Consider the following 57,671-nt stretch of genomic DNA (forward strand, 5'->3'; position numbering starts at 1 on the left):
TATCGATAGACTGGGAAGCTGAGCGACCACGAGTGATTTGGGATGAAGGAGTAAATATTAATGATTCTTCATGCGTGAGCTGTGGTCAATGTGTAACGATTTGCCCTTGTAACGCTTTAATGGAAAAAACGATGCTCGGTGAAGCTGGATTTATGACGGGATTAAAACCAGATATTCTTGAACCAATGGTAGATTTAATTAAAGAAGTTGAGCCTGGATATAGCGGTATTTTTGCGGTATCAGAAGTGGAAGCGGCCATGCGTGATACTCGCACGAAGAAAACGAAAACAGTATGTACATTTTGTGGTGTAGGGTGTTCATTTGAAGTGTGGACGAAAGGACGTAAAATTCTTAAAGTACAACCTTCTTCTGATGCGCCAGTTAACGCAATTTCTACTTGTGTAAAAGGAAAATTCGGTTGGGACTTCGTAAATTCTAAAGAACGAATTACGAAACCTTTAATTCGTAAAAATGGAACGTTTGTTGAATCTACATGGGAAGAAGCATTGAATGTAGTTGCAAGTAAATTAGGAGCGATTAAAGAAGAGTACGGAAAAGATGCTATCGGTTTTATTTCTTCATCTAAAATTACGAATGAAGACAATTATGTGATTCAAAAATTAGCTCGACAAGTATTTGAAACGAATAATATTGATAACTGCTCACGTTATTGTCAATCACCAGCGACAGACGGATTATTCCGGACAATTGGTATGGGCGGAGATGCTGGAACGATTAAAGATATTGCACAATCTGGTCTTGTTATTATTGTAGGTTGTAATCCGACAGAAGGTCATCCTGTTTTAGCTACACGTATTAAACGTGCACATAAATTACACGGACAAAAATTAATTGTGGCTGATCTTCGTAAAACAGAAATGGCAGAGCGTTCAGATGTCTTTATTAGTCCAAAACAAGGAACAGATCAAGTATGGTTAATGGCTGTTACGAAATATATGATTGATCAAGGCTGGCACGATCAACGATTTATTGATGAGAATGTAAATTTCTTTGAAGATTTCAAAGAGAGCCTTACAGCATATACACTTGAATATGCAGAAGAAATGACTGGTATTTCAAAAGAAACACTGATTCAAATGGCTGAAATGATTCGTGATGCAGATGGTACATGTATCCTTTGGGGAATGGGGGTAACGCAAAATACAGGTGGATCTGATACTTCCGCTGCGATTTCAAACTTACTACTTGCAACAGGTAATTATCGTCGTCCAGGCGCTGGTGCATATCCGCTTCGAGGTCATAATAACGTACAAGGTGCTTGTGATATGGGTACTTTACCAGGATGGCTTCCTGGATATCAGCACGTTACGAACGATATGGAACGTGCGAAATTTGAAATTGCTTACGGAGTGAAAATTAATAGTGAACCAGGTCTGAATAATATTGAAATGCTTCACGCGATCGACGAAGGGAAAATGAAAGCTATGTATCTTGTTGGAGAAGACATGGCTCTTGTAGACTCTAATGCAAATCATGTACATGAAGTATTATCAAGCCTTGATTTCTTCGTTGTGCAAGATGTTTTCTTATCTAAAACGGCTCAATATGCAGATGTTGTATTACCAGCAGCGCCATCTCTTGAAAAAGAAGGTACTTTCACAAATACAGAGCGTCGTGTTCAAAGACTATATCAAGTTCTTCCTACGCTTGGAGATGCGAAGCCAGACTGGTGGATCGTGCAGGAAGTTGCGAATAAATTAGGTGCAAACTGGAATTATAGCCATCCAAGTGAAATCTTTGCTGAAATGGCAAGTTTATCACCACTATTCTCACAAGCAAACTATGAAGTACTGGAAGGATGGAATAGTTTCCATTGGGGAAGTTTTGACGGCACGAATACACCATTACTTTTCCAAGATGGATTTAACTTCCCAGATAAAAAAGCTCGTTTTGCGATTGCTGACTGGGTGCGCCCAGCTGAATTCCCAGCTGAGTTCGACCTTCATATTAACAATGGTCGCATGCTTGAGCACTTCCATGAAGGGAATATGACAAATAAATCAACAGGTATTCAAACGAAAGTGCCTGGCGTTTTCGTCGAAGTTTCTCCAGCACTTGCAAAAGAACGTGGAGTAAAAACTGGTTCATTAGTCCGTCTTGTCTCTCCGTTTGGAGCGTTAAAATTACGTGCACTTGTAACAGATCGTGTAAAAGCGAATGAGTTATATTTACCGATGAACTCTACAGATAATGAAACAGCAATTAATTTCTTAACAGGTCCTGCCGTTGATACGCGTACGAACACACCTGCTTATAAACAGACGAAAGTGCGTATGGAAGTGCTGGAAGTTGAGGGTGAAAATCCGATGCCAAAAGCGAATCCGCGTAATAAAAAACGTCACCCTCAAGCTGGCATTGAGGTACATCGTAAGTGGGCACGTCCAGGGTATGTGCATTTAACGGATAAGTAGGAGGAGAAAAATATGGCTGCACCTATAAAAATGATTCAAAAACAAGAATTAACTGAGGAAGAAATAAAACAGAAAAAATTAGATGATTTAAAAGAGCTTCTAGTTAATAATGAAGACGCTCTAAATCAAATGTTTAACATTGTAGGGGAATTGAATGATATTGGCATGCTAGAAGCTGCAAATTCTATGCTAAAGGCGAAAGAACCAATCGCAAAGATTGTTCTTGGCCAAGTGACTCGTGAGCCGGTTACAAATTTAATTAATAATATGATGGGGGCTGCGGGTGCTTTAACAGAACTTGACCCGGAACTTACGAAAAAGCTTATAGGTAGCTTATTAGTAGGGCTAGAAGAAGGTAATGAGCATCTAGAGAGTAATAAAAAAGTAGGAGTATTCGATCTTATGAAAGTATTGAAAGATCCGGACATTAACCGTGCTATCGGATTTGGGCTTCATTTCTTAAAAGGTATGGGTAAAGGGTTAAAAGACGAGTAACCTTCACGAAGTGAATCCTTTCGCCCAAATGTTTGTACGAAATAGTTTGGGCGGAAGGCTCATTTTGGTAAAATATATAATAAAGTAAAATGAGGTTTTTTGGGAGGTATAATTGTATGTCAAAAAAAGTACATGAATTTAATGATATGATTCGAAAACTTCGAAAGGAACTTTTCGGAAAAGGGCCAGAACGAATTCATACTGTTTTTGCTGAAAATATGGCGATTGCAACTCTTTACGGAAATTTAACACCTACTGAGAAATTCATTTCAAGTACGATGGACGGTGCGGAAATGGTTCATATGGCTAGAACGAAAATGATTCAAGAAGTGTATGCTGCGAATTCCCGTGAACATTTGGAGGAACTTGTTGGAGCGAAATTAGTGAATTTGTTTTCAGATATGAAAGTAGAAGAAGATATTGCAGTTTCGGTATTTGTTTTTGATAAAAATATAACGTGAGAGAAGGATACTGATCGTGAAACCGATACAGGTAGAAAGAGAAATCTTTCGTTATGAACAAGGGGCGTTTAAGCATATAGAGGACAGCATTGTAACAGAGTTTCCAGTCACGATTAAAATGAACGGACAGGAGTTTGTTACAATGGTTAGTACTCCAGAATATATAGAAGATATGGTAATAGGCTTCCTAGCATCTGAAGGAATTATTCGGAAGTATGAAGATATTGATGACATATGGGTACAAGAGAAAGAAGGATTTGTACATGTCACGACGACAAAAGTAAATCCGTATTACGAACAAATGCAAAATAAACGCTATATTACTTCATGCTGTGGCATGAGTAGACAAGGGTTTGTTTTTGCAAATGATGCATTAAGCGCAAAGAAAATGAATGGCGTTCATGTACAGGTTGCTGCAGAAGACTGTTTTCGATTAATGAAAGAAATGCAGCAATCTGCAGAGACATTTCATCATACAGGCGGCGTTCATAATGCATCTTTGTGCAATGTGAATGGTATTATTTTAAGCCGAATGGATATCGGTAGACATAATGCGTTAGATAAAATTTACGGTTATTGCTTAAAAAATAATATTTCTATAAGAGATAAAATCATTGTTTTTAGTGGTCGTATTTCTTCGGAAATACTATTGAAGGTTGCAAAAATTGGTTGTGAAATTATACTGTCAAAATCAGCTCCAACTGAGTTGGCTTTACAGCTAGCTGAAGAATTAGGTATTACTACGATAGGGTTTATTCGGAATGAATCCTTAAATGTATATACGCATCCGGAGCGTGTTTTAAATATAAAATAAGTAAAAGCGAGGCAATAAATATGAAATCTGTCACATTAGACAAACTACAACGTCCGTTAAAGGATTTACGTATTTCAGTTACTGATCGCTGTAATTTTCGCTGTCGATATTGTATGCCAGAAGAAATATTTGGTCCGGATTACTCGTTTTTGTCTAATGATAAAATTTTATCTTTTGATGAAATTGAAAGGATAACGCGTATTTTCGTTTCTTTAGGTGTTAGAAAATTACGGATTACAGGCGGAGAACCGTTACTTCGAAGAGGTCTTCCGCAGCTTATCGAGCGCCTGAATAAAATAAATGGTGTGGAGGATATCGGTTTAACAACTAATGGATCGTTACTTAAAAAGTTTGCTCCTGATTTATATAAGGCGGGTTTATCACGTGTGACAGTTAGTTTAGATTCCTTAGAAGAAGAGCGGTTTTTCTATTTGAATGGTAATAGAAGCAAAGTACAAAGGGTTCTGGAAGGAATACAAGCTGCAGCTGAAGTCGGTATGAAAATTAAAATAAACATGGTCGTTCAAAAGGGGAAAAACGAACAGGATATCTTGCAGATGGCGCAATACTTTAAGGAAAATAAACATATTCTTCGTTTTATTGAGTATATGGACGTTGGAAATTATAACGGTTGGGATTTAAAAGAGGTTGTCTCTAAACAAGAAATAGTAGATACGATTCATCAAGTTATGCCATTAGAACGAATAGAAGCGAATTATGCAGGAGAGGTTGCGACTCGCTATCGTTATATTGGAAGTGATGAAGAAATAGGTATTATTTCATCAGTAACAGACTCCTTCTGCTCCTCATGTACGAGAGCTCGTATTTCTGCAGAAGGAAAATTATATACTTGTTTGTTCGCTTCTATAGGAAATGATTTGAGAGAACTGCTTCGATCAGAATACACTGACGAGGAAATAACAGATGTCGTACGCGATATATGGAACAAACGAGAAGATCGTTATTCAGATGAACGCTTAAGTCATACAAGTAAAAAAAGAGCACCTAAAATTGAAATGTCACATATTGGTGGTTGATATATATAAGTGACAATATGATGAAGTATATACAAAATGGAAGATGTGCAACGGTTGTAGATTTTCTATTTTATAGTAAAAGTGATGGTTGATCTCTCTGTAAAAGATGTGCAGAGAAATTAAGCAGCATTCAAAAACCTTTATGTTGAGGAGGTTTTTTGAAGCTGCTTTTTTATTTGGAGAAAATGGAGGAATTAGTAATGGCATTTCATAAACCGGAACAAATTGCTGAGCTTGTCATTGAGGCCGGTGTTCAAAAAGTAAGTCAGACCTTGCCAGCAATGCTTATTCTCGGTTTTTTAGGAGGAGCGTTTATTTCGCTAGGTTTTTTACTTAACATTCGCGTTTTAGGTAATTTGCCTGAGCGCTGGGGGAGTTTAGTAAATATTTTAGGAGGAGCGGTTTTTCCTGTTGGACTCATGCTCGTTGTATTAGCGGGAGGAGAATTAATTACCGGAAATATGATGTCACTATCTATGGCGCTATATGCAAAGAAAATTACATTGGTTAGTGTGCTAAATAACTGGATTTGGATTACTTTCATGAATTTTGTAGGAGCTATTTTCGTAGCGTATTGTTTCGGTCATCTTGGCGGATTAACAGAGGGAGATTATTTAAATAAAACGGTAGCCATAGCAGAAGGAAAGTTACATGAATCATTTGGGAGAACTTTAATTTTAGCAATTGGGTGTAATTGGCTCGTTTGTTTGGCGCTTTGGCTCGCTTATGGGACGAGTGATTTTGTCGGAAAAATAATCGGAATTTGGATTCCAATTATGGCATTTGTAGTGATTGGATTTCAGCAAGTGGTAGCAAATATGTTTGTCATCTCAGCAGTTATTTTTGCAGGTCATCTGACATGGATGGATCTTGCTAAAAATTTTGTTCCTGTCTTTATCGGAAATGTAATTGGCGGAGCTGGTTTTGTTGGATTTGCGTACTTTGCTTGTTATCAAAAACAACATTCTAATATGAAATAGAGTTCGTGAGAGGAAGGGTATGTAATGGCTGAGCGGTATTCACGACAACATTTGTTTAAACCAATTGGGAGTAGAGGGCAAGAAAAAATTCGAAATAAACATGTGTTAATTGTAGGAGTAGGCGCATTAGGAAGTGCAAGTGCCGAAAGTTTCGTACGTGCAGGTATTGGCAAGTTGACGATTATAGATCGTGATTACGTTGAATGGAGTAATTTACAAAGGCAACAATTGTACTCTGAACAAGACGTAAGAGAGAAATTGCCAAAAGTAATCGCTGCTAAAAATCGGCTAGAAAAACTTAATTCGGAAGTACAAATACATGCTTTCGTAATGGATGCGTGTGTAGAAAACTTGGAAGGGCTATTAGAAAATGTCGATGTAATCATTGATGCAACAGATAATTTCGATATCCGATTTATAATAAATGACTTATCACAAAAACATAATATCCCGTGGGTATATGGTTCTTGCGTTGGCTCGTACGGTATGAGTTGTACAATTATTCCCCAAGAGACACCGTGTTTACATTGTGTGCTGAAGAACGTTCCAGTTACAGGTGTGACGTGTGATACAGCTGGAATTATTAGCCCGACTGTACAAATCGTCGCAGCATATCAAGTGACGGAAGCACTCAAAATTTTAGTAGAAGATTTTTCAGCTATTAGAAAAACATTTTTCATGTTTGATATATGGAGTAATCAAAACCATTTTATAAAACTAGGGAAAATAAAAACAGACGCTTGTCTTTCATGTGGTTTGAATCGAACTTATCCTTATTTATCATACGAAAACCAAACGAAGGTAGCTGTTTTGTGCGGAAGAAATACAGTTCAAATTAGACCGGTAGAAAATAGACAGTACAATTTTGATGATATAGAAAAAGTATTAAATAAACTGGGGAAAGTAGATCGGAATCCGTATTTACTATCTTGCCAACTAGATGAGTACCGCGTCGTTATTTTTCGAGATGGTCGTGTTTTCATTCATGGTACAAATGATATTTTAAAAGCAAAACAGTTATATTATCGCGTATTCGGTTAATAGAAAGGGTTGTCAACAATGGAAAGAAGAGTACCAATCACAGTTGAAGAGGCTGTTCGTAAAGTGATGGGATTTGCTCATAACGGCTTAAAGGAGCTACTACCTATTGAATTAGCTTACGGACGTATATTAGCAGAGGATTTAGTAGCTGACCATGATGTGCCGTCATTTAATCGTTCACCGTATGATGGGTTTGCTATTAGAGCAGAAGATACGAATTTAGCAAGTTATGAAACGCCAATTGTATTTGAAGTAGTGGGTGAAATCGGTGCAGGATCGCTATTCGATGAGAAAGTAGGTCCGTTTCAAGCAGTTTGAATTATGACGGGAGCACAGATTCCGAGTGGATGTGATGCAGTTGTTATGCTAGAGCTGACTCGTCAATATGAGGAGGCTGGCAGTAAGTATATGGAATTGAAACGGTCATTCAAAACGGGCGATAATATTTCTTTTCAAGGTGAAGATGCTCGTAAAGGAACGGTTCTTGCAAAGAAAGGAACATACATTAATCCAGGTATTTCAGCTCTTCTTGCTACGTTCGGGTATAGCGAGGTGCCAGTTGCGAGAAAGCCTGTAGTTGGACTATTAGCGACTGGCAGTGAATTACTGGATGTAAACGATTCATTACAGCCAGGGAAAATCCGAAATAGTAATACGTATATGATATTGTCTCAAATCCGAAGAGCAGGCGGAAGAGTAAAATATTTTGGGAAGTTTAGCGATGATTTTTATACGTGTTTTACGGCTGTAAAAGAAGCATTAAGCCAAGTAGATATGCTCATTACAACAGGTGGTGTATCAGTAGGGGATTACGATTATTTGCCAGCTATATATGAAAAATTAGGTGCATCAGTTCTTTTTAATAAAGTTGCAATGAGGCCAGGAAGTGTTACGACTGTAGCGCAATTAAATGGCAAGTTATTATTTGGATTATCAGGAAATCCATCTGCTTGTTACGTAGGGTTTGAATTATTTGTAAGACCTTGTATTCGGACGTATATGTTTAGTGAAAAAGCACATGTAAAAAGAGAAAAAGCGTTATTAGGAGAAGACTTTCTAAAGCCAAATCCATTTACAAGATTTGTACGAGGAAAACTAACATATAACGAAGGGCAGTTAATCGCTTATCCGTCAGGGTTTGATAAATCTAGCTCAGTTTCTTCTCTAGCAGAGACAAATATATTTATTGTACTTCCAGGTGGTACGAGAGGGTATAAAAAAGATATGTTCGTAGATGTTCTCTTGTTGGAAGATAACGAAGGTAGTGAATGGCCTTGGACATTTTATAAAGTGAGAGGTGATTCTAATGGGACAAGTGCTATTTGAAATTGTAGATATACCGATTGTAGTTGAAGAAGTAACAAATAAGGTTGCAAGAAGAGACGCAGGTGCGATTACAACTTTTATTGGTACAGTGAGAGAATTAACAAAAGGAAAACGAACGCTACATTTAGAGTATGAAGCATATAAACCAATGGCAGTAAAGAAACTTATGAGAATTGGTGAAGAAATTAGTGAAAGATGGCCGGATGCAAAAGTAGCAATTACTCACCGAGTAGGCCGGCTAGAAATAATGGATATTGCGGTAGTCATTGCAGTTTCATCACCGCATCGTAAAGTAGCTTATGAAGCGAATGAATACGCAATTGAACGTATAAAGCGAATCGTCCCAATATGGAAAAAAGAATTTTGGGAAGATGGGACGATGTGGATTGGCGATCAACTTGAAAATACACCATATCCAGCAGGAAAACCGAAGAAGGAAGAATGAGAAAATGATTACAATTTTACTGTTTGCAAATTTGCGTGAGGAAGTCGGATTAGATCGATTCGTAATTTCAGAAAAAGAAGAAATGACAGTGCAGCAATTAAAAGAATGGCTCAAAGCAAACTATAGTTTACAATCGCTTGATAGAGTGATGGTGGCTGTTAATGAAGAGTTTGTAACGAATGAAGAGATGATACGAGCTGGAGATATTGTCGCATTCATCCCGCCTGTTAGTGGTGGATAATAAGCGTTTCTTGAAACGATAAGAAGATGCTATATATAAATTCGAATACGAGAAGGGATGAGTTCTATGCTTACTCAAGAACAAATAATGAATGCGTTAAAACATGTAGAGGATCCAGAATTACACAAAAGTATTGTAGAGTTAAACATGGTTAGAAATATACAAATGAATGGAACAGAGGTTAAACTTGAAGTAGTGCTAACGATTCAAGGTTGTCCGTTAAAAGCAAAAATTCAACAAGATGTAGAAGAGTCTCTGCAGGCAATTGGTGCATCTAAAGTAGATTTGACGTTTGGTTCTATGACACAAGAAGAACGAGCTACGCTAACAGAAAAGTTAAAGAAAAATAGTAGAACAGAAACTGGTATGCCGAGCATGCTTCGTCCTGATTCAGGAGTACGATTTATTACTGTAACGAGCGGAAAAGGTGGAGTCGGAAAATCAACTGTAACAATTAATCTTGCAACGGCTTTAGCTCGTATGGGCAAAAAAGTGGGGATATTAGATGCAGATATATATGGTTTTAGCATTCCAGCTATGATGGAAACGAATCAAAAACCAACGATGATTGATCAAACAGCAATTCCAGTTATTAGTCACGGTGTTAAAATCATGTCGATGGGATTTTTTACAGAAGGAAATAATCCGGTTATGTGGCGCGGACCGATGTTAAATAAATGGATTCAAAATTTCCTTGCGAATACGCACTGGGGAGAATTAGATTATTTACTGCTTGATTTACCACCTGGTACAGGAGATGTTGCCATTGATGTTGCAGCAATGATTCCGCAGGCGAAAGAAATTATTGTTACAACACCACATAATGTAGCTTCATTCGTAGCATCTAGAGTAGGCGTAATGGCAAAACATACGAAACACGAGATTTTAGGTATTGTGGAAAACATGGCTTATTATGAAGAACAAGATGGATCGAAAAATTATCTGTTCGGAAAAGGCGGCGGGGAAATGTTAGCAGAACAATTGCAAACAGAAGTAATCGCACAAGTACCTTTTGCAAAACGTGAAGAAAACAGCGGTTCATCTGTATATGATGAAGATTCCCTTGTTGGAGAAGTGTTTACATCGTTAGCAGAAGATATTATTTATAAAGGATAGAGGAGGAATTTTTTATGGCGTGTAATATCGATCATTCTATTGAAGATGTAAGGAATAAACTTGAAAGTCAAAAGAGTTTTTTATCTGAAGAGATTTTTAAAGGGTTAAAAAATTTTTTACAAGGTAATCACTCACAAGAAATGTTAAATGATGTCTTTCATCTTCTAAAAAAGTATGACTTAGTTAGTGAAGAAGAAAGAGAGACGAGAAATACTCAATTATTGCTGATTATAAAATAAATACGCTTTGGCTTTTGTTTTGTAACAGGAGGGGTAAATGTAATGAATATGAAGAAGATGATTGAAACGATAGAAGCAACAAAAATGGCTGATGAAGAATTATCGATTACTCATTTACATCAAAAGCTCGTGAAGTTATATAGTCAAAAAAATGTTGCTCATTATACGGAGTTATTAAAATATATTTTATCCTTATCCGTGCAGCTTGATTTACATTTCGTATTGAAATATTTTGGTGTGCGACCGGTTGTTGCTATAGACGAGCGTATGCAATTTCAAGAGATATTTAAATGTTTAGCTAATAAGGATGATAATGGGGAATGGTTTTTAAATTTCGTTTCTTTATATGTGGGGCTAATCGTAGTTCTTCATTTTGATGAAAAAGAGATTGAGAGAAGTTTTTTCGATGCTATGGTAGTGGGGGAAGGGAATGAAATATAAGATCTTGCCCATAACATCTTTCTGTTTAATTGGCTATGTAAATATGAAGGTAACTAATCGATAAAAAGCGTTCTTCAGTTGTTTCCATCGTTTTTTCATGTTACCATTAAGCGAATTTTTCATAGGGAGAGAAAGCGATGAAATGGATTTATTTTCTTATTATTAACGTTATAGCTTTTAGCCTTATGGGGCTTGATAAACGAAAAGCGAAGAAGAAACAGTGGAGAACGCCAGAAAGTACGTTGTTTTTATCAGCAGCAGCTGGGGGAGCAGTTGGAGCTTGGATTGGTATGTATATGTTTCATCATAAAACTCATAAAAAGAAATTTGTTTTCGGCATACCGTTACTTGTTGTAATAACGGTATGTTTATTATTCGTTGTATGAGAAATGTCGAAAGAAATGCAGATTGATTATTGGTAAAGTGGGCACGTGGGAACGTATAATGGAGAAAAAATGAGAAGAGGAGAAAAAGGAAGATGGGGAGTCAAACAGCAGAGCAAAAAAAAGGGATTATATATGCGGCTGGTGCGTATACGATGTGGGGAATACTACCAATCTATTGGAAATGGGTTGAGGAAGTTCCAGCAGATGAAATATTAGCACACCGCATCGTTTGGGCGTTCGTGTTTATGTTAATCGTATTAGGTGTTACGAAGAGATTTCGTCAGTTTATTGGGGAGTTCGTGAATCTTTTTAAACGACCTAAATTATTAATGTCATTAACAATAGCTTCTGTCTTGATTAGCGGAAACTGGTTTGTTTACATATGGGCCGTTAATCATAATCATGTTATTGAAGCAAGTCTTGGCTATTATATTAATCCGCTTATTAGTATTTTACTTGGTACAGTCGTTTTAAAGGAAAAGTTAAACTTTTGGCAATACGTTGCAGTTGGTTTGGCTGGGGTAGGGGTTATCATTTTAACAGTACGTTTCGGGGCTATCCCGTGGGTTTCTTTATCACTTGCCCTTTCATTTGGATTATATGGATTAACGAAAAAATTGTTAAACTATGATGCGACAATTGGACTTACGATGGAAACGATGTTAGTGACGCCGTTTGCGATTATTTATCTAGTAATGACAGGAGTACATCGTTTCGGCTCATTTGGCTCGATTTCAATGTTATCGACATTACTATTAATAGGGGCGGGCATTGTTACAGCATTGCCACTTTTTTATTTTGCAAAAGGAGCCCAACTTATTCCGCTTTATATGGTAGGGTTTTTACAATATATTGCACCAACAATTAGTTTGATTTTAGGTGTATTCATATTTGGTGAACATTTCACATCTACTCATATGATTGCATTTTTCTGTATATGGGTTGCATTAGTTGTATTCTCGGTAGCGAAAACAAAGTTCTTGGTGCAGAAACAACCGAAATTTATAAAAAATAAATCAGCAAAAGTATCATAATGCGTAGTATTTTCTACGCATTTTTCTTTATACTGTTACTATAAAGGATTTCCATTATAGCTAGTAGGGAGCTGAGAACGTGGAAACAATTTTACATAATGATCCGCTTATGGCCGCTGTAATTTCATGGTTTTTAGCACAATTAACGAAAGTAGTCTTTAAATTAGTCAAAACGGGTGAATTTGATTTTGCAAAGTTTTTCGCTTCAGGTGGGATGCCAAGTTCTCATGCTTCAACTGTTACAGCACTGGCGACAGGTGTTGGCGTTGTAGAAGGTGTGGAAAGTACTTTATTTGCAATTGCTGCTATTTTTGCCATTATAGTTATGTATGATGCTTCAGGAGTAAGGCTTGCGGTAAGTAAACAAGCGAAAATATTGAATGAGTTTTTTCACGGTAGACAAACAGAATATAAGAAGTTAAATGAACTTGTCGGGCATACACCGTATGAAGTAGTAGTTGGTGCTTTATTAGGGATTATTGTCGGAGTAGGATATTGTTTATGAGCAGAACATTTTATATGTTCTGCTTTTCTTTGTATTCATACATATTCAGCTACTTTCTTGAATATCGTTATACGGATTTCAAAAGGGTGGGTGAGTAACTTGTTATTATATGAAAAAGCGCATGAAGAAATAGCGAGAAGAGCAACTGCACTTCAATCGATGCAATGGCAAGATGGTACGTGGCGATTTTGTTTTGAAGGAGCTCCGTTAACAGATTGCCATATGATTTTTTTGTTAAAATTATTAGGTAGAGATAAAGAGATAGAACCGTTTGTAAAAAGATTAGCATCACTTCAAACAAATGAAGGAACATGGAAATTGTATGAAGATGAAGTAGGTGGTAATTTATCTGCTACAATTCAATCTTATGCTGCCTTACTGGCTTCAAAAAAATATACAAAAGAAGATGCGAATATGAAGCGAGCTGAAATGTTTATTAAGGAACGTGGCGGGGTAGCGCGTGCTCATTTTATGACGAAGTTTTTATTAGCGGTTCATGGAGAATATGAATATCCTTCACTCTTTCATTTGCCAACACCAATCATGTTTCTACAGAATGATTCTCCCCTCAGTATATTTGAATTGAGTAGCTCAGCACGTATCCATTTAATTCCGATGATGCTCTGTTTAAATAAAAGGTTTCGAGTAGGGAAAAAGTTATTGCCAAATTTAAATCACATTGCAGGCGGGGGCGGAGAATGGTTTCGGGAGGAGCGGTCTCCGTTGTTTCAAACGTTAGTAAGTGATGTAAAACAAATTATCTCGTATCCACTCTCGTTACATCATAAAGGGTATGAGGAAGTCGAACGATTTATGAAAGAGCGTATTGATGAAAATGGAACGTTATATAGTTACGCAACTGCCTCGTTTTATATGATTTATGCTTTACTTGCGTTAGGGCATTCTCTTCAATCATCAATAATTCAAAATGCTATAACCGGGATAACATCTTATATATGGAAGATGGAAAGCGGTAATCATTTGCAAAACTCTCCTTCAACTGTATGGGATACAGCTTTACTCAGCTATGCGTTACAAGAGGCCCACGTTCCGAAAGATAATAAAATGCTTCAAAATGCAACAGCATATTTATTAAAAAAACAGCATACAAAAAAAGCTGATTGGAGCGTACATGCACCGGCGCTTGCTCCAGGCGGTTGGGGTTTTTCGGATGTGAATACGACAATCCCTGATGTTGATGATACAACAGCTGTGCTAAGAGCATTGGCAAAAAATAGAGGGAATGAAAATATAGATTATGCCTGGAAGAAAGGAGTCACTTGGGTTAAAGGATTACAAAATAATGATGGTGGCTGGGGAGCATTTGAACAAGGTGTGACGAGCAATTTATTAGCAAATTTACCAATCGAAAATGCAAGCGACATGATTACGGATCCTTCTACACCAGATATTACAGGAAGAGTGTTAGAGCTTTTCGGAACATATGCACAAAATGAATTGCCAGAGAAACAAAAACAAAGAGCGATAAATTGGTTAATGAATGTACAAGAGAAAAATGGATCATGGTATGGGAAATGGGGGATTTGTTATATATATGGTACGTGGGCGGTGATGACAGGTTTACGGTCACTCGGAATTCCATCTAGCAATCCATCATTAAAACGTGCAGCTTTATGGCTTGAACATATACAGCATAAAGACGGTGGATGGGGAGAATCATGCCACAGTAGTGTGGAGAAAAGGTTCGTTACTTTACCATTTAGTACACCATCCCAAACGGCATGGGCGCTAGATGCTCTCATTTCTTACTATGATACAGAAACGCCAATTATTCGAAAAGGTATTTCATATTTGCTTGCGAATCCTTATGTGAATGAAAAATATCCTACTGGAACAGGTTTACCAGGTGGGTTTTATATTCGTTACCATAGCTATGCCCATATATATCCACTACTTACTTTGGCACATTATATAAAAAAATATAGAAAATAAACCGAGAGATACCTCTCGGTTTATTTTGTTGGGTAGTAGGTCCCTGTTGAAAAGAATAAGGTTGTGTTTTCCTTATTTTTCAGTTGACTGGCGTTTTTGACGTGCACCAGCGGCATTTGCACGTGCATTTGCTTCTAAGTCATTGTGGTCAGCAAGTTCACGAGAGAACTCTACATCAATGCCATCAGTAGCTTTGTTTTGTTTGAAATTTTTTTTGTTCATTCGACACAATCTCCTTGCACTCTATGCGACGTTGCAAAGTTAGTTTGACACAAATAGACTTTTTTATACAAAGAGGAATTGGAAAGTAAAAAGCCGAAATATACAGTATAAGTAATAGAAATGGGGGATAGGAATGGAGTTTTTAAATGGGAAAACAGCTGTTGTAACAGGAGCTGCACAGGGAATTGGAAGAGAGATTGCAAGGGTGTATGCAAAACTAGGGGCGAAAGTATTAATTAGCGATGTAAATGAAGAGAAGCTACAAAAAACGACACGTGAGTTATCGGACGAAGGATATGAAGTGTGCTCATATCGATGTGATGTGAGTAATCAAAATGAAGCGAAGTCGTTAATTGAATATGCGGTTCAAAAATTCGGTACATTACATATTTTGGTGAATAACGCTGGGATTACAAGAGATGCAATGTTACATAAAATGGAGAAGTCTGCTTGGGAACAAGTGTTACAAGTGAACTTAACCGGTGTTTTTTATTGTATGCAACCAGCGCTTCTTTACATGAGACAACAAGGGTATGGACGCATTATTAATATATCTTCAATTAGTAGGGAAGGAAACATAGGTCAAGCAAATTATGCGGCTACGAAGGCAGGCGTTGTAGGTTTAACGAAAACGGCAGCGAAAGAAGTTGGAAGTTTCGGTATTACGTGTAATGCGATTTGTCCAGGGTTTATGGATACAGATATGACAAAAACGATACCAGATAAAGTGAAAGAAAAGATGGTTGGTGCGATTCCAGTTGGTAGAATTGGAACACCAGAAGATATTGCGAACGCAGCAGCCTTTTTAGCATCAGAATACGCATCCTATATTACAGGAGAAGTATTAAATGTGAGCGGAGGATTGCAAGTTTAAAGGAATACATAATGAAAAGAACCTGACCGGATAGGTCAGGTTCTTTCTCCTTAATTTAAGTTAAGCCAAACGCTCTTCACTTCTGTATAGTTATTTAATGCATAAGATCCCATTTCACGACCAAGACCAGATTGTTTAAATCCTCCAAATGGAGATGCTGCATCAAAGACGTTATAACAGTTTACCCATACTGTACCAGCACGTACTTTACTTGCAACGTAGTGTGCTGTTTTAACATTTTCTGTCCACACACCAGCTGCTAAGCCGAATTGTGATTTATTTGCACGTTCAATTACTTCATCAATATCGTTAAATGGTATTGCAGAAATAACTGGACCGAAAATTTCTTCTTTTGCAATCGTCATCTCATCATTAACGTCAGCGAATACAGTAGGGGAAACGAAGTATCCTTGATCGAATGGATTACTTCCTCCGCATAGTACTTCAGCACCTTCTTCAATTCCTTTTTCAATGTAGCCCATTACACGTTTTTGTTGTTCTTCAGAAACGAGAGGACCGATTGTAGTTTCTGGACTTAAGCCAGCACCTTGATTTAATTTTTTAGAGTAAAGAACAAGGTCAGCCATGACATTATCATACATTTTCTTCGGAACAAATAAACGTGATCCAGCAGAGCATACTTGTCCTTGGTTAAACATAACACCAGAAAGTGCACCAGGAATCGCGCGAGATAAATCAGCATCTGGCAGGATGATATTTGGTGATTTACCGCCTAACTCAAGTGTAACGCGCTTTAATGTTTCATATACCCCCAATAGTGGTCATAATACTGAAATTATATAAAAAAGGATATTGTAAGTATTGATATAAAAGGAATAAAAGGGTGTTTTATATTTTGTCCACTTTTATCAAAAAGTGGACAAAATAGGAGGAATAAAATAATATAGATTTAGGTACTATTTCAGAGAAAAGAAAGTAGTAAAAGTAATCATATTAAACAAAAATAAAAGAGAGTACATAGAGAGAAATTCTTTTATGAATGAGGGGAAGTGAATGAAGTAATGGATTATAAATTTGTAAGTAAAGAAACTACTGTAAATGAAATGATTAGAGGAAAAATGAGAAATATAAAAGTGATTACGATAGGTGTGTTGGAGGAAAGTACAGGAATTGTATATCCACACCCTATATCAGAATTCATAAAAAGACAGTATGAGTTTTATGGGAAGTCGTTAAATAGTGCTGATGCACCTGCAAGGGTAGTGTGTCGTTTCTTGAATTTTTGTTTACAAAAGATTGAAGAAGGACATGAAGAGTTTGTGGGTATGAAAGACAAGGGGATCAATGGATTAGAACGCAAACATGGTAGTCAATATATAACACATTGCTCATTAGAGGGATTGCAAAAAGCAACAGTAGAACAGTATGAAAAATACCTTTCGGCATTTTATGTGTTTTTGAAAAAAATGAATTGGATAGACGAAGATTTTCCTTTAGAGGAGAAAAAGAATTTTAATGGTGATACTGTTCATGGTTCAGTATTTAGAGAACCAAGTTTAGGAACAAGATTCCCTTCGAGAAATACTAGTAAAAGAAAAGTATCAAAGTTGAAAGATTTTGGAGAAGACCGAAATCAATTAACAGCACACTTTATTCGAATAGCTATGGATATTGCAGAGGAAATCGCTCTAGGGCTATGTTTTCAATTCTATGGAGGATTGAGAAGAGGGGAAGTTGTTAATGTTTCGAGGGGGAATTTGATTGTAAATGAAGGCGAATCAATGGAAGTCCAAATCAAAGATAATCGTAACAAATTCTTTTCTCGTCTAAAGGATACGAAATCAGAGAATCCAAAGAGGCTCAACTACTTACAAACAGATATGGTTCGACAAACGATTTTAGATAATGACCTCGTTTGGGAAGTATATAGAAAACATCATAAAAGACTAGATTACATGATTAAGAGTGGAAAGTGCAAGAATCATAGTGCTTTATTCCTAAATGGTGACGGAGAACCAATGTCAGGGAAAGTGTACGATCGACGTTTTCAGAAAGTGAAAAAGGCATTCCTTGATTCGTTAATGGGACATAAGGATTATGAACTTTTGTCAGGAACATTTTGGTCAACACATGTCGGTCGAGGAGTCTTTACGAACATGTTAATCGATATGGGGTTCACTCCAACGCAGTTAGCAATCGCTCGTGGAGATAGAAGCTTAACTTCGGCTATGGAATACATTGACCAAACACTGACAACAGAACAAATACAACAGGCTGTAAACGAATTTAAAGATTACCCCACAGAAAAATTAGGAGTTATCGATTATGACCATGTGAAGAAATGGAAGAAAAAATTATAAAGGTGTAAGGCGGGGGAATTGGTGAAACAAGAGTGGATTACGAAATCAGAAGTCATTAAATGCGGAAAATATGGGAAAATTTCAAAGCATATGGGCGGTTTTAAACATTGGCTTAAAGAAGGACACCTTAGTACAAAAGAAGGGCGAGGAAGTAATGGGAAACCGTCAACATTTTTTAACGTAAATGAATTAGATAATTTGATGACAAAAATAGAAGAAATGGAAGAGAAATATCTAACTGAAAAAGAAGCTGTATATAGTTTTGGTATCAAAGAAACGGTTACAGGAAATAGTGTTGCGGGTCGAAAGAGAATAGGTGAAATTATTGCTCTTTGTGATGTTGAAAAAATTGATTATAGATATTACGAAAATGGCTTCAATAAAGCTTTTTTATATGTGGATAAGGAGCAACTACTTCACTTTTTTGATACTCATATAAAAAACGATGAATTGGCGGAAAAATATAACATAAGTCATTTGCAATTTGACATTGTAGATAGACAGAACGACCTCAAAAGAATACGTTTTACTAAGATGATGTGGTTTTATCGTATAGAGGACGTTAAATATTTTGAGATGTTTAATACGAATCTAGATGACTATTATACATTAGAGGAAATATACAATATTCTTGGGATAAAAAAACATACACTTCTATCAATTGCTAAAGAAGAGGGTATAAAACCAGTTAAATTGAGTTCTAAGAAGGTGTATTACTCAAAGAAAGCTATTAAAGGCATTACTGAAAATGTGAAGGAAAGTAAGGAAAAGTATTGTCTTGCAAGTGAAATCAATAATATTTGCGGTGTAGATATTCGACAACCTACGGCTGTTTTTACACCAATAAAAACAAATGCTATTATACGATATGCTTTTGGGACATCAGCAGAATTTGTATTTCGCTTGGAAGAAGTACAAGAATACAAAGATAAAATTGATATGCAAGACAAAATAAAAAGAATACTTTCGGAAAAAACACCAGTAGAAGCATTTGAAGAATGGCTGATTTTAAAAGAAATTTCTTTTTCAAAAAATAGTCGATATACAGAGCAAGAATGGTATTCATACTGCAAAGAGAAGTTCGTGTTGTCTGAAAGAAATGAGAGAGGTATAAGGAATTTATTGAGAGATTACGTTGATTGTACGGAATATTTATCAAACTTGACAATAGAAAAAGAATTGTATTCGTTGACTTCAAATGAAATCAATCTCAAATTGTTCAATCCTTCAATAGGCGTGAAAAAGCAAGGTTTTTTATACGCTTTTTTAAGAGAATTTCATTCGAGAGTGACTATATATTTAAATAAAAAAGAAGCACGAAAAAAAACATTTGATATAAACAGAATTACTAATCCTTATCAGTATGAGGTAGAAGAAAAACCAAAAGAAGTATATGAGTATGAAGAGTACATAAAAGTATATGATTATGTCCAAAAAGAGGAACATAAACATAAAGCTATTTTAGATGCGGAGAAGATAATCGCAGATAAGGATAAAAAAGAAATATTCTATTACGGTTCTGCTTGGCTCTATGTGTTGATTCACTTAGGTAATGCCTGGAGACACGGAGATGTAATGGATATTGCGATGGTTGATTTCGAATCGATTGGAATTAATTCTCTAGAAATATTAAAATCAAGAGATTTAACAAAGGAAGAAGCGAATGCAGTTATCAATCAAATTAAACGAAAAGATTTGACAGTAAACAAAACTGGAGCAACTAATCGTTTCAATTGTCCAGATGATTTAGCTGTTTCACTTGCGACTGCAATTATTATTTGTTCAATCATTGCTAAAAAGCGGACAAGCCTTGTAATTAGCTCAAATTCTAATGAAACGAGAATCATAGATTTTGGCACACAAGATGATAGTAGTTTTGGTAAAAAAGCTCATAATGCTTTCTTCGAAAATTTTGAAATAGACGGATTTCAATTTCAAAGCCGACAAATGAATCGTACAGTATTAGTGTTGATATATATGGTTCTAGTGAAGAAAGGGAAAGGTAGTGCAGCTTTAGAAATGGCTCAACGACTACGAGCACATGAAAATTTCGAAACTACCAACATTTATCTTGTAATTCCACAAGATGAATTGGATGAATTAAGTGAGGGTTTGTTTAATAGAAAAAACTTTGGTTATATCCCTGATTTGATGGCTGAAATTCTGATTGGAGATACAGAAGATAGAAATCAAAGAACCCAAGAAATATTAGCTTTAAGTGCAACATTTGGTGGGATTCATAAACTCGAAGCAACATCTGGATTTATTAATAAAACGTTAGCGGAGAGACAAAAAGTGGCTGATCAAATTTTCAATATGGGATTGGATGAAGTTACAGATTTAATGTTTGATTTGCAAGTTAATTCTCTACCGAGCAATGAAGAGAATTTCCAATGCCTTGTTTCTCCAAATTGTCAAAAGCCACATTTAGATTCTTGTAAAGACTGTCCATTCGCTATTCCAAACTTTTATGCAGTTTCTTCTCTCGTAGAAGGTTTTAAAACGTCCATTTTTGAGTTTGTTAAAGATTTTGACCCAAATACCTTTGACGGTGAAAAAACTCGTCTTATGAACGTGTTATATAAAGATTTAGACCATGTAGAACGTGCGATGCAAAAGTTTGGGGAAGAGGAAGTATTTCATTTCTTCGAAAGAGGAAAAGAAGAATATAACGAATTAGTAGATTTGATTGGGGAAGTACAAACAAAAACGGGTGAAGATTTTGAAGCGTACCTAACATACAATCCAATTTATTTATCGTAGTTTAGGGGGAACTAGTATGTCCGTAACGGATACAGTAAAAGAAATAGAACTTGATATAGATGTTTTCTCTGATGAAGGATTCGATATAAAACAGAGTGTTATTGAAGCTAAGGGGATTGTACAAAAACTTGTAGAAGAAAATCGTTGGCTTCGGGGTGAATTTGAAGAGGATTACTGGGAAGTTAATAAAGTTTTATATGTTGAAAATTATAACGGTTATGACTTCAGTAAGTTTGATTACTCGCATTTTAATCGTAAATTGCCAAAAGAGTTTAAAGAAATCGTTAAATGTTGGATTGTCAATCTTATTGATCAATACAAAGAAATAGCGGTTCATTGTCTAATTCATTTAAATAAGGGATTCGAAGTGACTAAAGGCTTCAAAAAAACCGAAATAAAAGCTTTAGTTGATTATATTGAATATGGGGAACTAAGTCATAATTATAAACGAGAAATGATTAATTCATTGTGTAATTTCTTTGATTATGCTGATCTAGAGATTGGCGATGATTATCTTCCTGTTCTTGTAGAACTAAAAAATAAAATACCCCAACATCAAAGTAATATAAGAGAATTGCCACCTTCACAGTATGTACTATCGTTTTCTTATTATCTAGAAAAGCATTTTGAAACATTGTTGGAAAGCTTTGTGGATAAGGAAAACTTCGATAAAGAATTACTCATGGTGTATCCACTTGCAATATGGTGGAGATTAACAACAATTATTCCAATGCGTGCTTCGGAGTTTTGTTTGATAGAACGAGATTGCTTAAGTGTAGATAAAGATAAATATTATTTACACTTGCCGAGAACTAAGCAGAATTCAAAGAGAGTACAAATTATGGATAAAGTAGCAATAGACGAAGAAATGTATAAAATGATTGGTCATTATATTGATTTAACGAATCAGTATGGTAAAACAGATACTTTAATCTCATATCTTTCGATTATGAGTGTGAAAGACAGTGTTCGTGGGTACATTCAAAAGAATACAAAACAATTTAACAGAAGAAATTTGGAAACATTAATTCCTAGATTTTATAGAACGATAGAACAAGTATATGATTTTAAAGTAGAACAAGAATATCACCTTCGACCGAATGATACTAGGCACATCGCATTCATGTCTTTGATGATGCAAGGATATAGTCCTGTTGAGGTTGCACGATTAGGAGGACATAAAACAATTCAAACGCAATTACATTACAGTAATCATAAAGAGTACTGGGTAGATTGCGAAGTATTTAAGCTAATGAAAAAAGTGAAAAATACTAGTCTCTCAACTAAATCAGTGGGAATTACCCCCGATGAAGTAAAAATGAAAGTGTATGAAAGCGAAGGAACGTATAAACAAAAAATGAAAATAGGATTTTGCAAGGATCAAGAACAAAAATGTGAATCGAAACGTTGTTATTTCTGTTCGTACTGGGGAATTTCACCCGAAGAGTATTTGGAAAAGAAAGAAACAATTCAAAAAGAAATACTTGAAATGAGAAATAACGTAAGTGAAATGACAACAGCCTTACAAAACCTAAATAAACAATTTCTACAAGACGAATTATCAAGAAGAAATCCAGAGTTGTTAACGAAGATAAAAACAAAAGCAAACGCTATACAGGGCGATATATACAAAATGGCATTACTAGGTTCTAAGTTAGAAGATATGGATGGAGGGAGAATGTTACATGACTAAAACAGTGGGGCGTAAACCAAAGTTTTCTGTTGAAGAAGTGAGAAAAGTAATCTTGATGTTTAGAGAGAATGTACAGCCTATGGGGAGAATTGGTTATACAGATATTTACCGCTATGCGAATGAATTGTTCGAGAAAGGAATCATATTAAACTCAACCTCTATTGCCTTTTGGAGAAAAGAAAATCGAATGGGTCGAATTGAAGTAGACAAAGCAAATGAAGTATTCAGTGAAGCTGTAACTGTTTCCAAGGGAAAAGAAGTAAAAGTACCCAATGTAGTTGATTTGGTCGATAAAAGATATAAAGACAAAGACGACCTATTAAAGCATTTACTTTTCATGGAAAAACAGTTTCGTGAGTCACTAGATAGAGAAAAAGAATTACAGAAAGACTTATCCAACCTGCAAGAAAGCCACGATAAGGTGAAAGATGATCTAAAAAAGGCAAATATAAGCATAGAAAAACTACAAGGTGTGGTATATAGGCTGTATAGAACGTTAATGGGGCATTCTAACGAAGAAGTGGATAAAAATGTGGACTATGCCATGAAAACGGCGTTTAAGGAGCCTATGGCTTTCCTAGAGGGTTTTAAAGAGAAGGAAGAGGTACAAGAAGGGCCGAAGGTTCTTCCGATTGATAAGAAGCCAGTAAAGTCTTCCTTTGCAAGTAAGTTTCGAAAATAGTTTTTAAGTTAATTAACGAACGTGTATTCTTGTAATTTTCTGTATATTTGTTATTATTAATCTATAAGAACAAAGGGGGGTAATTTTGTGAATGAGGTCGAATTAATTCTTTTGAATTTAGAAGAAACGAGACGTAGAAGTATTAAAGTATGGAAAGCTATTCCTGAACACATGTTAAACTGGAAGCCAGATGATGAAGCCTTTACATGTGCAGAAATGATTAGACATGTTTTGGAATCAGAGTATTATTATTATCAAATCATCCAAAATCATGGAAATTCACAAAATCTTGATGAATCATATTCTTTAAGAGAGTTTACAAATCTTGAAGCGGAAATCGAATTTTCGTTATCTTATCGAGAAACATTCTTAAACTTTATCCAATCTCTAACGAAGGATGATTTAGTAAACATTCTAATAGATCGATCCGATTTAAGTGGTAAAGGGGTTACAGGTTATATTCGACCGCTAGGAGATTTTTTAATGCGAATAGCTTATCATGAGGCGGTACATACTGGACAACTATTAGATTATATGCGAAATATGGGGATAGAACGTCCTAATATATGGGATTGATGTGTAATAACATAAAAAAGAATCAAAGCGCCTTCGAAGAGTTTCATTCGGAGGTTTTTTGATTTCGATCTTTGTAGCCTAATTCTCGTTTGAGTCTATCTGTTTTTTCTTGGAGGACTTTTAGTTTTGCTTCGAACTCTGCTTGTTCTTGTTTTCGTTGTTCACGTCTCATTTTTACATAGTCTGCAATAGGAATTGTTTTAAGTTCTTCTATCTCGTCTTGTTCTTCATTTTCTTTTTCTTCAAACATAAAAGTCCCTCCTAGTAAAAAATGTCTCAGTGTTAATGCAGGACTCCACCCAGTAACAGTATATGCGTTACCAGTAAAGAGTTTCCTAACAAAATGCAGGATGCACCCATAATAGTATATGCGGAGCATCTCAACGAAATACAGGATGCCCAGTCCAATAATAGTATATGTGTATTTGTACTTAAAAGTGAGTTAAAAATAGGGGTTTTAGAAGGAGTTAATAAATCATTTTGACCAGTAGGTGGTGGTCAAAATACGAATAACCTATGGGGCACAAGGAGTTTATAATAATGACCACATAAAAACGTACCTATAAATTTTCAGATGCTTGGCGCATAATTTGCTTACCGACTGGAGTAGAACCAGTAAATGCAATTTTATCAACGAGTGGATGATTAACAAGAGCTTGTCCAGCTGATTCACCGAATCCAGGAACGATATTAATAACACCTTTCGGGAATCCAGCTTCTTCAATTAATTCAGCTAAGTATAAGGCAGATAGTGGAGTTTGTTCTGCAGGTTTTAAAACGATTGTACATCCTGTAGCAAGCGCTGCTCCCATTTTCCACATTGCCATAAGAAGCGGGAAGTTCCAAGGGATAATTTGACCAACGACACCAACAGCTTCATGGCGTGTATAGTTAAAGTAATCACCGGAAACAGGGATTGTTTGACCAACGATTTTCGTCGCCCAGCCAGCATAATAGCGCATATGCTCAATTGCAAGTGGTATGTCTGCTGCCATTGTTTCACGGATTGGCTTTCCGTTATCTAGCGTTTCAAGCTGTGCAAGCTCTTCTTTATGTTCTTCCATTAAATCAGCTAACTTGTACATAAGCCGGCTTCGCTCAGCAGGGCTCATGCGAGACCAAGGACCTTCGTCAAAAGCCATGCGAGCTGCAACGACAGCTTTATGAATATCTTCGCGACCAGCTTCAGAAACGACGGCAAGTGTTTCGCCAGTTGCTGGGTTAGGTGTGTTAAATGTTTTACCGGAAGCGCTTTCAATAAAGGGTCCATTCACATATAACTTTTTTGTACCTTGAAGAAACTTTTCTACCTTTTCATGAAGATTTACAGCTAGTTGACTCATTGTATAACCCCCTTGAAAATATAATGTAAACGCAGTACGAGACGGCGTTTATTCCGAAATCAAGGATGTGGAAACTAGATGGAAAGCCTCTAATTAAAATCATAATTAACAAATACTGAAAATTCAAATTTCATTTGTGTTACAATTGTAAAAAATATGTAATGTAAGAAAGTCTTCTATATGATTATAAAAAATCCTGCTTGTTTTTGCTTTCTAGTAGGAAAAACTAGAAGAACAATGGTACAATAATACATCGTGAGAGGAGGGAGAAAAATGAAGAATTATCATGATGATCCACGCTTTCGAATCGCCCATAGAGAAGCGTTAATTGGTCTTGGACTTGCTATTATCAATTTTATAATATGGTACGGAGTTGCTTATGGGCTTGGTAGTAAAAATCCAAGTGAATATACATATGTATTTGGTTTTCCAGCATGGTTTTTTTATAGCTGTATCGTTGGTTTTATCGTTATGGTTATTTTACTTAGTTTAGTTGTTCGTTTTGTATTTCAAGATATTTCACTCGATGAGGAAGAAAAAAGTGAGGAATAATAGATGAATTGGTATGTAATCATTCCAATGATAATTTCGTTTATCGTTGTATTTTTAATTGGTGTATATGCTTCAAGACGTGTACAAGCGACTGCCCATAATAAGTTTTTGCAAGAATATTTTTTAGGTGGGCGTGAGCTCGGTGGTTTATTATTAGCAATGACAATGATTGCTACGTACGGTAGTGCTAGTAGCTTTATTGGTGGCCCTGGTATAGCATACAATATGGGGCTTGGATGGGTATTGTTATCTGCGATTCAAGTTGTAACAGGGTATATCGTTTTAACAGTTATCGGTAAAAAGTTTGCCATTATTGCTAGGAAGATGGAAGCTATTACTCTTATCGATTATTTAAAGGGAAGATATAATAATAAAGCAGTTGTCATACTTTCTGCGTTATGTATTATTATCTTTTTATTTTCAGCAACAGTAGCTCAGTGGGTCGGCGGTGGCCGATTAATTGAGTCGCTAACGGGTCTTTCTTATACAACAGCACTATTTTTATTTACTTTTTCTGTACTTGTGTACGTATTAATTGGTGGATTTCGTGCAGTTGCTTTATCAGATACGTTATTAGGTATCATTATGTTAGTTGGGACGACAATCATTTTAATCGCTACTGTCGTTGCCGGTGGTGGAATTGAAAAGATTATGCAGGAACTTGTTCAAATCAATCCGAATTTAATTACACCATTCGGAGCGGATGGAAGCTTAACGAAATCATATGTGACATCATTTTGGATTTTAATTGGAATTGGCGTTGTTGGTTTACCGCAAATTAGTGTGCGTGCCATGTCTTATAAAAATTCAAAAGCGATGCATCAAGCGTTAATAATTGGGACGATTGTTGTGGGTACCATTATGATTGGTATGCATTTAACGGGTGTGTTCGCACGAGTCGTACTTCCAGGTATAACAGTACCAGATAAAGTAATGCCGCTACTCGCGATGGAAGTGTTGCCACCGTGGCTAGCTGGGGTTTTCTTAGCTGCACCAATGGCAGCCATTATGTCTACAGTAAACTCGTTATTGCTACTTGTAAGTTCATCAATCATTAAAGATATATACGTGAATTACATAAATAAAGATGCAGCAGATAGTACGATTAGAAAAGGAAGTTTATGGATTACTGCTATCGTAGGGCTGCTCGTTTATGCAGCAGCAATTAAACCACCAGATTTTTTAATATGGTTAAATTTATTTTCTTTCGGTGGATTAGAAGCAGCATTCATTTGGCCGATCGTATTAGGGTTATATTGGAGAAAAGGGAATGCAACAGGAGCGCTTGCGTCTATTGTAGTTGGAGTAGGGTCATATATGTGTATCCATCTTTTCTACCCAAATCCGTTCGGTATACATACGGTTGTCTTCCCGATTTGCTTAGCGTTTATCGCTTACATCATTGGAAGTATGAGTGCTGTGAAAAAAACAGCATAGGTTATATGAAAAACGTAGTCCTTATAGGACTGCGTTTTTTCGTATGAATTTGTTCTTTTTTATTCTGTATATCAATGACTATTCATAAATTAATAACAATTGAGGGGATGGAGTTGAGGTCGATGAAAAAAGTGTTATTTTTGGGAGACCCGGGAATTGATGACTCTTTAGCCATCATGTATGGAATTATGCATCCTGATATTGATATTGTTGGTGTTGTAACGGGATATGGAAATGTAACGCAGGAAAAGGCAACGAGTAATGCAGCATATTTATTGCAAATGGCAGGGCGAGAGGATATACCTGTTATTAATGGTGCAAAAATCCCTTTATCCGGAGATGTTACAACGTATTATCCAGAAATTCATGGGGCAGACGGTTTAGGACCAATTAAACCTCCAAAAACTTTTTCACCAAATATAAAACCTTTTTGTTCTTTTTTTGATATTCTTGAAAAGTATAAAGGAGAATTAATTATAGTTGATGCAGGTAGGTCAACGACACTAGCGACAGCGTTTATTTTAGAAAAGCCGATGATGAAGTTTGTGAAAGAATATTATATAATGGGTGGTGCTTTTTTAATGCCTGGAAATGTGACACCAGTCGCAGAGGCGAATTTTCATGGTGATCCCATTGCGTCACAATTAGTTATGCAAAATGCTAAGAATGTGACATTAGTGCCACTTAACGTTACATCTGAAGCTATTATTACGCCGGAAATGGTAAAATATATTACAAAACACTCTAAAACGAGTTTCAATAAGTTGATCGAGCCGATATTTACGTATTATTATAAAACATATAAAAAGTTAAACCCGAAAATAACAGGTAGTCCAGTACATGATGTCGTTACAATGATGGTAGCGGCAAATCCGTCCCTTTTGGATTATGTATATCGCCGAGTCGATGTAGATACAGTTGGAATTGCAAAAGGAGAGAGTATTGCTGATTTCCGGCCTCAACCTGACTCAAAAGCATTAAAGAATTGGGTGCGAATTGGTTGGTCGTTACATTATAAAAAATTCCTCGAAGATTTCGTTAAAATTATGACGTAGACATAATGGGAGAATACAAGTTAAAATAATGGAGATGATTACTAAAATAATCATCTCCATTATTTTGTTTGTAAGAGATAGATAGAGAAGAGTTACACAATAGGAGAGGAATTTTATTTGAAAAAAACTATAGTATGCGCAGTGATTGTGGGTATTTTCGTTTTGCTAATATCGGGTAACTTTTTAGTGAAAAAAGTGTGGAGTTCAAATAATGATGATGCACAGTATATTGCATCCTTTATTGAAGAACATAAAGATGAAAAAAATAGTGCGCTTCTAGTAAAGAGAAATGATAAAGTTGTTTATTCTGTCAATCCTAACGTTGTATTGCCAGTTGCTAGTACAATGAAATTAATTGTGGCGCTTGAATATACGAAACAAGTTACGGAAGGGAAAATTGATTCGTCTAGTTTTGTTTCCATTAATGACGTGAATCGGTATTATGTACCGAATACAGATGGTGGTGCACAAGATAGATGGCAAAGATATTTGGAGAAGACAGGCAAGATAACTGAAGGAGCGGTTTCTTTAGAAGAAGTGGCAAAAGGAATGGTTAAGTTTAGTTCGAATGCGAATGCTGAATATTTAATGGAAGTGTTAGGATTAGATAATATTAATTGGAATTTACAAAGTTTATCGCTTCCAGCACATCAGCCGCTATTTCCAATCGTTTCATCTTTATACATTCCAGGATATTTGCATAAAGAATTACATGTTCCGAAATATAAAATAGAGAAGAAGTTAAAAGAAATGTCTCAAGAGCAATATCGTGAATATGCAATGATTATTCATGAACGCTTAAAAAAGAAGGGGCCATTATTACAGAAGGAAATTCCTCTTTATTTAGAGGAACGTTACGATAAAATTTGGTCAGATCGATTGCCAGCTGCTTCTGCAAACGATTATATGGTACTGCTTCAAAAGGCAAATCATAAAGGTGGCCTAACAGAAGCTGAAGAAAAAGTATGGGCGAATATCGTTGAAACAGATATGAGCGCTAAGAAATATCGTAAAACATTTAGACATGCAGGCCAAAAAAATGGTTATACACCATGGACAGTTACAAAGGCAGTTTATGCAATGGATAAACGCGGGAACTGTACAGAAATAGTGTTCTTAGCAAATAATTTAAATGAGGACGACAGTGCAGAAATACGGAAACATTTAGCAAACTTACATTTCCAAGTGTTGCAAAGTGATAAGTATGATGCGACTTTTATTAAGTAAACTCGGTGCAGAGGCGCCGAGTTTATTTTTATATACAAGCACTTTTTTGCTATATCTGGGTATGATGGGTAGTAATACTTAGGTGAAAGGGGAAAAGGTGATGAAACAAAATAAAGAAGAGTTTATAAAGAGTGAAGGCGCTGATTTCCCTGGGAAAACATATGTGAATTGTGTATTACAACATGTATTTAATTTTCAACGAAATTACTTATTGAAAGATATGTTTCAAGTGCATAAAGCGCATATTACAATGCTGATGGAAGAAAATTTAATGAAAAAGGAAGAAGGTAAAGTTATATTACACGCATTAAAAAAGGTCGAGGGAATGCCAGAAGAGCAATTGCTCTATACAGAGCAGCATGAAGATCTCTTTTTTTTAGTGGAACATTTAATTTCTCAAGAAGCAAAAAGCGATTTTGTAAGTAATATGCATATTGGTAGAAGTAGAAATGATATGGGTGTAACGATGTATCGCATGAGTTTAAGACGGTATGTATTACGATTAATGGAACATCATTTGTTATTGCAGGAAAGTATGCTGCAACTTGCTTCTGATCATAAGGAAACGATTATGCCAGCTTATACACATACACAACCAGCACAGCCAACGACATTTGGTCATTATACGTTAGCGATTTATGATACGATGCAGAGAGATTTAGAACGCATGAAAAAAACGTACAAACTTTTAAATCAGTCGCCAATGGGAGCCGCTGCGCTTTCTACAACAAGTTTCCAAATTAAACGAGAGCGAGTTGCCGATTTACTTGGGTTTACAAATGTAATTGAGAACTCATATGATGCTGTTGCTGGAGCGGATTATTTATTAGAAGTTAGCTCTTTACTTATGGTAATGATGACGAATACGAGCAGATGGATCCATGACTTCTTACTATTAGCGACGAAAGAATATGATGGTATTACTGTGGCGAAGCCATATGTGCAAATTAGTAGTATTATGCCGCAAAAGCGAAATCCAGTTTCTATTGAACACGCCCGTGCAATTACGAGTAGTGCTTTAGGAGAAGCATTTACAGTATTTCAAATGATTCATAATACACCATTTGGTGATATTGTGGATACAGAGGATGACTTGCAGCCGTATTTATATAAAGGGATTGGAAAGACTATTCGTGTTTTTTCTATTATGAATGCAGTTATTCGAACGATGAAAGTAGAGGAAGAAACGTTGAAAAATCGTTCCTATAAACATGCAATTACGATAACTGATTTCGCAGATGCTTTAACAAAAAACTATGACATTCCATTTCGGCATGCGCATCATGCAGCGAGTGCTATTGCAAATATGTTATTGGAGCAGAAAAAGGAGCTTCATGAATTACATTTGAAAGATGTGAATATGTACTTACAAGAAAAATTTAATATAACTTTATTAGAAAAAGAGTGGAAAGAAATTATATCGCCAGAAGCTTTTATACAAAAAAGAAATGTATACGGTGGGCCAAGTAAAAAAGAAATGGAGCGCATGATTAACAATCGAAAAGAGTCATTTCGACAAGAAGAAGAGGTATTTGAAAAGGAAAAACAGAGAATTTTACAAGCTGAAAATAATTTGAATACGTTAGCTTCGAATATTATTGAATCGTAAAAGAGGAATTTAGTGAATTAATCGCCAATACCTTAATAAAACTATAAATAGAGAGAAGAGATTGTCGATGATTCAATTGCATGTATATGAAGAGATTGTTAATTTTAAAGAAGAGGTTACACCATTTCTAGAAAAGAATGAGCAGGAAAATAATCTCATATTAGGCGTATTACAAATGGTCCACCAACCGATATTTATGGGGATAGCGAAACAAGGAGAAGAAATTGCAGTTGTATTTCTTCAAACAGAAGAGAAGAAACAAATCATTGTTGCAACTTCTGAAATTTCGGGAGTAGCTATCAAGGAGCTTGCAAAAGAGTTAACGAAAATATATCCGGATATTCCTGGATTAATTGGTGATAAGAAAGTTGTACAGCACTTAGCAGAAGAGATTGCGGTGTTAGAAAATAAGAAAACGAATGTTGTAATGGAGCAAGGGGTATATGAGTTGAAAGAAGTGAAGAAGAAACCGAGCGAGGATGGTTTTTTTCGAGAAGTAAGTAGTGATGAACTAACATTAATAGAAGAGTGGATATATCAATTTTGTGAAGATGTGAATCTTCCTACTACGAAAGAAGAAGCAAAACAAACGGCACATACATTAATTACTAATCATCGTTTATTTGGTCTAGAAGTAGACGGAAAACTTGTTTCTGTAGCAGCAAAAACACGTCCAACTAAAAATAATATAACAGTTAATTTCGTATATACACCTAAAGAATCAAGGAAAAAGGGATACGCATCTAATTGTGTAGCGGCACTTAGTCAACGTATGTTAGATGAAGGGTACAAGACGACTACGTTATATACTGATCTAGCGAATCCGACATCGAATAAAATTTATCAAGAAATCGGTTATGAGCAAATTGCGGAGTCTGTACTCATATTTTTAGAGAAGTAGAACAAAAAGGCGTGCTAAAATAGCACGCCTTTTTGTTATTCGTCAATTCTAATAACCTCGCCTTGAGGGAAGTCTTCGGTTTCTAATAAATTCCGAATAGCTTTCGCAACATATTCGGGTGATAATAGCTTTCCTTCTTCTTTTAATGTAATGAAGCGGTCTAAGTTTGTGAAGTCTTCTTTATTTGTTTCCCGAATTTGTGCTTGCATATTTGTATCAACAACACCAGGTGCAAAAGCCACGATTTTTACTGGATATTCTTTTTCTGCTTCTTCGGTTGCTACGCACTGTGTAAACATATTTACGCCAGCTTTCGTTGTACAATAAGCGCCCCATCCGAAGTAAGGATTTTTTCCTGCACCAGATGAAATGTTTATCACACGTTTATCTACTTTCCATTCTTTCGTATGTTTCATGAAAGTGGAGGTGAGGATCATTGGCGCAAGTAAATTAATGTGAACGTTCGTAATGAGCAGTTCACTTTCAGCTTTTTCTATTGGTTTCATTGGTGCGACTGTACCAGCGTTATTAATTAAATGAATAGAAGATACACTGTCTTCTTGAATAGATGAAATGATTTTGTTAAAGTTCGTTTCTAAATTATGTACATCTTGAAGATCTAAGGAGTGGAAAACACAATTGCTATTATATTGTTCTGCGAGTTTCGTAAGCTCTTTATTTTCTCTTCTAGAAATAGAGATGACAGTTGTATTTTTTTCTAACAATTGTGTGGCAATAGCCTCACCTAAACCTTGTGAAGTTCCTGTTATGATAACGTAGCGCATAGTTTTATAAACTCCTCTCATATGTGCGGAATTTTGTTGGACAACGTACATTGTATAGTTTGTCTACATTTTATAGTATAGAGCACTTTTTACTATAATTGAAATGAGATGATTGTGTGCCTTTTATAAATCGTTTTACGACAACAGTACCTGGTGCCGTCACGTTTACTGGGAATACGCTGGGACTTAGCCCTACATCACCTGCACCAGGTAATATTTTTGGTACACTTGCTGTGTTTACGACAGTAAATACAGCGCTGCAAGTACCAGGATTCCCAGCAGGGACAACAGATGAGTGGCAATTGAATTCTTCAAGTGCAATTTTAAATCTTCCAGCGGGAAGCAGTGTGTTATATGCAGAATTAGTTTGGGCTGGTACTTTCCGGACTGATACGGAAGATGTTTTACCATTTTTAAATGATAACATTACATTTACAACGCCAGCAGGGACGTTTTCTGTTACGCCAGATCCTGCTACCGCGCAGCAAGGTTCAGTAGGAAACCAGTTTTATTATGCTCGCTCTGCCAATGTAACGAATCTTGTTAGTGCAGGTGGGGCAGGCACATATACAACGGGTGCTGTGCCAGCTGCAAGAACTTCAGCCGATCCAACAATTAGTCGTTCAGCTGGATGGACGCTTGAGGTTGTGTATCAAAATGCAAGTTTACCACTTCGAAATTTGTCAGTATATGCAGGTCAAGAAATTATTGATGCTACTATTTCAGGATTTGCTACGCCAGCTACAGGAGCTGTAACAGGAAGGGTACTTGTAACTGCTCAAGAGGGAGATTCCAACATTTCTGGAGATCAACTTCGCTTTGGACCGAATGCAAATGCTACAGTTGCATTATTCGGGCCGAGAAACCCTGCAAATAATTTCTTCCAGTCTCAAATTTGTAATGATATTGGAGAGTTAGATACAACTGGGACATTTGGAGATTTGAATCAGCCGTTAGGGATAGCTTTAGCTGTCCGAAGACAAGGGTGGGATATTACGAATGTAAATGCCTCTACGTCTTTAGTAAACAATCAAACGTCAGCAACTGTTCGCTTCGTTACAAATGGAGATGGATACGCTGCAGCTGGTTTTGGTGTTCAAATTGATGCAACAGGTCCAATTATTAATCCTGTTAAATCGGTTAATAGAACAGTCGCAGGGGTAGGGGATACTCTCACTTATACGATTACGGTCCCAAATACAGGGACAGGAAGTGCAGAAAATGTTGTATTACGTGATAGTATTCCGAACGGAACGACGTTTGTTGCAGGTAGTGTAACGGTAGGAGGAGTAACACAGCCGAATGCAAACCCTGCTAGTGGAATTAATGTAGGAACAATCCCAAATAACATGCAAAGAGTTGTTACATTTCAAGTACGAATAACATCATTCCCGAATCCCAATCCTATTTTAAATCGTGCAATGGTGTCATATCAATTCCGTCCTTTTGTCGGTAGTTCTCCTATTACAAGTACATCTTCTTCAAATACAGTACAAACGACAGTGAACCAAGCAACTATAAGTATGCAAAAATCTGTAGATCTACAGACTGCGACACTTAATGATGTATTAACGTACACAGTTAATGTCACAAATAATGGGAATGTTGCTGCAAACAATGTGATTTTTGTTGATAGCATCCCGGCTGGAACAACATTTGTTCCAAATAGTGTTACGGTGAATGGAGTAGCGCGTCCAGGAGCGAATCCAGCAAGTAGTATTAATCTTGGAAGTATTAATGCTTCGCAAACGACTGTAGTGCGCTTTCAAGTTCGAGTAACATCTAATCCTCTTGTCAATCCAATTCCGAATCGTGCGAGTGCAACATTTACCTTTACTCCAGTACCTGGTCAACAACCAGTTTCAGGGCAAGCGACAAGTAATACTGTAGTTACTACTATTAATATAGCTGATATAAGAACGAGAAAAACAGTGGATAAAGCTTTTGCGACAGTGAATGACGTTCTTATGTACACTATTACAATTGAGAATATCGGAAATGTACTTGCGACAAATGTTATTTTTCAAGATCCGATTCCAGTTGGGACGACTTTTATCGCAAATAGTGTGACGGTGGACGGGGTTTCACAACCTGGGGCAAATCCAGCGACTGGGTTTACAGTAGCTAATATATCTCCTGGCGGAAGTAGGACTGTTACATTTCAAGTACGAGTAATATCTACACCATCGGGAGGTACGATTGCGAATCGCGGAAATGTATCTGCTAATTTTGTTGTTAATCCGAATCAGCCACCGATAACAATTAATAGACAAACGAATACAGTTGTGACACAAGTTAATACAGGCGGTTTAAATGTAATAAAAGAAGTGAATACAACACAAGCGGCGGTAGGGGATACTTTAACATACACAATTGCCGTCCAAAATACAGGAAACGTTCTGTTAACAAATGTATTTTTCCAAGACCCTATTTCTTCTGCTGTTTCATTTGTTGCAAATTCTGTAACAATTAATGGAGTACCACAAAGTGGATTGAATCCGAATACAGGATTTTCTCTTCCTAATATTCCTGCGGCTCAAACAGTCGTAGTTACATTTGATGTATTAATTGTACAGGATCCAGAAAATGAAGATATTTTAAATCAGGCGAATGTAACAGCAAGTTTTCAAGTGAATCCGAGTGAACCACCCGTAACAATCAATGTTCCAAGTAACATTGTGAATACAACAGTACAATCAGGGAACTTTGAAGTTGTGAAATCAGTGAATACTGCTGTTGCAACCGTAGGGGACGTTTTAGTATATACAATTGAAATCATAAATGCAGGTAGTGTACCAGCTACAAATGTGTTTTTCCAAGATTCAATTCCACAAGGAACATTATTTATTGAAAACAGTGTATTGGTTAATGGTATTTTACAAGAAGGTGCAGATCCAGAACTTGGATTCCCGTTAAATGATTTGCCTACTGGGGCGAATGTAATTGTTACGTTTGAAGTATTAATTGATGAAATTCCCCAAGGAAATAATGTTGTAAATAATGCGAATGTCACTGGAGATTTCCTTCTGAATCCAACAGAGCCACCAATTACTGTAACAGTACCAAGTAATACTGTTATGACGGTCGTGAATTCTTCAGGATTAAATGTAATGAAAAGTGTAAGTGCTACTGAAGCCGGTGTAGGAGATACGTTAACGTATACAGTTCGTATACAAAATAGTGGAACAGTAGCAGCGACAAATGTATCATTCCTTGATCCGATTCCTTCTGGAACAACGTTTGTAGCAAACAGTGTAACAATAAATGGAACACCTCAACCAGGTTTAAACCCGACAACTGGATTTCCACTTGCTAATATTCCGGTAGGAGGGATGGTAACAGTTACTTTCCAAGTGACAATCACAAGTGTACCATCAAATAGAGTTCTTCCGAATAATGCGAATGTAACTGCTGATTTCCAAGTAAGTCCTCTCCAGCCACCAATTACAATTGTAACGATTAGTAATATTGTTGTGACGCGAGTGAATGTAGGATCACTTAATATAATGAAGAGTGTAAATACACCACAAGCAGGAGTAGGGGATACGTTAACGTATACGATTCTTATTCAAAATACAGGAACTGTTCCTGCGACGAATATTATTTTTCAAGATCAAATTCCCTCCGGTACTGCGTTTGTAGTAAATAGTGTAACAATCAACGGAGTCGTTCAGCAAGGCGCGGATCCTATGGCAGGATTCTCAGTACCAAATATTCCGGTCGGACAAACGGCCACGATTACGTTTCAAGTTACAGTGAAGAGTATTCCGAGCGGTGGAAATGTTCGAAACCAATCGAACGTTACTGCAAGTTTTCTTATAAATCCAGCAAACCCTCCAATAACGACTATTACAAATAGTAATTTTGTAGTGACGCAAGTAAACACAGCACAATTAAATATACAAAAATCTGCATCTGTACAACAAGCAGCACTTGGAGAAACTTACACATATTCTGTTGTCATTCGAAATAACGGTACAGTAACAGCAACAAATGTTTCTTTCATTGATCCAATTGCTCCAGAAACGACATTTGTAGCAAATAGTGTAACGATAAATGGAACGCCTCAACCTGGATTCGATCCGAATATAGGTTTCACGCTTCCTAATATTGTGGCTGGAACATCGTTGACAGTAACGTTCCAAGCTACGGTAATTGCACCGTCTACACGCGGAGCAGTATTAAATACAGCATCTGCTACAGCCACTTTCTTATTAAATCCTTTACAACCACCTGTAACAACAACGAATTCAAGTAATACAACGGTAGTTACAATACCATTACCTCCTCCTGGCGAAGTGACAGCAACAAAAACAGTAAATGTTGCCGCCGGAGCTGTTGGAGATGTATTAACGTATACAGTGTTAATAACGAATGTAGGAATTATCCCTGTTACAGACGTACTCTTCCAGGATGTCATTCCAGAAGGGACGACGTTTGTTGAGAACAGTGTAACGATAGGTGGAATACAGCAACCTGGATTAAATCCAGAAGTAGGCTTTACAGTTACTCCGTTATTAAATGCAGGTGCAAATATTACTGTGACGTTCCAAGTGACGATTACGGAAATTCCAGATAATGAAGTCATATTAAATGATGCAGATGTTACATTTACTTCACAACCAAATCCGCAAGAACCACCGATTACGGAAACGATATTAACGAATTTAGTCGTTACGACAATTAATATAGCGTTTATCTTTCCATTGAAACTAGTAGATAAAGAAGTAGCAACTGTAGGAGAAATATTAACTTATAATGTATTTATCTTTAATTTTGGAACAGTGGCAGCGACGAATGTTCAATTTATCGATACTACTTCCGCGGGTGTAGAATTTGTACCAGGAAGTGTGAGCATAAATGGGGTACCGGCACCAGGATTAGATCCTTTTAGTGGTTTTACAGTTCCAAATATACCTGTAGGTGATTTTGTACGTGTCACATATCAAGAGAAGGTAAAAATCATACCAGAAGGTGGGACAGTTGTTAACTTTGTAGACGTTACAGCTACATTTGCAGTAAGTGAAACAGAGCCGCCTATTACGGAAACAACGACGAGTAATACGACATTAACAGAAATCAATGAGCCTGGTTTAAATGTATTAAAATCAGTAAGTCAGCCGGTTGTTGCGGTAGGCGATACAATCACATATACAACAGTAGTTCAAAATACGGGAACCGTGATAGCAACGAATGTTCAATATAGTGATGTATTACCTTCCTCTATAACATTCATACCGAACAGTGTAACGATAAACGGTGTGTTACAACCTGGGTTCAATCCGAATAATGGGTTCACGCTTCCAGATATAAATCCAGGTGAAAGTGTAGAAGTCACATTCCAAGTAACAGTTGTTAGCGTTCCGTCAAACGGAACAATTGCCAATACGGCAAATGTTACTGGAAGCTTTATATTAGTACCAGGAGAACCACCAGTTATAGTAAATCAGCCAAGTAATACAACACTCACAACTGTAAATAGAGGACGCTTTAATGCTATTAAACAAGTAAATAGAGTCGCTACTCTAGTGGGAGATATATTGACGTATACAGTACAAATAACGAATACAGGAACAGTAACAGCTAACAATGTTCAGTTTATTGATACCATTTCAACAGGTGCGTCATTTGTAGCAAATAGTGTAACGATAAATGGAGCCCCGCAACCAAACTTAAATCCGATTACTGGATTTGGAGTTGGAGATATACCAGTTGGTGAAACGGTTATCGTGACGTTTCAAGCGACAGTTACAAACATCCCGTCATCAGGAACAATTACGAACGTTGCAAATATAACAGGAAGCTTTACTTTAGTGCCAGGAGAGCCACCAGTTATAGTAAATCAGCCAAGTAATACGACAATAACGAGGGTGAATAGAGGGCGCTTCAATGTAATAAAAACAGTAAATAAACAAGCAACGCGAGTAGGAGATACGTTAACGTATAGTGTGCAAGTTACAAATACGGGAACGGTAACAGCGACGAATGTTCAGTTTGTTGACGTCCCATCACCTAGTTTAGAATTCGTTCCTGGAAGTGTACAAATAAATGGAATTCCGCAAGTAGGCTTAGATCCATTTGTAGGCTTTTCATTACCGAATCTTGCAGTAGGAGATAGTGTATTAATTACATTTGAAGTAAATGTAATCGCGGTTCCACCTTCTAGTAGCATTATGAATACAGCGAGAGTAACGGGTGATTTCGAATTGATTCCAGGAGAACCTCCGTTTACAATTACGAATTCAAGTAATACGACGGTTACGCCAGTAAATAGAGGCAGCTTAGATATGCTAAAAGAAGTAGATCATTCAGTTGTTGGAGTAGGAGAAACGGTAACGTATACGGTTCGTATATTAAATACTGGTACTGCTGATGCAATGAATGTTCAATTTATAGATGTGCTATCTCCAGAAGCCGATTTCGTCGCAAATAGTGTAACGATAAATGGAGTTTCACAACCGGGGTTAAATCCGCAGCTCGGATTTACGATACAAGATATTCCAGTTGGTGAGACCGCACTTGTAACATATAAAGCTACGATTACAAGTTTTTCAGATGGTGGTACAGTAGTGAACGTTGCAGGGGCGTTGGCAGAATATATTTTAGTACCAGGAGAGCCGCCAGTTACAGTGATGGATACGAGCAATACAGTTATAGTAACGGTAAATACTGCAATCTTATTTGTTGCAAAAGGAGCAAACTTTGAAGTAGCGATGGTAGGAGATGTTATCACTTATGGAATCGCCGTTATAAATGACAGTACAGTTCCTGTGACGAATATTATTTTAACAGATATCATTGATCCGAATACGTTATTTATAAATGGCACGGTAACGGTAAATGATGTACCTCTCCCATTTGCCAATCCGAATACTGGTATCCCGTTAGGTGATTTTCAGCCAAATGATGCGGCAATTATTAATTTCCAAGTTGTAATAACAGGAGGACAAATAAATAATTTAGTTACAAATACTGCTATAGCAAATGGGCTTGCAATTGTAAACCCGAATGAGCCGCCAGTAGTAGTTGAAGGTGATAGCAATACAGTTGTTATCCCGTTTATTTCTCAAAATGTCTCAACGACAGTCGTAAAAACAGCAGATTTACAGGCAGCAACGATTGGAGATGTTATTACGTTTACGACAGTTATTACAAATACGGGGGATACAGCAATACAAAATATTCGTTTTCAAGATATGTTAGATAGTAGTGTTCAATTTGTCCTTGGAACTGTAGCGGTTGATAATACGTCAGTGCCAAATGTAAACCCAGTATCAGGATTTCTTATAGGAAGTTTAAATCCTGGTCAAGCGCGAACCGTTTCGTTCCAAGTAGTAGTGCAGAGCGCACCAAGTGGTTCAGGAAATTATATTAATCAAGCGAGTATTCGTTTCGAACATCAAGTAGGTACAGTATTGCCACCTGTTACACAAATAGTAGAAAGTAATATAGTCGTCATTCCGTTCGTTCCAACGATAGAACAAATTTGTGAAACGAATCTTAATTGTTTAGGGAAAATTCCTTTTCAATGTTCTCCGTGTGATCACTTGCAAATAAAGAAAAAATAAATGCAGAAAGAGCATCCTGTAAGAGAAGGATGCTCTTTCTGCATGAATCATGTAGATTCTTTTTCGGGCGAGGTGAAAAATTCATCGGTTTTGTCGGAGAGTAGTAATGGAATCGCTCTTTTTATAACAGAAATGTCCCAATCCCACCATGCAAGATTCTCTAGTTTGTCAATTGTTTCTTGCGGGAAACGATATCGAATAAATTTTGCTGGATTACCAGCCACAATTGCATATGGAGGGACGTCTTTTGTAACAACACTTTTGGCACCAATAATGGCACCGTTACCAATTGTAACACCAGATAAAATGCAGGATTGATAACCAATCCATACATCATTGCCGATTACGATATCACCTTTTGAAGAGGGGTGACCAGTAATATGGGCTCCTTCGCTGAAAAGAGCGTTAAATGGATAAGTCGTTATCCAGTCCGCGCGATGTTCTCCGCCAAGTATGAAAACAACGTCTTCTCCTAATGAACAAAACTTACCTATTTTTAATTTCGTTTCATCATTCCAAGAAAAAATAGTTGGACCTACTTTACTATAAGTATAATCACCGATATCATACTTACTATATTCAGGTTTTTGATTTAAATATAACATGATTCTTCAACCTTCTTTCTCAATCAAGAAATAAGCGTGGAATATTATATGCAAGGTGTAGTAAGGTGACCAGTGTTAATAAGTAAAATGAATAAATGGGAGTGGAATGTATGAGGTATGAGATGGGATTATATAATAAACCTTTTCAGTCAATTCAATCAGGGAAAAAAGTGTATGAAGTGCGCTTATACGATAAAAAACGTCAACTCATAAAACAAGGCGATCATATTATATTTACGAACCTTACGACAGCAGCAACGATGGCTGTAAAAGTAACGGAGATAAAACGATACGAAAACTTTCAAGCAATGTACGAACAAATTGATAAAAAATTATTGGATTGTGAAAATGATAGTTTAGAGGAAATGTTAGAAAGTACATACAAAATATATACGAAAGAACAAGAACAAAAGTGGGGAACAGTTGCGATTGGTATTGAGGTAATAAAATGATAAGAAATCGCGGCGCGGCTATCATTGTGCAGAAAGGAAAAATAGCTCTTATAAAACGTATTCGAGAAGATGAAACGTACTATGTTTTTCCAGGCGGAGGAATCGAAGAAGGAGAAACACCTGAAGAAGCAACAAGGCGAGAAATTTTTGAAGAATTAGGGGTACATATAAAAGTGGAGCATTTAATTGCAAAGGTGGAGTATAAGAGTACGGAGTATTATTTTAATGCCGATATTATAGGTGGAGTTTTTGGAAGTGGTAAAGCTGAAGAATTCGAAATGAAAGATAGAGGGATTTATATTCCGTTATGGTTGCCGATATATGAGTTGGAAAAAGTGAATATAAAACCGTATGAAGTGGTCGGAAGTATATTCAATCATTATAAAAAGTAAAGTCTGACAACATACAAAAAAAACCATTGACATAGCCTTCTGATTTAAGTATTGTATTCGAGTATGTTTATAATCAGGAGGTTTATATGAGCAATCAAACAACTACACATCATGTGAAAATGACAACAGCAGATCCATCTGGAATCGGTCTATTTGGATTAGCGATGGTAACACTTGTAGCATCATCTCAAAAGTTAGGCTTAACAGATGGTGTTTCACTCGTATTACCGTGGGCAATCTTTTTAGGAGGATTTGCACAAATCTTTGCTTGCATTCACGATGCAAAGCATAACAATACATTCGGTACAACAGCTTTCGGTGCTTATGGCCTATTTTGGCTAGGCGTTGGAATGACTTGGTTAATTCAACTTGGAGTATTTGGCGAAAAATTAGCACAAGCTGCAGATTCAAAACAGCTTGGTGTAGCCTTTATCGGATATTTGATTTTCACAATCTTTATGACAATTGGTGCAATGGAAACACATAAAGTATTATTTATGATTTTCGTCCTTATTGATTTCTTATTTATTGGTCTTTCATTAAGTACTTTAGGTGTTATGCCGCATGCAATGCATAATTTAGCAGCATATTCTGAACTTCTTATTTCATTATTATCTTTCTATGGTTCAGCAGCAGCAGTGTTAAACACACACTTTGGAAAAGTTGTTTTACCAGTTGGAAAGCCGTTTGGTATTTTTAAAAAGTAATAAAAAAGCACAGATGATTAATATGTAATACTGAATCTAAGCTAATTAAATAAATATCATTATTACTGCACGACGACGCATGTTGTTTAACAGTGTAGTTTTAAGGCGTATCAACACTTTCCTTGATACGCCTATTTTTTATGGTTTTCCCTTCATTTTATCACTACATTTTATAGACTTATCGAAACTTTTATCGCTACATTTGAATTTTTTTCATCACTTTTATTATCACTTTGAATTAATTAGAAAATATAGATAATAATTATTGACCTTCCTTTATTAGGTAAAATAAAATGAAACATATAATCTGTTTAACAAGATAATGAGTTCACTCATTTTTAAGGAGGATTCATATGGAGAAGTATTTTACGGTTAAAGAGGTAACATCACTTTTGGGCTACAAGAATGAGGAAACTATAAAAAGAAAGATAAAAGATGGAATGTTTCCAGGTGCAATCCAAAATAGCCGTAAAGAAGGTTGGAGGATACCAGCAAGCGATATTGCAGCCCTAAAGGGCTCTCCAAAAAAAGTTAACCAGAGTAAAAGTACACCAACGCCTATGTCTATCAATTACAACAAGTCTGAGTTAATCAAATGGGCATTTCAAATAGCCAATCTAGAATCCCCTTCGGAAGAATTACATAAAGATCTTACCTCCTTACCATTGGAACGTGCACTTGAGATTTGTCTTATTATGCGTCAGCAAAGCAGACCCATTGATGATTACTTCAAGTTTTTCAAAGCAGCTCAATCAAAGAAATGGAAACCAGATCCAATTACAATTGAAAAGAATAAGAGTTTAGTGGATTTAACACAACGAGACTATGAGGAAAGGATTTTAGACGAACAACGGAAAGGAAAAATCTCATTGTTCAATTGGCTGGAACAAGATTAAAGGTGGTTGAACTAAGATGAAAAGCAGTTACTATTACCATGTTAAATGCCCTGAAGGGGTAAAAAGCAAGAAGTTCAAATTGATTGTGCTGGATAAACATAATAGACCTTTTTTGCCTCTTACAGTCTTTTACAAAGAGGCGCTAGGTAGAATATCGGATAGCAGCGCAGAATCCTATCTAAAAACACTCTATACTTTTTTTACCTGGTTACATACTGACAGTAATTATCAAGGAAGAACTGTAAATTGGGATGATAAACCTCATATTGTACGGATAGCCATAGAGGATTTTTTGATGCATAAAGCCCATTGTAAGGTTACAACAAGCGATAGCAAAACGTATTACAATGTAAAGTTAACAAATAAAAGTCCTAATACTGTCAGTAGGATGTTAAGTGCTTTAAAATTTTTCTACAAAATCATGATACACATGAAAATGTACCTTTACCCTAATCCACTTATTGATGCACACGCTATTTTAGACGAGTATGAAACGCAAATAGAGGGTGTTAGAGAAGGAAAACCTAGAATGCCTAAAGAGGCAGGTACAGAAGAACCTTTACCTAAAGGAGCTCGAAAATTAACCGACTCCTTTTTTAAGGTCATAAATGGCGAGTGGAAACCTCAGATTATTGATGATCCTTACCTCCCCTTTATGATTTATAAGGCTGGGAAGGACAGTAAATGGAAGCTTAGAGATGAGATTATTACAACAATACTATTTCAAACTGGGGCAAGAGCAACAGAAGTTATCAAACTTACATTTGGAGATTATCGTGGTAGGTACGATAAGGGTGAGTTTGCTACCTTTAATAAGGGAAGCCATGGAAAAAGAACAAAGTTTTTGAAAGTAGATAATGACACGTTAAAACTACTTGATCGTTATATCCATGGTGCTAGAAAGAAAGTTGATAAAAGTGGTTTAAACATGAATGACATAGCTGATGACATCCCAATATTTCTTAATCAGTATGGAAATCCCTACACTTATGATGCCTTTTTAAAAAATTGGGTAAACATCATGGAAAAAGCAGAAATAAAAATCAACATTCATAAAACACGTCATTGGTTCGTGACCCGTAGCATTCGGATGATTCGCGAAAAATACAAGGACAAAGTAGAACAGGACAATGCAATAGAACGATTACGAATTTATATGAATTGGAGCGACAAAGCAGACACAATAAAAGTCTATGAACATCATGTTGATGAGAAAGATTATGTGATAGAGCAGCATGATAGATTGCTAGAAAAGATGAAAAAGGATCAGGAGGAGTATTTAAATAAGCTAAAACCTCGTAAGAGGGCTAAACAACCTTCAGTTGAACCCCGAAATAAGATCGCTCAAATGTCTGAAAAACAACATGATTTGATGGGTTTTATTAATGAATTGAATAGTTAATCTATAAATAAGCCTAAGGGTGTGGGAATGTGATTGATGAATTAGAAAGCAAACTATGGTATCAAGATTTAAAAGGAAAAGTTAATGACAACATCCTCTCCTATCAGGATAAACGAGGCTACTTTTGGGACAAGGTTAACCCTATACAATTGCGTTACTTCAAAAACAACTGTTGTGGTTATCCTTTTACAAATCACTTAGCACTAGGGTTGATGGTAATATCCAATCAAAACTTAAACCCTAAATCTATTCACGCAAATTTTGGAAAGACACATATCGGTCTCAAGCAACTCTTTCAAGAATCCAAATTAGCAAGTGTTAATGATTTTGATGTAGATATACATCTGTCCGATTATCTACGAGGGGAGATTCTTCCCTCCCATTCAGATAATAAGAGAAGTGATTTCTTTAAAAAGTATAAAAGAGTTGCAAAAAGTGTGCATAAGTGGCATTCGACCAAGTTGACAAGGGCGCAACAAGAAGTGTTCGATCCTTTTTTACTCCCTAAAACAAACCTGGATAGTAAAGATTTTAAAATTAACACAACAGTAAGGGAGGCTGCGAAAAGTAGAAGGAAGTCTGAAACAGACGCAATTTCCAAAGAATTTATAAAAATTCGTGCCGAAGGTGGGTTTCGTTTAAACAAAGTTAGACGTTTACGACAGAAATATCTTGAGGTTGTAGAATTTGTAAAAGATAACGGATATCCTCTTCCTTTTGAATTTTCTTATATTGAAAACGAGGAACGCAGAGATATATCAAAGGAGCTTTTTTCCTTTCGATTATGGGATAAACCGTCTTTCGTACTTCATCATAGTAAAAATTATTCTTCCGTAACCATTAATAATGCAAAGGCGCGAAGAGATACTTTTTCGGATGAAAACAACGAATACTTCGTCGAGTTTTTAAAAGCAGAAATATTAGATGATGAAACCAGTAAACCCGTAGAAGAAACTGAAGGCTTTTGGTTTTTACCTATTTTGGAACATCAATTAATCGGAAATTGGTACCGATCTTTAAGTAAAGAACAAATAAATGAAAGGTTGAAAATATTTGAGATGTATGGATATAGGGAACTCGATTCAAAAGGGCTTAATAAACCTTTTCAGTCCAGCCATAAAGGTATTCTAGCACAAGGGACTTTTATAACTAACGTTCAGGAATATGCCGAGGGCATTTTAATGAACGTTGAGACTTTGTATGTTACAGCTCTTTTTGGCGCGACAGCACTAGATCTATTTACGTCTTCAGGTGCAAGGCTAGGTGAAGTGGCGCAAGTTCATCTTGGTATTAATTGTTTAGACCAGGGAAGTATCACTGATTCAGAAACAAATGAAGTAAAAACATCGTACATATTTAGAGTTATTCCGAAAGGAAGAGATGAGCCAGCAGTTTTTTATACGACCAAAGATACTTTTGATTTAATAGCAGAAGTTGCTTTTTACCTAAGAGATCAACATTATAAAGGCTCAATTCCAATAGTGGATTTTCGTTATTTGAAGAACCAGGGTGCATCGCTACCAGACCACTCTTACTTATTTCAATTTCATGGTAAACATTTTGGAAACTTTGCTTTTTCATGTGTTTTAAACTTCATCTGTTTTGGATTGATTTATGAAACACAAGACAAGAAGTTGGTAAAGTTGAAACCGCACTTATTACGTCATGGTTTTGCGACCCACGCCGTACAAGCAGAAGACCTTCCGATTGACGTCGTAGCAATGATTCTTAATCAAAAGGATTTAGACGTTACAAAATATTACTCTCAACCTACCCAAAGCCAAGTAGCCGATATTGTATCCGATTTTCATACTTCCATTGCTACTACAACTGATATGATGAAAGCCGTTTTAAGACAACCAGAAGAGATACAAGCTCTTTTTGAGCGTCAAAGAGAGATCAGCGGACCATTTAGTAAAACCGTTGGGGGTACATGTGTTACTAACAAGATTTGTCCAACAAAACTTGCATGTGTAGGGTGCGCTACTAAAATACCTGAACCAGAACAAAAACATGAATTACTTGATTATTTAGAATGGGCAGAAAAAACGAAAGATTATTATCAGGAAAAAGGTTACAAACTGGAAGTTTTGAAAATGAAAAAAACGGTACATGATGCGAAAGTTGAATTGAAAGAAATAGCATTAATCGAGGAGTATAGGAGGGATAAGGAGAATGAGCCAAGACTCATCATTAAAAAAACATAAAAGTGGTTTAGAAAGCGATTACGAGAAACGAAGGGTTAACTCTTTTGAACTAGGTAAAAAGGCAATAGATACCCTCCTTACGGAGAGAAAAGAAGTTACCTTACACAATGTATCTAAAAAGACAAAAGAACTTGATGAACAAGGTAAAGGGATTCATTTTAACACTATTAGAAATCATGAAGAACTCTATGCATATTATAAAGAAAAGAGTAAGAGCTATAAGAAAAAACAAAAAGAGTTAGAAAGGCATCTCCCCTATCGGGAAAATGAAAAATATACTTTTCATAAGTTCGAGCAATTAAAGCCGGACAGAAATTTAAAGAATGTGTACAAACAGTATATGCGTTTAACAAAGGCTGAATTAGCAACACGCTTGATAGAAGCTGAGCAATATATATCAGAAGGAAATCTAGAGTATTTGAAAAAGTTATTTGAGACATACGAGGGATAAAAATTGAATTAAAACAATAATTTGTCGTTGTACTCACATAATAAAATAGTAAACAAAGGTTGTATTTAGTTTATTATTTAAAAAAATAATGAACTACGAATACAATTAATGTATTGCATAAAGAAACATGAATTAGAACTAAAATAGCGTATGCTTCATTTAGCGGCAACTTTATGAGGAAAGTCACAAAAATACTTAGCAAGCAACCATTAAAGAATTAGATTAACAAGCCTATACAACATCGTTGAAAGATTAAAAGAATATCAACAAAAAGCGTATTTCATTGCTACCTCAATTATAGTTGAACCTTTGTATTCGCCACAATGTAGGAAAATGTTATTCTCTATAACTATCGTATAATGTAAGTAATTATGAAATAGTGATATATTTGATTTAAATATAAAATGAAGTATAGATATACAACCTTTATGAAGTAGAAGGATAAAAAATATTCCTTCTCTATCAGGAATATAGGAGTATTTGAAATGGGAAAAAGTAAAACGCATGAGGAACTATTAGAAAAACGTGGGGACGAATTCGAGGTTATCGAAAACTATGAAACAAACGCTAAAAAGATAATGCATCGTTGTACAAAATGTTCGCATGAATGGACTGTAAGACCTATAAACCTTTTAAGAGGTAGTGGTTGTCCAAGATGTAGAAATAAAAACTTAAGTAAAGAACGAAAAAAGACAAAAAAACAATATGCAGCAGAGATTTTAAAAGTTCATGGTGATAATATCACAGTTATCGGTACATACAATGGCGCCAGAAATACCACAGATCACCAATGTAACGTATGTAAAAATATTTGGAGCGCAGCACCAACAAACATCTTAAAAGGAAGAGGTTGTCCAAAATGTGTAGGTAAGAACAAAACGCAAGATGATTATATACAATGCGTTTATAAAGTTCATGGTGATAATATCCGAGTTATCGGAATGTATAAAGGAGCGCGTGAAAAAACAAAACATAAATGTAAGTGTGGCCACGAATGGAACCCAATGCCGACAGATATTTTAGGGGGAAAAGGTTGCATAGTGTGTGGTGGGAAAATGAAGCGTACACATGAAAGATATGTTAGGGAAGTTTTTGAAATACACGGTGATAAGATTAAGGTTATAGGAACATACGTAAATGCTAGGACAAAAATAACGCATCGTTGCAAGGCGTATGGTCACGAATGGGATGCCGCACCTTTAAATGTTGTAAATAAAGGCTCAGCTTGTCCAAAATGTAATGAGTCGACAGGTGAAAAACTTGTAACCGAAATTTTAGAATCACATAATGTTTTATTTGATACACAAGTTTCGTTCGGAGACATAGGATTCAAGAAACATACGAGATTAAGACCGGACTTTGTTTTATACAGCAAGGGCAAACCGACACTTGTTATTGAATATAATGGGATACAACATTATAGACCGATTGAGATATTCGATGGTGAAAAAGGCTTTAAAATAACGGTGAAACGTGATAATATCAAACGTCAAATGTTAAACAAAGCAGGTATACATATTTTAGAAATACCATACTACAAAACGGATATAGAAGTTAGGGAAATGATAGAGGACGCTATTAAACGTTTTGGAATAGAGAAAGAGCATGATTTCACGGGTCATATTTAATTACAAGAGCAAATTTCATTCAAGCCACGAATTTAACATATAAAATAAGTTGCCTCAGAAAAGTTTATGGATTATTTTAAATGAGATTGTTTGTAATATTAGACCTTATAAATCATAATTTTATTCAAAGTTATGGATATGCAACTTTATGAGTTAAATCACAAAAGCAGTGGATTATCAAAAGTTACCTGGTATCAAATGTAAGTTTATAAAAAGGATTGATTAAAAGTGTGCTGTAAACGTTGTTTTTATATGTAGAACCCCCCGCATTTTGAACAAAGGTTGATCAAAATGCGGGGGGGCTTTTATATGATGTGGGTTTTTATAAAAAAGATTGATTAAAATATTTCTAAAGCCTTGTAAAATAAGTATTTTAGCATGACTTTATTTTAAACATTGCATCTTTTTTATAAACGTCAAATTTACAATAGTTCGTATGATGTCGGTGGCTTCAGAGATATATTGTAACTCAGATTGATTGTTTGATTAAAATTTATTATATTAGTAAACAAAAATTAAAAGTGAGATGTATCTGCGATAATCAATCTTTAATTACATCTAAAATTTCTTTGAAATCATTTTTTTTAATATCTTTAAATGTCCTGCCTATTTTATTTTGCAATAAGCTCATAAAGCTATTTGTTGAAGGAATTATAGACATCAATTTTCTTTTTTCGAGTGCAAATTCGGCAATCATTTCTGAAGGAAGGTCTGCACTTCTAATGCTTTTCTCCATTTCCTCTCCTCTATCGTTCCAGTACTTGATGTATGATAAACGCTTATTAAAATTATAAATACCTGCTTCAAAATTATCATATATATTCTGTTCCTTGTAATATTTAGCGTCATCTTGGTTAACAATAATGAATAATAACTTATCATTAAAATTAGAGTCCTTCATCAATTCTGTAATTTCATACATACAGTTTAAAGATTCTAAATACTTACTAGTTACAATTGAAACAACAAAGTCATGACTTCTAATTGTCTTCATGAATTCATCCAAATCGTCTCTGTATTGAGTTGCGTTTATGTCCCTACTCACGCTAATATCAACATGTTTATTTAAACTTTCCTCAACAATATTTGCAAGGTCTGCATCAGCATGACAATAAGAAAGAAATACTGTTTTTGTTTTCATTTCTACCAACTCTCCATTCTGGTTAATTTTATAAGGAATATCATTAACTTTGACTAAATCCATTGATTTGTCAATGGAAATATAACAAAGTTTCTTGCCTTCATAATGAAAAGGTTCAAATACATAGTTTACATTAATATTTAAAAGTTTTAGTGCATTTTCTATTTGAAAGGGGACTAAATAATTTTTAACTCTTAGTGTTTGCCCATCATCATGTATACCAATAATAATATCCCCCCCATTTCCATTTGAAAAAGCAGAAATATATTTAGCCGCTTTTTCAGGAGTTAAAACTGGGTGTATATATTTTTTATTATTTCTGTCGACATTTCTTATAGCTTGTATAATTTCATCTTTTGTTCTCAATATTGTTCCACCTCTGACTTTTATAATTTTCTAAGAGGAATCTTTATGATGCCAGTTGTTTTGAGTAGATCACCCAATGTTATAATCTTTTGCTCAATACCGTTATCCGTCCACAACTCATACTCCGTACTATCAAGAACTTCTAATTCTTCTTCACCATAAAAAATAATTTGGTCACCATCAGTTGGACGAATGACAATTGTGAGTTCCTTTTGATCTTTTATAATAGGGAATATCGTCTCTGTATATTTTTTAGCTTGCCATTCTTCCAAGGTTGCTGGAAGGTTATATTGTGGAGATTTTTTTAAATAATTATAGACATTTAAAATACTTCTTTCTAATAAGAATTTGAAATGCTTTCGCATTTCTGGTGTCGATGTTACAACATGCTTTAATAATTCCCGTATTTGTTCTGTATTTAATTGAGGGTCTGCTAGAATGTTTTTGATTTGTTGTTGGTTGTTTAAAAGTTCATCCAACCCTTCTATATCTAGCCCATGTCGCTCAACTTTTTCGGCAATTGTCATTCTTCGTAAAGTTTCTTCAGGTGAGGATAACAGCATTCTTTTAGATAAAAGCTTAGATAAGAATTCTTCGGATAATTCAGGTTCCCGTAAAAAGAAGTCGGTTAGTTGATTAAAAGTAGCTTGTACTTCATTTGTTCGCTTTGCTTGATCAACAGTCTCTTCTGAAAGAATGGCAATCACTTTACTTTCGATTGCCTTAGCGCAGGACGCTGTATCTTTTAGTTTCAAAGGTTTTTCTTGATAATAAGAATTAAATGTAGAAATATTACGGTTCAACAGCTTCTTTTTATAAGAAGAATCTAACTCAAATAAAACTCCTTTTAATACGTCGTTGATATTTGAATCATAAAAGAGATTATTAATAGGATGAAAATTTTTATCTTGCGCGGGTACAAACGCTGATTTAATGACCTGTTCCATGCCTTCATCATCAACCCATAACGAATAAAATCTATCTAACCACTCACATGCCTTTTTTTCTTCATTTAAAAAATTATTAAATTCTATAATATTTTTCCCTTCGAACTTCGAATTGAAATTTTTCAAATAGTAGCTGCCACCAAAAACCTTTCTCCATCCCAAGAAGGTTTCTATTGTAGGTATATTATTGTGTCCTGCATCAGTGAATAAATTCCAAAACGGAATGTCATTTTCTTCTTTTTTTGCTTGAGGTATACAAATATGACATTTTCCTGAATCGTTCAAATAGGACTTTCTTTGGTGATAATTAGAAGAATTGTACACCGGTATAAGGGGCTTCTTCCCTATGTAACCCTTTATTTCATCATAGCAATACTTTTGCAAACCAGAATATTGCTGATTTTTTAGTAAACATATATTGAATTCATTTCTAGTATTAACATTTTCAGTGCAATAATCTATTAATTTTTTATATAAAGAAACTGCTTCTTCGATTATTTTTTTATTATCCTCATTGCCATCTCTTATTGCATCACGATCTATTTCAACGTCAAAAAGATCAGAATTTACAATGATAGGAAAGGCGTATTCTTCACTTCCGATTAATGGGAAATTGCAAAATAACTTTGGCATGTTCTCAGGAATAGTGAGAAAAGAAAATAAACCATTCTCAAAATCACATTTCACAGGACAAGCGATTGATACGTTATTTTGTGTTAAAAAGAATAAATGCTTCTGATCATCTTTATCCACACTTCCAGTTTTTAAAGCGAAAATATTGATGCTCGGCGTAGTGGATAAAAGAATGCTTTTTTCTCTTTCATATGTCTCACCATTATATTTTATGGAGTGAATGTTTTCGTTAAATGCTAAAAGATAAGGTAATGTTGTGTGTAAATCTTCTGCACCTTGATGTACCGCTGCCATTGATTCAGAGGTTCCATTAAGATTGTAAATGAATTTTGTTTTATTTATTTTCTCCGCAGCTTCATTAGTACTACTATTTAAAACTTCCAACTCACTTAACATTTTTTCTGTTTTCTTTCTAATATCAAGATAGTCTTTATCAGTACGGTCAATGGTAAAATTCATATCAGCCCAGGTGCCATTTTCACGAATAAAAGTTCCTTCAATTTCCACAATCTCCGATAATAAAAAAGTAGACATAAATCCCGTACCGAATTTCCCTGTCAATTTTTCTTCAGATTGTTGTTTTGTAGAAACCTGAGTTATTAACGATTGTAGGTTTTTATATGAAAAAGGCATTCCATCATGACTGAAGGAAATTCTATTATCCGTAATTTCTAAAGATATGTTAATCCTACTGTCTCTAGGCGTACAATCAGAAGCGTTTTGAATTAATTCCCATATCCATCTACGCCGGATTTCATTTTTCTTTTCCTCTGAAGATTCTTTTATACTTTTTAATTCATTCAATACTTTACTTGTGCTTGCACTTAGTGCAATTTCGAAATATTTATCCTTTATCAAAACCTGACCTACTTTCTATGTAAATTTATTTGAACTGCTATGTAATAAATACAATCCGTGTGGAGACTAATTTTAATAGTATCAAGTAAGCTTGATCCAGATAAGTTATGTGCGATCTGCCATAACTTATCTTCAAATCCTTAGTTGGCTATTGATACCTGTAATTAGATTTTTTATCTATGTCTATTATATCAATTAAATTGACTATGAAATTAAAAATTAACAATATATTCTATTTTAGACAAACCATACAACTTGTGATATTCATATCATTTTACTAATCAATAAGCTTAGCTAGATGTTCACATTTCTTTTACTGTGCTTAGCTTTTTTTACAGCTACATTTCTATTTCTTCACACCACTTATTTATTTTCCTTTTATAGCATTTCACTACTGTATATTCAGGAATCTAAATTTCCATCTCCTCATTAAACTACATTAGCAATTAGATAAAAATTTATTCGAATTATTAAATAATTAAAACAGGACGAACGGATTGACGTTCGTCCTGTTTATTCTTATGAATTTACTTCCAAATATAATTTTTCTATTTTACCATCCATAAAATAAATTTTCATAATCCCAGTTCCTTTTATATTTGGATTTTCTGGGAGAAATTCTGCCATTTCTTCTTTATAAGTTAGATATTCAGTATATTCAACAAATATATAATCTTCCTTTTCAATTAGATTATTGATAACCCATCTATTAGTATGAATCATAAGCCAGTATCTCACCATGAAGTCTTCAAATCTTTCCCTATCCATAATATCAGGTTCTTTAATACTATTATTTGTAAAATAAAAGGTGAAATGTATAGTTATAAATTCTTCTAATATATTGAAATTGCGTTGAGTAAGGAATTCATTAAACCCAGTTGTAATAATTCCTTGTTTTTCTACGATGTTCATAAATGCCTCCATAAAATAAAAAATGAAAAGAAGTGGAGTGTGCGATTAAATAGGGTTTATACAACCCTATGAGGAAAGAGCAATAGACTTCTAAGAGCTTTCTCTTTCTCAATTATTTGCAGTAGTTCTTCTATTCTTTTCTTTCTTAATTGTTCTCGTTCAATTTCATTAGGATTTTCTATTTCACTAAAAATGTCAGTATACCATCCTATATCAAAAATAGTGAACTACAATTATAATTATTATATTACATAAAGAAACATAAATTAGAGTAAAAAAAGCTTCAAAATGATAAGTGATTTATACAGTTAATAATGTATACCGGAGGACCAATTAAATGAGTGAAATTAATAAAATCGCAGGTAAAATATAAAAATATTCATTGAGTCTAGGGAATTAAAGTATTCATTTGTAATGGAGAGAACTGGGATCGGTAAGAACGCTTTTTATGATATGTTGAAAGGCAAGGATAACATAGCAGAGCATATAAATAGGCTAAGTGACTTTTTTGAAATAAACGATCCTATGTACTTTTATAAAACTGATTATGATTATAACAAACCCAAGAGTACATTGAATCGTAAAGAAATGGCTCTGAAGCCCGTTGATGGCGAAGGCAATCATGAATTGAACGAGGGGATTGAAGTATTCCTTGAGCTCGTAGAGTTAATTGATGTATTGAAGGCTGTACAGGAGTAAAGACAGAGAGCTAATGATTTATATTTAGGTCATAGATGTTAAACTCTATAAAATAAAAGGTAGAAACATAGTTGATATGTACAAAATGTTCCTACCTTTTTATTATAGGGGTATCGCCACATCGCTATCAAGCTAGGGTTTTGAAATATCCCCGAAACGACAAAAACGAGTTGAATTCATATAAATAGCTTTTGGAAAATTGATAATTCTGTTTAGGGGATTACTAAAAGAGTCTTCATAGTTTAAAGAGTAAATGGAAGTGCGAAAAGCTAGTATTTTACTAGCTTTTTTATCAGTAAAAAATCATATGCTTTTTATCTTCTTTATAATATTGTAAACGATCTTGTAAAGTACCAGTATGAAATTCAAACTTGTGACCATCTGGATCTGTAAAATAAATAGACCGTTTATCTCGTTCATCTCTCTCTCGTCCAGGTAAGATATTAACATGATTTTGAATTAATATTTCTTTTAAAGAATCAAATTCATTATTTGTTACAGTAAAGGCTATATGTGTGTATGAGTGCTGAATTTCATTTCTTGGTATACTTTCTTCAACATTTAAAGCAATCCATAAACCATTTAAATCAAAATAAGCTAACTTTCTACCTTTTACTAATAATTTTGCTTGAAGTATATTTTGATAAAACTCAATGGATTTCTCTAGATTTGAGACTGAAAAACAAATGTGATTAATACTTTGTCCCATGGTACATTCTCCTTATTAATTTATTAAGTTATATATTCCGTTATAAGCAAAAAAGGCGTTTTTCTACTAGGAGTACAAATCTATCACTATCAAGATAATAAAATAAAATCCTTTCTATTTAAAATGTAGTAGGGGTAGCTTTTGTTTTTATAAATGTAAAAAGTTTTTGACATTTATAAAATAATTATATAAACTAAGAATGTAAAAAGTTTTTGACAAAAATAGGGGTGATATTTATAAAAATGGAGAATATAATTCGTATTTTACGTAAGGAGAAAAAGCTTTCCCAAGACGATTTAGCTAAATTATGTCATGTTTCAAGACAAACAATTAATGCGATTGAGAATAACAAATATGATCCTACATTGGAACTTGCTTTTAATTTAGCTAAATCCCTTGATGTAACGGTTGATCAATTATTTATTTATAAAATCTAGATATGGAGTAGAAGCAAATGAAAAATGGAATTAATATCTTATTTATTAGTTTATACATTGTGATTATAGGTTTACTTGCTTTTGAATGGTATGAGAAGCAACAGCTTTCTATAACGTCGTTATTTGTAGCAACAATCATTTTGCAATCATTATTTATGAAGAAAATTTTGAAAGGGAAAAAAGAGAGCGAGAATTTTATTGATGAAATGTTCTTACATATCAGACAGAAAAGCTTATCAATTTGTTGTTTTGTAATGTATGTATTAACATTAGGAACTTTATTTTTATCAGAAGGAACATGGAATTTTAACCATATGCATAATAAACCATTAATCTTTCTGGTTTTCTTATATCCTATCGTTTATCAAATAAGTCATGTACTCGTTTCAAGAAACAACTCATAATAGACTATTTAAAAATGGGAAAAAGCGCTATTCTTTCGGTATAAGTTAAAAATGAGAGGATGGCGTTTTTGTATGTCTATTTCTGTATCTGATGAATTACAACTATTTGCTCAAGAAATTCAAAACCTCTTATCTCCAGATTTCTTAAAAAATCTGGAGATAAGAGGTTTTGTACAATGAACCAGTAAGTACCAAGCACAAGATTTAGTAGCTCTATGTGTATGGATGAGTCAAAATGTTGCTAAAACCTCTTTAACTCAGTTATGTAGCTGTTTAGAAGTATCAACAGAGGTTCTCTCATCAGTCCTGAAGGACTGAATCAACGATTTAATGCCACAGTCGTGCGATTTCTACACCAAGTGTTAGCTGAACTTCTCAGCCAAAAGCTATCTTCAACCAAGCTGCTCTCTTCTCCTTATACTTCTAATTTCAAGCATACAGTATCGGTTTCTGGATTAATGTCTTTAGAAAAATAAAAACGAGTGCGCACGTAATCGCCCTCGTTTTTACAGTTTTCATTGCTCTCTTGCTAATCTCTTTTCTAGCTGATTAATAGAAATCGCTTCAGCTTTGGCCATTGTTTTACCAAAGTTACTTTTTGTTTTTAAAGCTCTCTCACTCACTATTCCCATTCTATCAATGTGTTCTTTAATCGACTTTTGCATTACATTACAATATTTACTTGCCGTTCTAATCGCTTCTGACTTTGTTTGCATGTAGATGGTCATTCCATTTACAGCAAACAAAATAGCCCGAAATACCTGCTTCTCCACAACTACACCGTTTTCCCTTAAATACTGAGTTAATTGTACAAAATTAGCATCTTTTACTTGCTCATCTGTACTTTTAGTAACCTGAGTTTCTATGTTCACTTCAATTTTAGTGGATTTTAAAGTCTGTTTTTTAGTAGAAACAGCTTTATTCTTTTTTTTACGATTTTCTTCAAAATGATAAATCAATCCATAACTATCTGCACTAACAGTAATTCTGGAGGGAGCTTTATAATTATCTTCTGCGCCCCACTTCGCATACGCGGATGGAATACGTTCATCAATATACATTGCCATATCTTTAATGATTTTATCCCTAGTATATGTTCCAACAAGATATCGCTCTGGCATTTTTCTAAGTGCAACAGCTGCTAGATCATATCGATTCATCATATTTAAATCATAAATACTTCTCGATTCTTTCGACATTATTCCATTTTTAACAATCTCATGTGCAATAATCTGCCCCAGCTTTATAGTGAAGCTTCTTTTTTCGGATAA

Annotated in this window: 49 protein-coding genes and 4 pseudogenes (2 of these 53 cut by a window edge); 42 read left to right on the plus strand and 11 right to left on the minus strand. The window is 35.3% G+C overall.

The annotated features are described in order from the left end of the window. The 17 genes and pseudogenes from fdhF to PDQ68_RS17210 all read left to right on the plus strand — a co-directional run. Window positions 1–2,432, plus strand: partial view of a formate dehydrogenase subunit alpha gene (fdhF, locus tag PDQ68_RS17130; RefSeq protein ID WP_061183408.1) — the 3' portion only. Its footprint begins 508 nt before the window's first position; 2,432 of the gene's 2,940 nt are visible here — the last part of the coding sequence; its start codon lies off the left edge, out of view; it ends in the stop codon at window positions 2,430–2,432. Between the two features lie 12 nt (window positions 2,433–2,444). Beyond that, entirely contained in the window at window positions 2,445–2,927 is a 483-nt protein-coding gene (locus tag PDQ68_RS17135; protein ID WP_061183409.1) for a helical membrane plugin domain-containing protein, read from the plus strand. A 116-nt stretch (window positions 2,928–3,043) separates the two neighbouring features. Further along, complete coding sequence (locus tag PDQ68_RS17140) at window positions 3,044–3,388, plus strand: Na-translocating system protein MpsC family protein (RefSeq protein ID WP_000039582.1); 345 nt, start codon at window positions 3,044–3,046, stop codon at window positions 3,386–3,388. A gap of 16 nt (window positions 3,389–3,404) precedes the next feature. Next, window positions 3,405–4,202, plus strand: coding sequence for a formate dehydrogenase accessory sulfurtransferase FdhD (fdhD, locus tag PDQ68_RS17145; RefSeq protein WP_000802679.1), 798 nt, complete (start codon window positions 3,405–3,407; stop codon window positions 4,200–4,202). A 20-nt stretch (window positions 4,203–4,222) separates the two neighbouring features. Further along, a complete protein-coding gene (gene moaA, locus PDQ68_RS17150) occupies window positions 4,223–5,239 on the plus strand; it encodes a GTP 3',8-cyclase MoaA (RefSeq protein ID WP_061183410.1) in 1,017 nt (338 codons plus the stop codon). A gap of 200 nt (window positions 5,240–5,439) precedes the next feature. Further along, window positions 5,440–6,219 carry a formate channel gene (locus PDQ68_RS17155; RefSeq protein ID WP_029141173.1) on the plus strand — a complete coding sequence of 260 codons (780 nt, stop codon included), beginning with the start codon at window positions 5,440–5,442 and terminating at the stop codon, window positions 6,217–6,219. Between the two features lie 24 nt (window positions 6,220–6,243). Beyond that, the gene (locus tag PDQ68_RS17160; RefSeq protein WP_061183411.1) at window positions 6,244–7,260 is read left to right on the plus strand and encodes a molybdopterin-synthase adenylyltransferase MoeB; all 1,017 of its coding nucleotides are present in this window, start codon (window positions 6,244–6,246) and stop codon (window positions 7,258–7,260) included. A gap of 18 nt (window positions 7,261–7,278) precedes the next feature. Then, window positions 7,279–8,586: pseudogene (gene moeA / locus PDQ68_RS17165) on the plus strand (molybdopterin molybdotransferase MoeA). Next, entirely contained in the window at window positions 8,567–9,031 is a 465-nt protein-coding gene (gene moaE, locus PDQ68_RS17170) for a molybdopterin synthase catalytic subunit MoaE (RefSeq protein WP_061183412.1), read from the plus strand. The pseudogene moeA and the gene moaE overlap by 20 nt, the downstream one beginning before the upstream one ends. A gap of 4 nt (window positions 9,032–9,035) precedes the next feature. Next, window positions 9,036–9,272: a molybdopterin converting factor subunit 1 gene (gene moaD, locus PDQ68_RS17175; protein ID WP_061183413.1), complete on the plus strand. Its 237-nt coding sequence runs from the start codon at window positions 9,036–9,038 to the stop codon at window positions 9,270–9,272. A 66-nt stretch (window positions 9,273–9,338) separates the two neighbouring features. After that, on the plus strand, window positions 9,339–10,388 hold the full coding sequence (locus PDQ68_RS17180; protein ID WP_016718203.1) for a P-loop NTPase: 1,050 nt from the start codon (window positions 9,339–9,341) through the stop codon (window positions 10,386–10,388). 14 nt (window positions 10,389–10,402) lie between these two features. Continuing rightward, entirely contained in the window at window positions 10,403–10,627 is a 225-nt protein-coding gene (locus PDQ68_RS17185; RefSeq protein WP_016718202.1) for a hypothetical protein, read from the plus strand. A gap of 42 nt (window positions 10,628–10,669) precedes the next feature. After that, window positions 10,670–11,068 (plus strand): hypothetical protein, encoded by a 399-nt coding sequence (locus PDQ68_RS17190; RefSeq protein WP_061183414.1) that lies wholly within the window; start codon window positions 10,670–10,672, stop codon window positions 11,066–11,068. A 137-nt stretch (window positions 11,069–11,205) separates the two neighbouring features. Next, entirely contained in the window at window positions 11,206–11,454 is a 249-nt protein-coding gene (locus PDQ68_RS17195) for a DUF1294 domain-containing protein (protein ID WP_000871349.1), read from the plus strand. A 92-nt stretch (window positions 11,455–11,546) separates the two neighbouring features. Beyond that, window positions 11,547–12,488, plus strand: a complete 942-nt coding sequence (rarD, locus tag PDQ68_RS17200) for an EamA family transporter RarD (protein ID WP_061183415.1) — start codon at window positions 11,547–11,549, stop codon at window positions 12,486–12,488. 79 nt (window positions 12,489–12,567) lie between these two features. Further along, on the plus strand, window positions 12,568–12,993 hold the full coding sequence (locus PDQ68_RS17205; RefSeq protein WP_000447823.1) for a divergent PAP2 family protein: 426 nt from the start codon (window positions 12,568–12,570) through the stop codon (window positions 12,991–12,993). A gap of 99 nt (window positions 12,994–13,092) precedes the next feature. Further along, on the plus strand, window positions 13,093–14,946 hold the full coding sequence (locus PDQ68_RS17210) for a terpene cyclase/mutase family protein (RefSeq protein ID WP_016718199.1): 1,854 nt from the start codon (window positions 13,093–13,095) through the stop codon (window positions 14,944–14,946). Window positions 14,947–15,018: 72 nt separating this feature from the next. On the opposite strand, the gene PDQ68_RS17215 is transcribed toward PDQ68_RS17210, so the two are convergent. Continuing rightward, complete coding sequence (locus tag PDQ68_RS17215) at window positions 15,019–15,168, minus strand: YfhD family protein (RefSeq protein WP_061183417.1); 150 nt, start codon at window positions 15,166–15,168, stop codon at window positions 15,019–15,021. Window positions 15,169–15,301: 133 nt separating this feature from the next. On the opposite strand from PDQ68_RS17215, the gene fabG reads away from it, so the two are divergent. Continuing rightward, window positions 15,302–16,042 carry a 3-oxoacyl-ACP reductase FabG gene (fabG, locus tag PDQ68_RS17220; RefSeq protein WP_061183418.1) on the plus strand — a complete coding sequence of 247 codons (741 nt, stop codon included), beginning with the start codon at window positions 15,302–15,304 and terminating at the stop codon, window positions 16,040–16,042. Between the two features lie 50 nt (window positions 16,043–16,092). Here fabG and dhaS (PDQ68_RS17225) read toward each other — a convergent pair. Continuing rightward, window positions 16,093–16,806 (minus strand): annotated as a pseudogene (dhaS, locus tag PDQ68_RS17225) (aldehyde dehydrogenase DhaS); the annotation flags it as partial. A gap of 258 nt (window positions 16,807–17,064) precedes the next feature. Here dhaS (PDQ68_RS17225) and PDQ68_RS17230 point away from each other — a divergent pair. The 5 genes from PDQ68_RS17230 to PDQ68_RS17250 all read left to right on the plus strand — a co-directional run bounded on the left by PDQ68_RS17230 (window position 17,065) and on the right by PDQ68_RS17250 (window position 24,077). Next, window positions 17,065–18,363 carry a hypothetical protein gene (locus tag PDQ68_RS17230; RefSeq protein WP_000384722.1) on the plus strand — a complete coding sequence of 433 codons (1,299 nt, stop codon included), beginning with the start codon at window positions 17,065–17,067 and terminating at the stop codon, window positions 18,361–18,363. Window positions 18,364–18,384: 21 nt separating this feature from the next. Then, window positions 18,385–21,126, plus strand: coding sequence for a hypothetical protein (locus tag PDQ68_RS17235; protein ID WP_000808479.1), 2,742 nt, complete (start codon window positions 18,385–18,387; stop codon window positions 21,124–21,126). Between the two features lie 16 nt (window positions 21,127–21,142). After that, window positions 21,143–22,819 carry a site-specific integrase gene (locus tag PDQ68_RS17240; RefSeq protein ID WP_001992913.1) on the plus strand — a complete coding sequence of 559 codons (1,677 nt, stop codon included), beginning with the start codon at window positions 21,143–21,145 and terminating at the stop codon, window positions 22,817–22,819. Further along, window positions 22,812–23,501, plus strand: a complete 690-nt coding sequence (locus PDQ68_RS17245) for a hypothetical protein (protein ID WP_000169479.1) — start codon at window positions 22,812–22,814, stop codon at window positions 23,499–23,501. Before PDQ68_RS17240 ends, PDQ68_RS17245 begins: the two co-directional genes overlap by 8 nt. 87 nt (window positions 23,502–23,588) lie before the next feature. Continuing rightward, entirely contained in the window at window positions 23,589–24,077 is a 489-nt protein-coding gene (locus tag PDQ68_RS17250) for a DinB family protein (RefSeq protein ID WP_001006488.1), read from the plus strand. A gap of 43 nt (window positions 24,078–24,120) precedes the next feature. On the opposite strand, the gene PDQ68_RS17255 is transcribed toward PDQ68_RS17250, so the two are convergent. Then, window positions 24,121–24,327: a hypothetical protein gene (locus PDQ68_RS17255; protein WP_000461332.1), complete on the minus strand. Its 207-nt coding sequence runs from the start codon at window positions 24,325–24,327 to the stop codon at window positions 24,121–24,123. Window positions 24,328–24,640: 313 nt separating this feature from the next. Next, a pseudogene (dhaS, locus tag PDQ68_RS17260) lies at window positions 24,641–25,420 on the minus strand (aldehyde dehydrogenase DhaS); the annotation flags it as partial. A 273-nt stretch (window positions 25,421–25,693) separates the two neighbouring features. Here dhaS (PDQ68_RS17260) and PDQ68_RS17265 point away from each other — a divergent pair. The 6 genes from PDQ68_RS17265 (at window position 25,694) to PDQ68_RS17290 (ending at window position 32,201) form a co-directional block, all read left to right on the plus strand. Continuing rightward, window positions 25,694–25,972, plus strand: coding sequence for a YhdT family protein (locus tag PDQ68_RS17265; protein ID WP_208751936.1), 279 nt, complete (start codon window positions 25,694–25,696; stop codon window positions 25,970–25,972). Between the two features lie 3 nt (window positions 25,973–25,975). Further along, entirely contained in the window at window positions 25,976–27,409 is a 1,434-nt protein-coding gene (panF, locus tag PDQ68_RS17270; RefSeq protein WP_016718196.1) for a sodium/pantothenate symporter, read from the plus strand. A 122-nt stretch (window positions 27,410–27,531) separates the two neighbouring features. Then, window positions 27,532–28,464, plus strand: a complete 933-nt coding sequence (locus PDQ68_RS17275; RefSeq protein WP_061183419.1) for a nucleoside hydrolase — start codon at window positions 27,532–27,534, stop codon at window positions 28,462–28,464. Between the two features lie 117 nt (window positions 28,465–28,581). Further along, entirely contained in the window at window positions 28,582–29,691 is a 1,110-nt protein-coding gene (locus tag PDQ68_RS17280) for a serine hydrolase (protein ID WP_061183420.1), read from the plus strand. A gap of 100 nt (window positions 29,692–29,791) precedes the next feature. Continuing rightward, entirely contained in the window at window positions 29,792–31,300 is a 1,509-nt protein-coding gene (gene argH / locus PDQ68_RS17285) for an argininosuccinate lyase (protein WP_061183421.1), read from the plus strand. Window positions 31,301–31,367: 67 nt separating this feature from the next. Next, the gene (locus PDQ68_RS17290; RefSeq protein WP_061183422.1) at window positions 31,368–32,201 is read left to right on the plus strand and encodes a GNAT family N-acetyltransferase; all 834 of its coding nucleotides are present in this window, start codon (window positions 31,368–31,370) and stop codon (window positions 32,199–32,201) included. Window positions 32,202–32,236: 35 nt separating this feature from the next. On the opposite strand, the gene PDQ68_RS17295 is transcribed toward PDQ68_RS17290, so the two are convergent. Then, the gene (locus PDQ68_RS17295) at window positions 32,237–32,986 is read right to left on the minus strand and encodes a (S)-benzoin forming benzil reductase (RefSeq protein ID WP_016718192.1); all 750 of its coding nucleotides are present in this window, start codon (window positions 32,984–32,986) and stop codon (window positions 32,237–32,239) included. A gap of 116 nt (window positions 32,987–33,102) precedes the next feature. On the opposite strand from PDQ68_RS17295, the gene PDQ68_RS17300 reads away from it, so the two are divergent. After that, a complete protein-coding gene (locus PDQ68_RS17300) occupies window positions 33,103–40,554 on the plus strand; it encodes a DUF7507 domain-containing protein (RefSeq protein ID WP_061183423.1) in 7,452 nt (2,483 codons plus the stop codon). 47 nt (window positions 40,555–40,601) lie between these two features. On the opposite strand, the gene PDQ68_RS17305 is transcribed toward PDQ68_RS17300, so the two are convergent. Next, window positions 40,602–41,159 (minus strand): CatB-related O-acetyltransferase, encoded by a 558-nt coding sequence (locus tag PDQ68_RS17305; RefSeq protein WP_000966314.1) that lies wholly within the window; start codon window positions 41,157–41,159, stop codon window positions 40,602–40,604. Window positions 41,160–41,269: 110 nt separating this feature from the next. On the opposite strand from PDQ68_RS17305, the gene PDQ68_RS17310 reads away from it, so the two are divergent. The 8 genes from PDQ68_RS17310 to PDQ68_RS17345 all read left to right on the plus strand — a co-directional run bounded on the left by PDQ68_RS17310 (window position 41,270) and on the right by PDQ68_RS17345 (window position 49,294). Beyond that, on the plus strand, window positions 41,270–41,611 hold the full coding sequence (locus tag PDQ68_RS17310) for an ASCH domain-containing protein (protein WP_012644528.1): 342 nt from the start codon (window positions 41,270–41,272) through the stop codon (window positions 41,609–41,611). Then, on the plus strand, window positions 41,608–42,003 hold the full coding sequence (locus PDQ68_RS17315) for an NUDIX hydrolase (RefSeq protein WP_016718190.1): 396 nt from the start codon (window positions 41,608–41,610) through the stop codon (window positions 42,001–42,003). The genes PDQ68_RS17310 and PDQ68_RS17315 overlap by 4 nt, the downstream gene beginning before the upstream one ends. A gap of 86 nt (window positions 42,004–42,089) precedes the next feature. Then, window positions 42,090–42,710: an acetate uptake transporter gene (locus tag PDQ68_RS17320; protein ID WP_000070938.1), complete on the plus strand. Its 621-nt coding sequence runs from the start codon at window positions 42,090–42,092 to the stop codon at window positions 42,708–42,710. Between the two features lie 353 nt (window positions 42,711–43,063). After that, window positions 43,064–43,606, plus strand: a complete 543-nt coding sequence (locus PDQ68_RS17325; protein ID WP_061183424.1) for a helix-turn-helix transcriptional regulator — start codon at window positions 43,064–43,066, stop codon at window positions 43,604–43,606. Between the two features lie 16 nt (window positions 43,607–43,622). Beyond that, complete coding sequence (locus PDQ68_RS17330; RefSeq protein WP_061183425.1) at window positions 43,623–45,008, plus strand: tyrosine-type recombinase/integrase; 1,386 nt, start codon at window positions 43,623–43,625, stop codon at window positions 45,006–45,008. A gap of 29 nt (window positions 45,009–45,037) precedes the next feature. Continuing rightward, on the plus strand, window positions 45,038–47,215 hold the full coding sequence (locus PDQ68_RS17335) for a site-specific integrase (protein ID WP_061183426.1): 2,178 nt from the start codon (window positions 45,038–45,040) through the stop codon (window positions 47,213–47,215). Next, complete coding sequence (locus PDQ68_RS17340; RefSeq protein ID WP_061183427.1) at window positions 47,184–47,666, plus strand: hypothetical protein; 483 nt, start codon at window positions 47,184–47,186, stop codon at window positions 47,664–47,666. Before PDQ68_RS17335 ends, PDQ68_RS17340 begins: the two co-directional genes overlap by 32 nt. Before the next feature lie 485 nt (window positions 47,667–48,151). Further along, window positions 48,152–49,294 (plus strand): zinc-ribbon domain-containing protein, encoded by a 1,143-nt coding sequence (locus PDQ68_RS17345; protein ID WP_061183428.1) that lies wholly within the window; start codon window positions 48,152–48,154, stop codon window positions 49,292–49,294. A gap of 541 nt (window positions 49,295–49,835) precedes the next feature. On the opposite strand, the gene PDQ68_RS17350 is transcribed toward PDQ68_RS17345, so the two are convergent. From PDQ68_RS17350 to PDQ68_RS17360, 3 genes are all read right to left on the minus strand, one after another. Continuing rightward, entirely contained in the window at window positions 49,836–50,801 is a 966-nt protein-coding gene (locus PDQ68_RS17350) for a toll/interleukin-1 receptor domain-containing protein (RefSeq protein ID WP_061183429.1), read from the minus strand. A 20-nt stretch (window positions 50,802–50,821) separates the two neighbouring features. Next, the gene (locus tag PDQ68_RS17355) at window positions 50,822–53,239 is read right to left on the minus strand and encodes an ATP-binding protein (protein WP_270786892.1); all 2,418 of its coding nucleotides are present in this window, start codon (window positions 53,237–53,239) and stop codon (window positions 50,822–50,824) included. Between the two features lie 519 nt (window positions 53,240–53,758). Continuing rightward, window positions 53,759–54,151, minus strand: a complete 393-nt coding sequence (locus PDQ68_RS17360; RefSeq protein ID WP_270786893.1) for a hypothetical protein — start codon at window positions 54,149–54,151, stop codon at window positions 53,759–53,761. Window positions 54,152–54,565: 414 nt separating this feature from the next. Here PDQ68_RS17360 and PDQ68_RS17365 point away from each other — a divergent pair, with 414 nt between their 5' ends. Then, window positions 54,566–54,850 carry a hypothetical protein gene (locus PDQ68_RS17365; RefSeq protein ID WP_235590150.1) on the plus strand — a complete coding sequence of 95 codons (285 nt, stop codon included), beginning with the start codon at window positions 54,566–54,568 and terminating at the stop codon, window positions 54,848–54,850. 292 nt (window positions 54,851–55,142) lie between these two features. On the opposite strand, the gene fosB is transcribed toward PDQ68_RS17365, so the two are convergent. After that, window positions 55,143–55,559, minus strand: coding sequence for a FosB family fosfomycin resistance bacillithiol transferase (fosB, locus tag PDQ68_RS17370; RefSeq protein WP_061184277.1), 417 nt, complete (start codon window positions 55,557–55,559; stop codon window positions 55,143–55,145). Window positions 55,560–55,801: 242 nt separating this feature from the next. Between fosB and PDQ68_RS17375 the strand changes: the two genes are divergently transcribed. The 3 genes and pseudogenes from PDQ68_RS17375 to PDQ68_RS17385 form a co-directional block, all read left to right on the plus strand. Continuing rightward, the gene (locus tag PDQ68_RS17375; RefSeq protein ID WP_270786894.1) at window positions 55,802–55,996 is read left to right on the plus strand and encodes a helix-turn-helix transcriptional regulator; all 195 of its coding nucleotides are present in this window, start codon (window positions 55,802–55,804) and stop codon (window positions 55,994–55,996) included. A 17-nt stretch (window positions 55,997–56,013) separates the two neighbouring features. Continuing rightward, complete coding sequence (locus PDQ68_RS17380) at window positions 56,014–56,400, plus strand: hypothetical protein (protein ID WP_061183432.1); 387 nt, start codon at window positions 56,014–56,016, stop codon at window positions 56,398–56,400. Between the two features lie 72 nt (window positions 56,401–56,472). Continuing rightward, window positions 56,473–56,834: pseudogene (locus PDQ68_RS17385) on the plus strand (IS4 family transposase); the annotation flags it as partial. An 81-nt stretch (window positions 56,835–56,915) separates the two neighbouring features. Here the strand turns inward: PDQ68_RS17385 and PDQ68_RS17390 are convergent. Continuing rightward, window positions 56,916–57,671, minus strand: the 3' portion of a protein-coding gene (locus PDQ68_RS17390; protein ID WP_270786895.1) for a hypothetical protein. 12 nt of this gene lie beyond the right edge of the window; the window shows 756 of its 768 coding nt (coding positions 13–768); its start codon lies beyond the right edge, outside the window — the gene reads right to left on this strand; its stop codon occupies window positions 56,916–56,918.

The sequence above is a fragment of the Bacillus cereus group sp. Bc010 genome (genome assembly GCF_027716745.1).
GTDB lineage: Bacteria > Bacillota > Bacilli > Bacillales > Bacillaceae_G > Bacillus_A > Bacillus_A pacificus.

Bases quoted from the DNA above. Each gene is read 5' to 3' on its own strand.
- PDQ68_RS17230 (WP_000384722.1), top strand. From the start codon at position 17,065: ATGGATTATAAATTTGTAAGTAAAGAAACTACTGTAAATGAAATGATT.
- PDQ68_RS17160 (WP_061183411.1), top strand. From the start codon at position 6,244: ATGGCTGAGCGGTATTCACGACAACATTTGTTTAAACCAATTGGGAGT.
- PDQ68_RS17240 (WP_001992913.1), top strand. From the start codon at position 21,143: ATGTCCGTAACGGATACAGTAAAAGAAATAGAACTTGATATAGATGTT.
- PDQ68_RS17305 (WP_000966314.1), bottom strand. From the start codon at position 41,159: ATGTTATATTTAAATCAAAAACCTGAATATAGTAAGTATGATATCGGT.
- rarD (WP_061183415.1), top strand. From the start codon at position 11,547: ATGGGGAGTCAAACAGCAGAGCAAAAAAAAGGGATTATATATGCGGCT.
- PDQ68_RS17265 (WP_208751936.1), top strand. From the start codon at position 25,694: ATGAAGAATTATCATGATGATCCACGCTTTCGAATCGCCCATAGAGAA.
- PDQ68_RS17360 (WP_270786893.1), bottom strand. From the start codon at position 54,151: ATGAACATCGTAGAAAAACAAGGAATTATTACAACTGGGTTTAATGAA.
- PDQ68_RS17185 (WP_016718202.1), top strand. From the start codon at position 10,403: ATGGCGTGTAATATCGATCATTCTATTGAAGATGTAAGGAATAAACTT.
- PDQ68_RS17275 (WP_061183419.1), top strand. From the start codon at position 27,532: ATGAAAAAAGTGTTATTTTTGGGAGACCCGGGAATTGATGACTCTTTA.
- argH (WP_061183421.1), top strand. From the start codon at position 29,792: ATGAAACAAAATAAAGAAGAGTTTATAAAGAGTGAAGGCGCTGATTTC.
- PDQ68_RS17215 (WP_061183417.1), bottom strand. From the start codon at position 15,168: ATGAACAAAAAAAATTTCAAACAAAACAAAGCTACTGATGGCATTGAT.
- moaA (WP_061183410.1), top strand. From the start codon at position 4,223: ATGAAATCTGTCACATTAGACAAACTACAACGTCCGTTAAAGGATTTA.
- PDQ68_RS17190 (WP_061183414.1), top strand. From the start codon at position 10,670: ATGAATATGAAGAAGATGATTGAAACGATAGAAGCAACAAAAATGGCT.
- PDQ68_RS17195 (WP_000871349.1), top strand. From the start codon at position 11,206: ATGAAATGGATTTATTTTCTTATTATTAACGTTATAGCTTTTAGCCTT.
- PDQ68_RS17330 (WP_061183425.1), top strand. From the start codon at position 43,623: ATGAAAAGCAGTTACTATTACCATGTTAAATGCCCTGAAGGGGTAAAA.
- PDQ68_RS17345 (WP_061183428.1), top strand. From the start codon at position 48,152: ATGGGAAAAAGTAAAACGCATGAGGAACTATTAGAAAAACGTGGGGAC.
- fosB (WP_061184277.1), bottom strand. From the start codon at position 55,559: ATGGGACAAAGTATTAATCACATTTGTTTTTCAGTCTCAAATCTAGAG.
- PDQ68_RS17290 (WP_061183422.1), top strand. From the start codon at position 31,368: ATGATTCAATTGCATGTATATGAAGAGATTGTTAATTTTAAAGAAGAG.
- PDQ68_RS17365 (WP_235590150.1), top strand. From the start codon at position 54,566: ATGGAGAGAACTGGGATCGGTAAGAACGCTTTTTATGATATGTTGAAA.
- fabG (WP_061183418.1), top strand. From the start codon at position 15,302: ATGGAGTTTTTAAATGGGAAAACAGCTGTTGTAACAGGAGCTGCACAG.
- PDQ68_RS17310 (WP_012644528.1), top strand. From the start codon at position 41,270: ATGAGGTATGAGATGGGATTATATAATAAACCTTTTCAGTCAATTCAA.
- PDQ68_RS17140 (WP_000039582.1), top strand. From the start codon at position 3,044: ATGTCAAAAAAAGTACATGAATTTAATGATATGATTCGAAAACTTCGA.
- PDQ68_RS17135 (WP_061183409.1), top strand. From the start codon at position 2,445: ATGGCTGCACCTATAAAAATGATTCAAAAACAAGAATTAACTGAGGAA.
- PDQ68_RS17255 (WP_000461332.1), bottom strand. From the start codon at position 24,327: ATGTTTGAAGAAAAAGAAAATGAAGAACAAGACGAGATAGAAGAACTT.
- moaD (WP_061183413.1), top strand. From the start codon at position 9,036: ATGATTACAATTTTACTGTTTGCAAATTTGCGTGAGGAAGTCGGATTA.
- PDQ68_RS17180 (WP_016718203.1), top strand. From the start codon at position 9,339: ATGCTTACTCAAGAACAAATAATGAATGCGTTAAAACATGTAGAGGAT.
- moaE (WP_061183412.1), top strand. From the start codon at position 8,567: ATGGGACAAGTGCTATTTGAAATTGTAGATATACCGATTGTAGTTGAA.
- PDQ68_RS17295 (WP_016718192.1), bottom strand. From the start codon at position 32,986: ATGCGCTACGTTATCATAACAGGAACTTCACAAGGTTTAGGTGAGGCT.
- PDQ68_RS17340 (WP_061183427.1), top strand. From the start codon at position 47,184: ATGAGCCAAGACTCATCATTAAAAAAACATAAAAGTGGTTTAGAAAGC.
- PDQ68_RS17315 (WP_016718190.1), top strand. From the start codon at position 41,608: ATGATAAGAAATCGCGGCGCGGCTATCATTGTGCAGAAAGGAAAAATA.
- PDQ68_RS17245 (WP_000169479.1), top strand. From the start codon at position 22,812: ATGACTAAAACAGTGGGGCGTAAACCAAAGTTTTCTGTTGAAGAAGTG.
- PDQ68_RS17380 (WP_061183432.1), top strand. From the start codon at position 56,014: ATGAAAAATGGAATTAATATCTTATTTATTAGTTTATACATTGTGATT.
- PDQ68_RS17155 (WP_029141173.1), top strand. From the start codon at position 5,440: ATGGCATTTCATAAACCGGAACAAATTGCTGAGCTTGTCATTGAGGCC.
- PDQ68_RS17320 (WP_000070938.1), top strand. From the start codon at position 42,090: ATGAGCAATCAAACAACTACACATCATGTGAAAATGACAACAGCAGAT.
- PDQ68_RS17375 (WP_270786894.1), top strand. From the start codon at position 55,802: ATGGAGAATATAATTCGTATTTTACGTAAGGAGAAAAAGCTTTCCCAA.
- PDQ68_RS17325 (WP_061183424.1), top strand. From the start codon at position 43,064: ATGGAGAAGTATTTTACGGTTAAAGAGGTAACATCACTTTTGGGCTAC.
- panF (WP_016718196.1), top strand. From the start codon at position 25,976: ATGAATTGGTATGTAATCATTCCAATGATAATTTCGTTTATCGTTGTA.